At 32.2% G+C, this 57,671-nt stretch carries 46 protein-coding genes (1 of these 46 running past the window's edge); 14 read left to right on the top strand and 32 right to left on the bottom strand.

The annotated features are described in order from the left end of the window. Positions 1-5 precede the first annotated feature (5 nt). On the bottom strand, positions 6-596 hold the full coding sequence (locus tag DFQ07_RS06335; RefSeq protein ID WP_133535420.1) for a carboxymuconolactone decarboxylase family protein: 591 nt from the start codon (positions 594-596) through the stop codon (positions 6-8). A gap of 119 nt (positions 597-715) precedes the next feature. Between DFQ07_RS06335 and DFQ07_RS06330 the strand changes: the two genes are divergently transcribed. From DFQ07_RS06330 to DFQ07_RS06320, 3 genes are all read left to right on the top strand, one after another. Continuing rightward, the gene (locus tag DFQ07_RS06330; RefSeq protein ID WP_133535419.1) at positions 716-1,141 is read left to right on the top strand and encodes an OsmC family protein; all 426 of its coding nucleotides are present in this window, start codon (positions 716-718) and stop codon (positions 1,139-1,141) included. Between the two features lie 21 nt (positions 1,142-1,162). Further along, positions 1,163-2,848 (top strand): single-stranded-DNA-specific exonuclease RecJ, encoded by a 1,686-nt coding sequence (gene recJ / locus DFQ07_RS06325; protein ID WP_133535418.1) that lies wholly within the window; start codon positions 1,163-1,165, stop codon positions 2,846-2,848. A gap of 73 nt (positions 2,849-2,921) precedes the next feature. After that, on the top strand, positions 2,922-3,266 hold the full coding sequence (locus DFQ07_RS06320) for a hypothetical protein (RefSeq protein WP_133535417.1): 345 nt from the start codon (positions 2,922-2,924) through the stop codon (positions 3,264-3,266). 30 nt (positions 3,267-3,296) lie between these two features. Here the strand turns inward: DFQ07_RS06320 and DFQ07_RS06315 are convergent, their stop codons facing one another. Next, positions 3,297-4,346, bottom strand: coding sequence for an endonuclease/exonuclease/phosphatase family protein (locus tag DFQ07_RS06315; protein WP_133535416.1), 1,050 nt, complete (start codon positions 4,344-4,346; stop codon positions 3,297-3,299). A gap of 186 nt (positions 4,347-4,532) precedes the next feature. On the opposite strand from DFQ07_RS06315, the gene DFQ07_RS06310 reads away from it, so the two are divergent. Together DFQ07_RS06310 and DFQ07_RS06305 are read left to right on the top strand one after the other, a co-directional pair. Next, positions 4,533-7,292, top strand: a complete 2,760-nt coding sequence (locus DFQ07_RS06310) for a TonB-dependent receptor (protein WP_133535415.1) — start codon at positions 4,533-4,535, stop codon at positions 7,290-7,292. A 12-nt stretch (positions 7,293-7,304) separates the two neighbouring features. Continuing rightward, on the top strand, positions 7,305-9,281 hold the full coding sequence (locus DFQ07_RS06305) for a DUF5689 domain-containing protein (RefSeq protein ID WP_133535414.1): 1,977 nt from the start codon (positions 7,305-7,307) through the stop codon (positions 9,279-9,281). Positions 9,282-9,351: 70 nt separating this feature from the next. Here DFQ07_RS06305 and DFQ07_RS06300 read toward each other — a convergent pair whose 3' ends face one another. Further along, positions 9,352-11,427 (bottom strand): M20/M25/M40 family metallo-hydrolase, encoded by a 2,076-nt coding sequence (locus DFQ07_RS06300; protein WP_133535413.1) that lies wholly within the window; start codon positions 11,425-11,427, stop codon positions 9,352-9,354. Between the two features lie 187 nt (positions 11,428-11,614). Between DFQ07_RS06300 and DFQ07_RS06295 the strand changes: the two genes are divergently transcribed. The 3 genes from DFQ07_RS06295 (at position 11,615) to DFQ07_RS06285 (ending at position 16,299) form a co-directional block, all read left to right on the top strand. Next, the gene (locus DFQ07_RS06295; protein ID WP_133535412.1) at positions 11,615-12,499 is read left to right on the top strand and encodes a metallophosphoesterase; all 885 of its coding nucleotides are present in this window, start codon (positions 11,615-11,617) and stop codon (positions 12,497-12,499) included. Between the two features lie 261 nt (positions 12,500-12,760). Further along, positions 12,761-13,963: a porin gene (locus DFQ07_RS06290; RefSeq protein WP_133535411.1), complete on the top strand. Its 1,203-nt coding sequence runs from the start codon at positions 12,761-12,763 to the stop codon at positions 13,961-13,963. 74 nt (positions 13,964-14,037) lie between these two features. Continuing rightward, entirely contained in the window at positions 14,038-16,299 is a 2,262-nt protein-coding gene (locus tag DFQ07_RS06285) for an inorganic phosphate transporter (protein ID WP_133535410.1), read from the top strand. Between the two features lie 64 nt (positions 16,300-16,363). On the opposite strand, the gene DFQ07_RS06280 is transcribed toward DFQ07_RS06285, so the two are convergent. The 5 genes from DFQ07_RS06280 to DFQ07_RS06260 form a co-directional block, all read right to left on the bottom strand. Further along, positions 16,364-17,236: an acyl-CoA thioesterase gene (locus DFQ07_RS06280; protein WP_133535409.1), complete on the bottom strand. Its 873-nt coding sequence runs from the start codon at positions 17,234-17,236 to the stop codon at positions 16,364-16,366. Positions 17,237-17,267: 31 nt separating this feature from the next. Further along, on the bottom strand, positions 17,268-18,449 hold the full coding sequence (locus tag DFQ07_RS06275) for a peptidogalycan biosysnthesis protein (protein ID WP_133535408.1): 1,182 nt from the start codon (positions 18,447-18,449) through the stop codon (positions 17,268-17,270). A gap of 76 nt (positions 18,450-18,525) precedes the next feature. After that, entirely contained in the window at positions 18,526-19,482 is a 957-nt protein-coding gene (locus DFQ07_RS06270; RefSeq protein ID WP_133535407.1) for a hypothetical protein, read from the bottom strand. A 105-nt stretch (positions 19,483-19,587) separates the two neighbouring features. Then, the gene (locus tag DFQ07_RS06265) at positions 19,588-20,040 is read right to left on the bottom strand and encodes a hypothetical protein (protein WP_133535406.1); all 453 of its coding nucleotides are present in this window, start codon (positions 20,038-20,040) and stop codon (positions 19,588-19,590) included. Positions 20,041-20,147: 107 nt separating this feature from the next. Then, positions 20,148-23,246 (bottom strand): leucine--tRNA ligase, encoded by a 3,099-nt coding sequence (locus DFQ07_RS06260; protein WP_133535405.1) that lies wholly within the window; start codon positions 23,244-23,246, stop codon positions 20,148-20,150. Positions 23,247-23,532: 286 nt separating this feature from the next. Here DFQ07_RS06260 and DFQ07_RS06255 point away from each other — a divergent pair, with 286 nt between their 5' ends. Continuing rightward, entirely contained in the window at positions 23,533-24,534 is a 1,002-nt protein-coding gene (locus DFQ07_RS06255) for an SAM-dependent methyltransferase (protein ID WP_133535404.1), read from the top strand. A 46-nt stretch (positions 24,535-24,580) separates the two neighbouring features. Here the strand turns inward: DFQ07_RS06255 and DFQ07_RS06250 are convergent, their stop codons facing one another. The 13 genes from DFQ07_RS06250 to tyrS all read right to left on the bottom strand — a co-directional run bounded on the left by DFQ07_RS06250 (position 24,581) and on the right by tyrS (position 37,288). Then, a complete protein-coding gene (locus tag DFQ07_RS06250) occupies positions 24,581-25,123 on the bottom strand; it encodes a porin family protein (protein WP_133535403.1) in 543 nt (180 codons plus the stop codon). A gap of 160 nt (positions 25,124-25,283) precedes the next feature. Further along, the gene (locus DFQ07_RS06245) at positions 25,284-25,826 is read right to left on the bottom strand and encodes a DUF2911 domain-containing protein (RefSeq protein WP_133535402.1); all 543 of its coding nucleotides are present in this window, start codon (positions 25,824-25,826) and stop codon (positions 25,284-25,286) included. A 63-nt stretch (positions 25,827-25,889) separates the two neighbouring features. Continuing rightward, positions 25,890-27,974 (bottom strand): TonB-dependent receptor domain-containing protein, encoded by a 2,085-nt coding sequence (locus tag DFQ07_RS06240; protein WP_243743944.1) that lies wholly within the window; start codon positions 27,972-27,974, stop codon positions 25,890-25,892. A 98-nt stretch (positions 27,975-28,072) separates the two neighbouring features. Next, positions 28,073-28,441, bottom strand: a complete 369-nt coding sequence (locus tag DFQ07_RS06235; RefSeq protein ID WP_133535401.1) for a hypothetical protein — start codon at positions 28,439-28,441, stop codon at positions 28,073-28,075. Positions 28,442-28,516: 75 nt separating this feature from the next. Then, positions 28,517-29,296, bottom strand: coding sequence for an ABC transporter permease subunit (locus DFQ07_RS06230; RefSeq protein WP_133535400.1), 780 nt, complete (start codon positions 29,294-29,296; stop codon positions 28,517-28,519). Continuing rightward, positions 29,289-29,996, bottom strand: a complete 708-nt coding sequence (locus DFQ07_RS06225; protein ID WP_133535399.1) for an ABC transporter ATP-binding protein — start codon at positions 29,994-29,996, stop codon at positions 29,289-29,291. Before DFQ07_RS06225 ends, DFQ07_RS06230 begins: the two co-directional genes overlap by 8 nt. Further along, entirely contained in the window at positions 29,993-31,192 is a 1,200-nt protein-coding gene (locus tag DFQ07_RS06220; protein ID WP_133535398.1) for a nitrous oxide reductase family maturation protein NosD, read from the bottom strand. Before DFQ07_RS06220 ends, DFQ07_RS06225 begins: the two co-directional genes overlap by 4 nt. A gap of 40 nt (positions 31,193-31,232) precedes the next feature. Further along, positions 31,233-31,652, bottom strand: coding sequence for a nitrous oxide reductase accessory protein NosL (locus tag DFQ07_RS06215; RefSeq protein WP_243743943.1), 420 nt, complete (start codon positions 31,650-31,652; stop codon positions 31,233-31,235). After that, a complete protein-coding gene (locus tag DFQ07_RS06210) occupies positions 31,653-32,249 on the bottom strand; it encodes a hypothetical protein (RefSeq protein WP_133535397.1) in 597 nt (198 codons plus the stop codon). A gap of 118 nt (positions 32,250-32,367) precedes the next feature. Further along, positions 32,368-34,335, bottom strand: a complete 1,968-nt coding sequence (gene nosZ, locus DFQ07_RS06205; RefSeq protein WP_208107677.1) for a Sec-dependent nitrous-oxide reductase — start codon at positions 34,333-34,335, stop codon at positions 32,368-32,370. Between the two features lie 6 nt (positions 34,336-34,341). Then, positions 34,342-34,860, bottom strand: coding sequence for a c-type cytochrome (locus DFQ07_RS06200; protein WP_133535396.1), 519 nt, complete (start codon positions 34,858-34,860; stop codon positions 34,342-34,344). A gap of 28 nt (positions 34,861-34,888) precedes the next feature. Continuing rightward, positions 34,889-35,461, bottom strand: coding sequence for a fasciclin domain-containing protein (locus DFQ07_RS06195; RefSeq protein WP_133535395.1), 573 nt, complete (start codon positions 35,459-35,461; stop codon positions 34,889-34,891). A 522-nt stretch (positions 35,462-35,983) separates the two neighbouring features. Further along, a complete protein-coding gene (gene tyrS / locus DFQ07_RS06190; RefSeq protein WP_133535394.1) occupies positions 35,984-37,288 on the bottom strand; it encodes a tyrosine--tRNA ligase in 1,305 nt (434 codons plus the stop codon). A 61-nt stretch (positions 37,289-37,349) separates the two neighbouring features. Between tyrS and DFQ07_RS06185 the strand changes: the two genes are divergently transcribed. Continuing rightward, positions 37,350-38,351 carry an NAD-dependent epimerase/dehydratase family protein gene (locus DFQ07_RS06185; RefSeq protein WP_133535393.1) on the top strand — a complete coding sequence of 334 codons (1,002 nt, stop codon included), beginning with the start codon at positions 37,350-37,352 and terminating at the stop codon, positions 38,349-38,351. 5 nt (positions 38,352-38,356) lie between these two features. Here the strand turns inward: DFQ07_RS06185 and DFQ07_RS06180 are convergent, their stop codons facing one another. Genes DFQ07_RS06180 through DFQ07_RS06165 form a run of 4 tightly spaced genes read right to left on the bottom strand, consistent with a single transcriptional unit; the run spans position 38,357 to position 41,386 of the window. After that, positions 38,357-38,851, bottom strand: coding sequence for a DUF4296 domain-containing protein (locus DFQ07_RS06180; protein ID WP_133535392.1), 495 nt, complete (start codon positions 38,849-38,851; stop codon positions 38,357-38,359). Further along, positions 38,851-40,191, bottom strand: coding sequence for a dihydroorotase (locus DFQ07_RS06175; RefSeq protein ID WP_133535391.1), 1,341 nt, complete (start codon positions 40,189-40,191; stop codon positions 38,851-38,853). Before DFQ07_RS06175 ends, DFQ07_RS06180 begins: the two co-directional genes overlap by 1 nt. A 6-nt stretch (positions 40,192-40,197) precedes the next feature. After that, on the bottom strand, positions 40,198-40,659 hold the full coding sequence (locus DFQ07_RS06170; RefSeq protein ID WP_133535390.1) for a GNAT family N-acetyltransferase: 462 nt from the start codon (positions 40,657-40,659) through the stop codon (positions 40,198-40,200). Positions 40,660-40,663: 4 nt separating this feature from the next. After that, on the bottom strand, positions 40,664-41,386 hold the full coding sequence (locus DFQ07_RS06165; protein WP_133535389.1) for a polyprenol monophosphomannose synthase: 723 nt from the start codon (positions 41,384-41,386) through the stop codon (positions 40,664-40,666). Between the two features lie 76 nt (positions 41,387-41,462). Between DFQ07_RS06165 and DFQ07_RS15885 the strand changes: the two genes are divergently transcribed. From DFQ07_RS15885 to DFQ07_RS06145, 4 genes are all read left to right on the top strand, one after another. Continuing rightward, positions 41,463-42,101 carry a DUF4271 domain-containing protein gene (locus DFQ07_RS15885; protein WP_133535388.1) on the top strand — a complete coding sequence of 213 codons (639 nt, stop codon included), beginning with the start codon at positions 41,463-41,465 and terminating at the stop codon, positions 42,099-42,101. Positions 42,102-42,113: 12 nt separating this feature from the next. Beyond that, the gene (locus DFQ07_RS06155; protein WP_133535387.1) at positions 42,114-42,863 is read left to right on the top strand and encodes a uroporphyrinogen-III synthase; all 750 of its coding nucleotides are present in this window, start codon (positions 42,114-42,116) and stop codon (positions 42,861-42,863) included. 138 nt (positions 42,864-43,001) lie between these two features. Further along, positions 43,002-45,095, top strand: a complete 2,094-nt coding sequence (locus tag DFQ07_RS06150; RefSeq protein WP_133535386.1) for a S46 family peptidase — start codon at positions 43,002-43,004, stop codon at positions 45,093-45,095. 155 nt (positions 45,096-45,250) lie between these two features. Then, entirely contained in the window at positions 45,251-46,741 is a 1,491-nt protein-coding gene (locus DFQ07_RS06145; RefSeq protein ID WP_133535385.1) for a cellulose synthase family protein, read from the top strand. Positions 46,742-47,060: 319 nt separating this feature from the next. On the opposite strand, the gene DFQ07_RS06140 is transcribed toward DFQ07_RS06145, so the two are convergent. From DFQ07_RS06140 to ruvA, 7 genes are all read right to left on the bottom strand, one after another. Next, a complete protein-coding gene (locus DFQ07_RS06140) occupies positions 47,061-47,642 on the bottom strand; it encodes an acyltransferase (protein ID WP_133535384.1) in 582 nt (193 codons plus the stop codon). 83 nt (positions 47,643-47,725) lie between these two features. Continuing rightward, complete coding sequence (locus tag DFQ07_RS06135) at positions 47,726-48,469, bottom strand: energy transducer TonB (protein WP_133535383.1); 744 nt, start codon at positions 48,467-48,469, stop codon at positions 47,726-47,728. Positions 48,470-48,576: 107 nt separating this feature from the next. Beyond that, positions 48,577-49,299 carry an energy transducer TonB gene (locus DFQ07_RS06130; RefSeq protein WP_133535382.1) on the bottom strand — a complete coding sequence of 241 codons (723 nt, stop codon included), beginning with the start codon at positions 49,297-49,299 and terminating at the stop codon, positions 48,577-48,579. Between the two features lie 63 nt (positions 49,300-49,362). Further along, positions 49,363-49,740, bottom strand: a complete 378-nt coding sequence (locus tag DFQ07_RS15880; protein ID WP_133535381.1) for a VanZ family protein — start codon at positions 49,738-49,740, stop codon at positions 49,363-49,365. Continuing rightward, on the bottom strand, positions 49,706-50,086 hold the full coding sequence (gene gcvH / locus DFQ07_RS06120) for a glycine cleavage system protein GcvH (protein WP_133535380.1): 381 nt from the start codon (positions 50,084-50,086) through the stop codon (positions 49,706-49,708). Before gcvH ends, DFQ07_RS15880 begins: the two co-directional genes overlap by 35 nt. 26 nt (positions 50,087-50,112) lie before the next feature. Further along, a complete protein-coding gene (gene sov / locus DFQ07_RS06115) occupies positions 50,113-57,237 on the bottom strand; it encodes a T9SS outer membrane translocon Sov/SprA (RefSeq protein ID WP_133535379.1) in 7,125 nt (2,374 codons plus the stop codon). Positions 57,238-57,258: 21 nt separating this feature from the next. Beyond that, positions 57,259-57,671: the 3' portion of a Holliday junction branch migration protein RuvA gene (gene ruvA, locus DFQ07_RS06110; protein WP_133535378.1), read on the bottom strand. Its footprint extends 169 nt past the window's final position; 413 of the gene's 582 nt are visible here — the last part of the coding sequence; the start codon falls outside the window, past its right edge; its stop codon occupies positions 57,259-57,261.

The raw sequence follows: 57,671 nt of genomic DNA, 5'->3' as shown, positions 1-57,671 counted from the left end.
AATTTTTATACATGTTTTCCTTTATTCCAACCGTGCTTTCCTAAATATTCTTCTCCACTTTCAATAGCACCATCTTCAATACTTGTTCCCATAGAATCATTCCACCGATTTAAATATCCGAAAAGAGAAATCACCCCTAACATTTCTACTATCTCACCTTCATCCCAATATTTATATAGCTCTTCTTTAATTTTTTCATCCACCATATTTGGAACCATAGAAGCTGCCAATGAAAAATCTAATGCTGCACGTTCAGCATCAGAAAATGCTGGATGTGTTTTATACTCCCATATATTATCTAATTGTTCTTGTTCTGCACCGTAACGTTCAGCAGCACGAATTGCATGAGCTTGACAGTAACGACAACCTGTAGCATTGCTACTTACCCAAGCAATCATACGTTTTAAAGCAGAAGTTACACGACCATGGTTAGCCATTACCGCTTTATTTAAATTGATAAATGCTTTAGAAATTTCTGGTCGGCGTTGCATTGTTAACACCGAATTTGGGCAAAAACCTAAGGTTTCATTATAAAAATCAGACAACTGTTTTGTTTCTGCATCATGATTCGGATCTAAAGGAGTTACTAAAGGCATAGTTTTATTTTTTAAGTTTTTAATACTAACTTTTTACTGTAAGTTTGTGTTACTATTTAAATACTTAAGTCAAAATACACATTGACTTACTTATGCAATAAACAAAAAATTATCAAGATATGACAACAAACACAGTTACAACCGTTTGGAAAGAAAACATGCAATTTGAAAGTGACAATCCAAGTGGACATTCAATAGTAATTGACACTTCTGAAGAGCATGGAGGAAATAATACTGGTTTACGACCTAAAGCTATGATGCTTTCTTCCTTAGCAGGTTGTTCTGGTTTAGACATTGTTCCTATGTTAGAAAAAATGCGCGTTAAAATTGATGATTTTAAAATTGTTGTTACTGGCGAATTAACTGAAGAACACCCAAAATATTACCATAAAGTTTTGGTTGATTATCATTTTTACGGAAGCGATTTAGACGAGAAAAAAATTAACAAAGCAGTAGACTTATCGATAGAAAAATACTGTGGTGTTATGGAAATGTTTAGAAAATTTGCTGATGTAACTACCGCTATCCATTTACATAACAACTAATTTATTTTCGATTAAATTGCTATGCGCTGGACACTAAAACCGCAACCAGATACCATTAAAGTAAAACAATTAGCTAAAGAATTAGCTGTGGATACCACTTTAGCTAAAATTTTGGTGCAACGCGGTATCGAAACCTTTGCTGAAGCCAAACAGTTTTTTCGTCCATCACTAAGCGATTTACACAATCCTTTTTTAATGAAGGATATGGAGCTTGCTGTACAACGCATTGAAACCGCTATTGCTAACAACGAAAATATCTTAGTTTTTGGTGATTATGATGTTGACGGAACTACAGCTGTTTCTTTGATGTCTTCTTACCTTAAAACAATCCATTCTAATACAGCAACCTATATTCCTGACCGATATGAAGAAGGCTATGGTGTTTCTTTTCAAGGAATTGATTTTGCTGAGGACAATGGTTTTTCACTCATCATTGCTTTAGACTGTGGTATTAAAGCCATCGATAAAGTAGATTACGCTACTAAAAAAGGAATTGATTTTATTATTTGCGACCACCACAAACCTGGAAGTGAAGTTCCGAAAGCTGTTGCCATTTTAAACCCTAAACAAGTAGATTGTAATTATCCTTATGATGAACTATGCGGTTGTGGTGTTGGTTTTAAATTGATTCAGGCGTTAGCTTCAAAAAGAAATCAAACAATTGAAGATTTAATTCCGTACTTAGATTTAGTTGCCACAGCAATCGCTGCAGATATTGTTCCGATGACTGGTGAAAATAGAGTCTTAGCTTATCATGGACTACAAGTTATTAATTCACAGCCGAGAAATGGTATCAAGGCTATCATTCATCAATTACAAAAAAAAGAACTCACCATTACTGATGTAGTTTTTATTATCGCTCCGCGGATAAATGCTGCTGGTCGTATGAAACACGGGAACTATGCTGTTGAATTGCTAACCGAAATGGATTTTAATTCAGCGGTTGAGTTTGCTTCTGCCATTGAAAAATTTAATTCTGACCGAAAAGAATTAGATAAACAAATTACGCAAGAAGCCTTATTACAGATTGAAAACAACAACGAACAAGAAAATTACACCACTGTTGTTTTTGATGAAAGTTGGCACAAAGGAGTCATTGGTATTGTTGCTTCTCGTTTAACTGAAACCTATTACCGACCAACTTTAGTGTTTACTAAAAGTGGAGAGAAATTAGCCGCTTCAGCTCGTTCTGTTAAAGGATTTGATGTATATAATGCCTTAGAAGAATGCTCGGAGTTTATCGAACAGTTTGGGGGACATAAATATGCTGCGGGATTAACCTTGTTCCCTGAGCAATATCAAAATTTTAAAAATAAGTTTGAAGAAGTTGTTGCTGCTACCATTGATAAAAACTTGCTAACTCCAGAAATTACTATTGACGCTGAGATTGACTTATCAGAAATCACCCCTAAGTTTTTTCGTATTATTCAACAAATGGCCCCGTTTGGTCCACAAAACATGAAACCTGTTTTTACCACAACCGCTGTAAGAGATAATGGTTATGGTAAACAAGTTGGCGCTGACAATAGTCATTTAAAGCTGAATATCATTTACGGTTCTGACCAAAAGACATACAATGCAATCGGGTTTGGTTTGGGAGATAAAATAACTTCAACACAAAACGATTTTGACATTGCCTATACTATAGATGAAAATACTTGGAATGGCTATACCTCTATCCAATTGATGTTGAAAGATTTAAAATAATAAAAGTCCTTATTTTTTTATTTAGAATAATTCCAAATAAACTTCTATATTTGTTTCATAATTAATTATGATTATGGAAAGCATAACGAAGATATATGACAATAAAATAGGTATTTCTTTCCAATGGAAGGAAAACAAGTCTAACCTAATTCAAATAATTTTCAGAGACACTGGCTTTCATCTACAAGAAAGAGAAATTGAAGAGTTCTTAGAAAAAGTAATGGATTCAAAACAACAAAAAAACTGTGATACGTGTATCAAGGGAAAGCACTGTAAATCTATTTTGCTACAAACCCCATCTGACAAAATTAGTTTGGCAGTATCATTAGTCGAATTGAGACAAATAGATGATTTGTTAAGAGGTACCTTATTTCAACTAAGAATGAACAACTACTTAAAAGACATCTGTAAAAATTAAAAAGGCTTGCAATTGCAAGCCTTTTTAATTTTATTCCTCTTTGATTAAGTACATGTAAACTGGATAATGATCACTATATCCTCCCGTATATTTTCCATAAGAAAAACTTCTAAAAGGATATCCTTTATACTTGGCATGCTTTTGAGTTAAAAAACGTTTATTAAAAATTCCAGACTTGAACATTTTATAAGTTGAAAAATCTTTCTCTCCTTTATCTAACAATGGAGAAGTAAACATTATTTGATCAAATAAATTGATATTGTCTCTATAAACTAAAGTATTAAAACCTCTTCGGAACATATCTTCGTATGGATTGTAAACATCTCCTTCCTTTACGTTTTTCTTTTTACTCTTCGTTTGCAAAACAGTTTTAAAGCTAGAGTTGATAGGATCATCGTTAAAATCCCCCATTATCAAAACTTTTGGATTCGGATCACTCTCTTTAATTTTTTCTATAATCTGCTTTACTTTATAAGCAGCTTTTTCACGTAAAGGTCTACTTTTAGCTTCTCCTCCTCTACGAGACGGCCAATGGTTTACAATAACATGTACTAGCTCATCATCTAGATATCCTGAAACTAATAAAATATCACGTGTATAAATCTTTTTGTTTTCAGCATAGATATTCGGATTGAATGCCTCAAAATGAATAGGTTTAAAATAACGTGGTTGATATAACAAACCTACATCAATTCCTCTTTTATCTGGAGAATCAAAATGAATAATATCATAACGCTTCTTTTTTAGCTTTTCAGATTTCACTAAATCTTCTAACACCTTCCTATTCTCTACTTCCGCTACTCCTAAAATAGCAGGACTTGTATGTGCCTTTTCCTCCCCTAATTGAGAAATAACCTCACCAAGCTTATCTATTTTATCCCAATAAACCTCTTCTTTATCGCCCTTCATTTCCATAATCGGGCTAGCCTCATCGTTTTTTTCAGGATCATTTTTAGTATCAAAAAGGTTTTCTAAATTATAAAAACCTACTGTTCTTATTTTATATTTTTTTTGTCCTTGCTGTGCATATGAAGAAAAAACAACAAGAGTTAAAACTAAAAGTGTAGCTATATTTCTCATTTAATAAATTTTACGCGGCAAAAGTAAAACAATTTTTAAGCCAAAACCTACTATTTACACAAAACCCTTATCCATAACATTAACTTAATATTAACATAACGATAATTTTATTAATTTTGCCTCCCTTTTGCTGTAATTTTCAGCACAGGGAATTAACTTATTTAAATATTTTATAAACAATCATTTATGAGAAATTTTACGATAACAATGTTATTGCTTTTTTCAGGCTTATTTAGCCTAAATGCGCAGAACATTGTAAGGGGGATCGTAATAAACAGCGATTCTGAAAATCCTATGCAAGGTGTTTCTGTAAGTGTAAAAGAAGCCAATATTTCTAGCATTACAGATGCTAGTGGTACTTTTACATTGAGTGGTTTACCAAACGGAAGACAAATTGTAACGGTATCATTAAACGGGTATGAAACCCAAAACTTTCCAGTTGAATTATCTGGTAAAACAATAGACTTAGGAACTATCTTTATGTATGAAGATATATCTGAAGATCAAGATTTAAGTACTATCACCATTACCGATGATGAATTAAATGATGATACAAGTGCTGCAGATAATATTTCTGGTTTATTACAAGCTTCAAGAGATATTTATCTACGTACTGCTGCTTTTGAATGGAGTGGTTCATTCTACAGAATTCGTGGTTTAGATTCTGAAAATGGTAAAGTTTTGATTAATGGTATTGAAATGAACAAGTTGTACAACAGCAGGCCTCAGTGGAGTAACTGGGGAGGGCTGAACGACGTACTGCGTAATCAAGAGTTTAGTAATGGGTTAACTCCCTCTAATTATGCTTTTGGTGGTGTATTAGGTTCTACAAATATTAACACCAGAGCTTCTGAATACAATGAAGGAGGTCGTATCTCTTACGCTTCTTCTAACAGAAGCTACAGTCATCGTTTAATGGCTACGTATTCTTCTGGTTTGTTAGCCAACGGTTGGGCAATAGCTGTTTCTGGAAGTAGAAGAGCAGGTAACGAAGGTTATGTTGATGGAACTTTTTACGATGCTAACTCTATCTTTTTATCACTTGAAAAACAGATTAACGATTCTCACAGCCTAAACTTAACTGTAATCGCTGCTGAAAACGAAAGAGGTAAATCATCACCTAATACTCAAGAAGTTTTTGATATTAGAGGTATTCGTTATAACTCTTACTGGGGTAAACAAAATGGGAAAATGAGAAACTCAAGAGTTAAAAGATTATACGAGCCAATTATAATGTTAAACCACTATTGGAAACTTTCTGAAAATACTATGTTAAACACTAACATTGGTTATCAATTCGGAGAGATTGGAAATAGCCGTTTAGATTATAACGGAACTAACAACCCAGACCCTACGTATTATAGAAAATTACCTAGTTGGTATTTATCAGACCCTAATGGTCCTGATTACGAAAATGCATATAAAGCATTAACTAATTTCCAAAATGACGGACAAATTGACTGGGATGAGTTATATATAGGAAATGAAGGTAGTCCAGAAAATGCTCGTGCCATCTTATATGAAGACAGAAATGATGACAAGCAATTTACTGCAAACATGATTCTATCTTCTGAATTAAATGAAAATATTATATTAACTGCCAATGCTGAGTATAGAAAATTAAAATCTGAAAACTTTGCTACTCCAATAGATATGCTTGGAGCTATAGGTTATTTAGATGTAAATACTTTTGGTAGTAACTTTGACCAACAACAAAGTAACCTATTGACTCCAAACAGAACTGTTGGTTTAGGAGACAGTTTCAAATACAACTACATTTTTGAATCTGAAGTATACGGTGGTTTTGCTCAATTACAATTCAAATACAACAAAGTTGATTTTTATGTAGCTGGACAAGCAAACAATACCACTCACCAAAGAGAAGGGTTATTCCAAAACGGATACTTTCCTACCAACTCTTATGGAAAATCAGATAAATTAGACTTCTTTAACTATGGAGCTAAAGGAGGTTTGACTTATAAGATTTCAGGACGTCACTTATTAGATTTTAACGGAGGGTATTTAACAAAAGCACCTTCTTTACGTAACTCTTTTTCTAATTCAAGAGCAAATAATGTTACAGTTGCTGATGTAGCAGAATTAAATAGTGAGAAAATTTTATCTGGAGATATCAGTTACATCTTCAGAAGCCCTTTAATCACTTCAAAAGTGACTGGGTATTTTACAGACATTAAAGATGCTACTGAAATTTCTTTCTTCTTTGCTGATGGTATTGGTGGGGATACTTCTGCTTTCATCCAAGAAATCTTAACAGGTATTGATAAAAGACACTTTGGTGTTGAATTGGGTATTGAAGCACAAGTTACTTCTACCATTAAATTAAAAGGAGCTGCTAATATTGGTCAGTACACATACAATAACAATCCTAATCTTGTTATTACCACTGAAAATGCATCTACCCCAGGCTTTACAAATGGTAAAAGAGATATGGGTGCTGCTTCTCTTAAAGACTACAGAATTGCTGCAGGGCCACAAAAAGCGTACTCTTTTGGATTTGAATACAGAGATCCAGATTACTGGTGGTTTGGTGCTACTGTAAATTATCTAGACGAAGCTTTTGTTGATATTTCTCCTATTAGAAGAACTAGTAACTTTGTTAGTGATGTTGACGGTGCTCCTTTTGCAGATTATGACCCTGTATTAGCTAGAAAGTTATTACAGCAAGAGCAATTTAATGATTATATCGTTGTAAATGCTATTGGAGGAAAATCATGGAAAGTAGGTAATGGTAAATACATCGGTTTATTCGCTAGTATTAATAACCTATTCAATGAAGAATATAAAACAGGAGGATACGAACAAGGTAGAAGAGCTAACTACCGTGAGTTACGTGACGATAACGCAAACGGAACTCCTACTTTTGGAAACAAATACTGGTACGGTAGAGGTACCACCTATTTCTTAAACGTAAACTATAGATTTTAAAAAACACTCAAGATGAAAAAAATAAATTTATACAAGATTTTTGCAATTCTTTTTATTGCAATTTCTGCTTCATGCGTTGACAATAACGATTTTGAATTACCAACAGTTGGACCAGATAAAGAATATACTAACTTAAAATCATTAAGTGAAATTGTTGGTTTATACAATGGTAACTTAGTTGAATTTAACGAGGACATTACTACTTATGGATATGTAATTTCAGATGATAGAGAAGGAAACTTCTTTAAAGTTTTAACAATTCAAGACAAGCCAGAAAACCCAACTGTAGGTTTAGAAGTAAGAATAGACGACACTAATTTAAGCGCTCGTTATAACGTTGGGAGAAAAGTATATATTAACTTAAAAGGTCTTTCTTTAAGCAAGTACTTTACCACATATCAAATTGGGGTTAAAAACAGCGCAGGAACAAGTTCTGATAGAATTGATGCGAACGAATACATTAATTATATCGATCGTTCTTCTGAAATTGTAGATATCGTACCAACTGCATTAACAATTGGTGAATTAACTGATAATCACATTAACACCTTAGTTAAAATAGAAGGTTTACAAGCTCAAGAAAAAGGATTAACCTACGCTGACCCAGACCCAGACAATACTTTTTCAGTAAACAGAGATTTTGTTAGCTGTGAAACCTTTGAATCTATCATTATGAGAACAAGTGGTTTTGCTACTTTTAAAGCATACCCTATTCCAGATAAAAAAGGAAGTATTACAGCAATCTTAGGTAAATTTAGTAGTGATTATCAATTATTTATTAGAGACACTAACGATGTTAACTTTACTGAAGAGTACGGATGTAATAACAACCCTACAGAAGCTACTTTAGCAGATGTTAAGGCATTATATACTGGAAGCGAAACTACAGTTACGCAAAACTTAAAAGTAAAGCTTATAATCACTTCGGACCTTTCTGCAAATAATATTTCAAACCAAAATGCATTTGCACAAGACGCAACGGCTGGTATTGCTTTACGTTTTAGTGATGCATATAACTTAAATTTAGGAGATGAAGTAGAGATTGCCGTTGGTGGAGCTAAATTAAGCGAATATAACGGTTTACTACAATTAAACATTTCTCCATCAAGCATTCTTAATACAACAGCAGGAACATTACCTACTCCTGAAGTAATTACTATAGCACAAGCTTTAACAGGAGACTATCAAGGAAAGTTAGTACAAATTGAAGGAGTACAATTCAAAGACAACACTAAAACTTATAGCGGTAATAACGAATTAATTTCAGAATGCGACGGAGATGCTTTAACAACATATGTTAGAAGTCAAGCTAATTTTGCTAGTAACCCAGTAAGCGATAAAAAAGGTACTGTAACAGGAGTGATGACTGATTTTAATGGAGCTCAAATCTATTTAAGAAACGAAGCTGATGTAAATTTCACTGAAAATTATACTACTTGTGGCGGTGGTGGTACTCCTGCAGGAGATGACCTATACATTTCTGAATATGCTGAAGGAAGTAGCAACAATAAATACATCGAAATTTACAATGGAACTGGTGCAGATGTAGATTTAACAAACTACACAGTAGGCTTATATGGAAATGGTTCTGCTACTGTAGGAAATACTCTAGACTTAAGTACCGTTCAAAGTACTTTAGCTAATGGAGAAACAATTGTTATCTATAATAGTGGTGCTGCTGATGCTACAATCACAGGATATTCAGGAATAAAAGTATCTTCAACTGTTACTTATTTTAATGGAGATGATGCTATTGCTTTATTAAAAAGCGGTACTGTAATAGATGTAGTTGGTAATATAGGAGAGGATCCAGGTAGCTATTGGGCTGTAGCTGGTGTAGCAGACGGAACAAAAGAACACACTTTAGTTCGTAAAGCTTCAATCACAAAAGGGAATACAGATTGGGCTGCTAGTGCTGGTACTGATACAACTAATTCTGAGTGGGAAGTAAAAGCTCAAGATGACTTTACTTCTATTGGAATTAGATAATTAATCTTTTTTTTAAACTAAAAACCCAAGTTTAAAAACTTGGGTTTTTTTTATGCTTTCTAAAAAAGAATTACTTTTTAACTAGTTGTTGAGTATACATTTTTCCTGTTTCTTCTAGAGACACAAAATAAATACCCGCTGTTAACTTTGAAACATCTATACTCTTTCTTTTTGAACTCATTTTTACTTTTTGAAGTAACTTTCCATTTGTATTATAAATAGTTACTTCTTTGTTTTTCCACAGTTCATTATTTATCAATAATATAATTGAACTATCTTTAACAGGATTTGGAGAAAAAACAATTACATTTTTATCATTTACTAAAACTTGTTTTGAGTTTGAGCTCATAGCTTTAGCACTACCACAATTTCCAATCCTATTCCATCCATTTGAAGTTCTTTCGTATAAAACATCAAAATAAACGACCCTATCACCAACTTGATAACTTTTTGAAGAATCGTACTGAGGTACTCCGTCACAAATATTTGTATTAGCATTTCCTTCAATAATATTTATAGTGTAATCTTCAACCTCACCATAATCAAAAGAACCACAAGAAGAAGGAGTCGTATTATATCTCATAGAAACTCTCATTCTTGTACTGCCTATTTTCGCAGAAATAGGAACGATAAATGTACCACTGACTGAACTATCGGTTGACGCTGACTTAACCCATACCTGTTCACCGCTATCTTCAAAATCTGAATCCTGATTGTAATCAATCCAAACAGTATAACCTTCTTTATAAACTCTACCTGTCCATTTAGGAGTAACAATAATTGTATTAGAACTACCTTGTTCTAAATTGGTAGAAATATTCGTAAAATCCTGATAACCATTTGTAGCTCCTGAATTATTATTAATTGCCCCTAGTGTTACGTTTTGAATATATTCATCATTCACACTATTCCCTTTTGAGTCACAATAAGTTGGCACACTTACACTTCCTTTGTTCTTTGCTACTTCAATTAAGTACTCTAAACCAAGTTTCGCAAATTTTGCTGCATGTGTAGCATTCGCTGTTGGAAATCGGTCAGACGTATCATTTACTGTGTGGATATAAGGGCTGGAATCATTAAATGAAGCTTCAAAAGGAAAAGCTGCATCATACCCTTGTTGTGCCCAGCTATAATGGTCAGAACAACCGTAATTACATCGTGTATAATCATAGGTAAATTGATGATTTCCAGAAGTATTATAATAATCCATAAGACTAGCTAAAAAAGTGTTAAGAATACTACTGTTATAACTATCATCTGAAATATAAACATCCTTAGGAGATCCTTTATAATTCGTCATATCAAATTGAACATATGACAAAACATTAACATTCCTGTTTTTATAATCCTGAGCAATTTCTTTTGATCCTCTTAAACCAACTTCTTCTGCAGCATAAGCCATAAATTCTATAGTTCTTTTAGGCTGAAAATTCATTTGAAAAAGTACTCTAGCCATTTCTGTAATTGTAGCAATTCCTGAAGCATTATCATCTGCACCAGGGGCATTGGTTTGACTTTCTGGACTAACAGAATCGATATGTCCCCCAATAATTACATATTCATTAGGAAGCTCACTTCCTTGAATCGTCATAATTACAGAAGGCATTGTTGTACTGTTATGATTTACTATTCTAACACTAACATCTGCCCTACCATTAGCCATTGTTTCCCATTTTTGCTTTAAATCTTGAACAGCTTGTGTTGCTTTTTGGGTAGTATGATACCTGGTACCATAATTTTCAAGCTCTACAATATGATTAGCAATATTTGTGTTACTCACCAAATCTAAACTTTGTTTTACAAGTTGGTCTTCACTAATAGTATACGATGCTCTCTGCTGATAAACTCTCTTACTTTGTTGTTTATAAATTGTTTCTAAAGCTTCTTTTTCAGAAGGTTCATAAATAAATCCGGGACCGTGAGTTAAAATCATGTGGTGAAGCTTTTCAGCTGCACGATGACTAAGTTTCACAGCACTAAAACCTTTGAAGGAAGAAATAATCTTAATATCAGAAGGAGCTTTTTTTAGTAATTTTAAGGCATCTTTGGTTTCAATAGTGCCATAAAACATTTTTTCTTGGCTGTATATCTTAGAAAAACTAAGGCACAGCAATAGTAACGAAAGTAGTAGATACTTTTTTTTCATTTTTGAAGGGTTTTAAGGTTAGTTTTAACACGTAAGTTATTAAAAATTAACACTTAAAATAAAAATATTTTAGCTTTTCATTTAATTACACCCTTAATTTCATAATATATTCATTTTAACATTCTAAAAACTTTGTACTATAATTTATTTTTTAGCACCTTTATATGTGTACAAATTTTCATCATAAATGTTTTCAAAGCATAGAATAACTAAAGCTTTTAAAAAAGCTAAAAAATTACCTTTAGATAAAAATTCTAAATACATTTTGTTTTCAGATTGTCATCGGGGAGATAATAGTTTTGCTGATGATTTTGCGCATAATAGAAAAATATACCACTATGCTCTATCACAATATTTACAAAAAGAGTTTACTTATATAGAATTAGGAGATGGTGATGAACTATGGGAAAATAAGTTTGTTACCATTTTTAATGCTAATAAAGATATTTACTTATTATTTAAAGAATTTCATCAACAAAACAAACTACATTTTATATGGGGAAACCACGATATGGATTATAAAAGTCCTAAAAATGTAACCAAAAATTTAAGCACTTATTTCGATACAATTGACGGAAAAGAAAAAGAACTTTTACCTAATGCTTCTTTTTCAGAAGCTATTCGATTAGTTCAAGACAATGAAAAGTCAATCTTCTTGCTTCATGGACATCAAGCCGATTGGTTTAATTATAGTTTTTGGAAGTTTAGTCGATTTTTAGTTCGCTTTTTATGGCGTCCACTTCAAGTTTATGGCATTAAAGATCCTACGAGTCCTGCAAAAAACTTTAAAGGACTAATAAGAGTAGAACACCGATTAGAAAAATGGATTCAAAAAAATAATCATCAAATGATTATTACAGGACATACGCATCGTCCAAGATTTCCATCTGTTAACGAGCTGCCACATTTTAATGACGGTAGCTGTGTACACCCAAGGTGCATTACAGGATTAGAAATAGAAAACAATACCATTACCCTTATTAAATGGCATTTGATCACAAATGAAAATGGAACCATGCAAATTGTACGAACTGTTTTAGAAGGCCCAAAGAAAATAGCAGACTATATATAGCATACTTTCAAGTTAACTTAAAGTTTACCTTGGTAACAGTTTATTAAATTACACTTAATATTAATATCGGAAAAAGCCAGTAATTTTGACTTGCCTCGACTTGAGGATATACAGTCATAATAAATTTATTAGTTTTTGTCGACTATTTATTTGACTCACCAAACTGCCTTAAAATCAAGGCAGTTTTTTAATATTCAATTAACACTAACTTAACATAAGAGTTAGTTATTTGCCGCGACAAAAACTAATAACAACATTCTAATGAACTGTAAAACAGCACTTACCATAGTAAGTATGTTTGTATTTTCATATACAAATGCACAGCAAACCAACTCTCCAAAATTTGGTAAAGGGTTATTTAACCTAATAGGAAAAGATAGCACATGGTCTATGAACATGGGGGCTAGAGTACAATTTTTGGCTACTGCTGAATGGGATTCTAACAAAGAAGGATTATACAATCCATCCTCATCAATGCTTGTAAGAAGAGCCCGTTTAAAATTTGACGGGTTTGTGCTTTCACCTAAATTAAAATACAAATTAGAACTTGGCTTATCTAATAAAGATATTAGTGGAGCATCAGAACACACTGGAAATGCCCCAAGATATATTTTAGATGCCGTTGTAAAGTGGAATTTTCATCAAAATTTTGAACTGTGGTTTGGACAAACTAAACTACCAGGTAACCGTGAGCGTGTTATTTCTTCAGCAAACATGCAACTTGTTGACCGATCTTTATTGAACAAAAGGTTTAATATCGATAGAGATATGGGGCTACAATTAAGACACCATTTTAACTTATCTGATAAGTTTATCGTTCGTGAAGCATTTTCTTTTGCTCAAGGTGAAGGAAGAAATGTTACAGAAGGAAATCTTGGAGGACATCAATATACCGCTCGTTTAGAATTTTTACCTTTTGGTAATTTTCAAAGTGGAGGTGATTATAAAGGAGGTGATTTAAAAAGAGAACAAACGCCTAAACTTGCCATAGGTACTAGTTACGATTTTAACAATAATGCTGTTAAAAACAGAAGTAACCAAGGTTCATACATGGTAAATGATATAGGATATTACGAAACAAATATTACAACTATATTTGCCGACGCAATGTTTAAGTACAAAGGTTTTTCTTTTATGGGTGAATATGCCTATAGAGATGCCAAAGATCCTATTGCAAAAAACTCAGATGGAACTCCAACAGGAGATGTGGTACAAGTAGGAAGCGGATTAAATCTTCAATCAGGATATTTATTTGCTAAAAACTGGGAAGTAACAGGACGTTATACTAATATTGCGTTGGACAAAAACATTACAGGAAAAGGTATTGAAAACCAATATACATTAGGGCTATCAAAATACATAGTTGGACATAAATTAAAAGTACAAACCGATGTTAGTTACTTAGATATTCCAACGGATAGAAACCAATTAATGTACCGATTGCAAGTAGATATTCATTTCTAAAATGATAACATAAAGGTAACATAAGAGCATTCTTGTGTAAGTAAATTTGCAAAACTTAAATTAAATACTATAAAATGGGAGATCCATATATTTTGATGTTAGTCGCTTTAGCTGTTTTAGCTGTTGTCGACTTAGTTGTAGGAGTTAGTAACGATGCTGTTAACTTTTTAAATTCAGCAATCGGTTCTAAGGCAATTAAAGTAAGAAACATTATGATAATTGCTAGTATTGGGGTGTTTATGGGAGCTGTAACGTCTAGTGGTATGATGGAAGTTGCTCGTAAAGGAATTTTCAACCCTAACATGTTCATGTTTCAAGACATTATGTTCATTTTTATGGCGGTAATGATTACAGATATTCTACTATTAGATATTTTTAACTCATTAGGAATGCCTACCTCAACAACCGTTTCGATTGTATTTGAATTATTAGGAGCTGCTGTATGTATTTCGTTTATTAAAATTGCTGCTAATGACTCACAATCTATTTCAGATATTTGGAACTACATCAACCATAAAAAAGCCATTCAGATAATTAACGGTATTCTGCTTTCTGTAGTGGTTGCCTTTTCTGTCGGAGCTATTGTGCAGTTCTTTTCTCGTTTAATTTATTCGTTTAATTTTGAAAGGAGAGCTTCTTATATCAACGCTTTGTTTGGTGGTTTTGCAATTACAGCAATTACCTATTTTATCTTCGTAAAAGGATTGAAAGGAACTCCTTTTTATAAAGATTTAAAACACTTAATTGAAGGTAATACCTTAATTATTATTGCAGGAGGATTTGTTTTTTGGAGTGCTATATCTCAAGTATTAATCCAGTTTTTTAAAGTAAATATTTTAAAAGTAATTATTGGAGTTGGTACTTTCTCTTTAGCAATGGCATTCTCTGGAAACGATTTGGTAAACTTTATTGGGGTACCAATCGCTGCATGGAACTCGTACCAAGCTTGGGAGGTTTCAGGAGTAGCTGCTGATGCCTTTTCAATGGGAATATTAGCTAAAAAAGTACCTTCTAATGTATGGTTACTGTTATTAGCTGGAGCTATTATGGTAGTTACTTTATGGACTTCTAGCAAAGCAAGAAATGTAATTAAAACAGGAATTGATTTATCACGTCAAGGCGATGGACATGAAAAATTTCAACCAAATCCATTATCAAGAGTTGTTGTTAGAGCTTCAATGGGAATTAATTTAGGTATTAATGCTATTTTTCCTAAGAAAACCTTAGCTTTTATCGACTCTAAATTCCAAAAACCTGTAATTGAACTACCTAAAGATAAAACTTATGAAATGCCTGCTTTCGATTTAGTAAGAGCTTCGGTTAACCTAATAGTAGCTGGTATTTTAATTTCTATTGCAACTTCAATGAAGTTACCTTTATCAACTACCTATGTAACTTTTATGGTAGCAATGGGTACCTCTTTAGCAGATAGAGCTTGGGGACGTGAAAGTGCAGTGTATAGAGTTGCAGGTGTAATCAATGTAATTGGTGGTTGGTTCTTAACTGCCATCACAGCATTTATCGCTGCTGCTATTGTAGCTTACTTAATTAGTTGGGATAAAACGATGATTCCTGTATTATTATTAGTAGTTACTCTTTTAATTGGAAGAAACACCTTAATACACAGAAAGAAATCAAAAGAAGAAAAGAAGCAAATTCATATGGAAAGAGCTGAATTAATTACTATTAATGGAGTAATTGAAGAAAGCTCTGATCATATTGCGGGGGTAGCACAACGTGTTAACAAATTATATTCAAATGTTGTTAACGATTTAGCTACTCACGATTTAGTTAAATTACGTAAAACAGATAAACATGTTACCAAGTTAAATGATGAAATTGATAGCTTGAAAGATGGTGTATTCTATTTCATTAAATCATTAGACGATACTTCGGTACAAGCAAGTAGGTTCTATATTTTAATTTTAGGATATTTACAAGACGTAGCACAGTCTATTAGTTATATTTCTAGAGCTACCTACAAGCACGTAAATAACAATCATAAAAACCTTAAAAAAGGTCAAATTAAAGACCTAAAAAGTATTGACAATACCCTTTCTAAATTATTAGAAGATATTAGTAATACTTTTGAAAATAGAAGTTTTGATAATTTAGAACATATCATTAACGAAAAGAAAGAATTATTAAAAGATGTATCAAAATCTATTGAAAAGCAAGTAGAACGTATTAGAACTGACGAAACAAGTCCTAAAAACACTACGTTATACTTTAGTATTTTGATTGAAACACAAGATTTAGTTTCTGGATTGATGAGTTTATTAGAAACTTACGAAGAATTTCATATAAGCACCAAAGCTGTTGAAATAGAAGCTTAATCAGACAACATAAAAAAAAGCCGAGTTTTAAACTCGGCTTTTTTTATTTCTTACATTTAAATAATTAAGGCTTCTTTTTCATCGGCCTCATTAAACCTTCTTGGGCTACCGAAGCTATAAGCTCTCCCTTTCTTGTATAAATATTTCCACAAGCAAAACCTCGAGCTCCATAAGTATTAGGACTTTCAACAGAGAACAACATCCAATCATCAAAATCAAAATCACGGTAAAACCACATCGAATGATCTAAGCTAGCCATTTGTGTATTTCCAAAATTAGCCACACTTGCATTAGGATTTAAACAAGCAGTTAAAATATTATAGTCTGAAATGTATGTTAAGATTTGTTGCTTGATTGATAATGGTAAATCCCTTGCTTCTCCTTTTAATTTAAACCAAACATCCACTACTGGGGGTAAATCTTTTCTTTCAAATGGATTTCCAGGCTGTACGGGTTTAAAGTCTATTGGACGCTCTATGCTTAAAAATTCTTTCATCTTTTTTGGCAAAAACTCGCCAAATCGATCTAACATATCTGCCCAACTTAACAATTCTTCGGGTTGTTTTATATCTTTTTTAATCGGCATTTGATGCTCATATCCCTCTTCTTTTTTATGAAAAGAGCAAGCCAAAATAAAAATCGTTTTATCCTTTTGATGTGCCGTTACTCTTCTGGTAGAAAAGCTCCCTCCATCACGAATCGTTTGTACGTTATACGTAATTGGCAACTCTAGATTTCCTGCTTCTAAAAAATACGAATGCAGTGAATGTAAAACACGTTCTTCAGGTGTAGTTCTATATGCTGCATTTAATGCTTGTGCTAATACTTGTCCTCCAAAAACATTCGGGCTTCCTATATCTCTACTTACTCCATTAAAATTACCGTTTCCTATATCATCTAGGGTAAGTATGTTTAATAATTCTTGTGTGTTTTTCATGTATTAATTACAATAAAGAGTTTTTATTTCTTTATACTTTTTGTGCTTTAAAAGGTTTTTTCAAACTGAACTCTGTTGGTTGAATTCGTTTCAAAAATAAGCTTAAAATCCTGTTTGGAATGCTCTTTTTATGACGCAAATAAATGGTTAAATTTTGAGGAACTGCACCCACTGAACTTTTTATTTCACTCGCTGTTCTTCCAAAGTTTATAGCTTTGGCTTTATGTTCTATTGCTAAAGAGATATAATCGTACAACATTCGTTGATAGATAGCATAGTCTTTATTAAACTGATAGTCAATTCCTACAAAATGAGCATCAAGAAGTAAATTTTGATTGATAATTCCCGATAAAAAACCTACTAATTTATCTTCTAACCAATACGTTTTAATAAAATAGTTCTCCTTTAAATTTTCTTTTAAAAATTTATATGTCTCTAAATTAAAATCCCCCAAATTAAAACTCGCCTTGTTAGACACGGTTTTATATAACAACGTCATTTTAGGCAATATTTGCGCTATCTCATCTACTTGAACATCTTGTATTCGTAGATAAGTACTTTGCTTTAGAGCTTTTCTAGCTTTTACCCTAAATTTTGTTTTTAAAGCCGCTAAATAATCATCAAAAGTGTGCCAATCATCTTCTAAAGTCAACACCATATTAGGATCTACATTAAACGAATTGTATCCTTCGTTGTATAAAGCATCAGTGATAAAAAGTGATTCATTCACAAAATCTTTCAACATAAAAGCATTTATAGTTTCTTCTGAAATATCTTTTTCAAAAGCTACAATTGCCTTAGCAAGTTGTTCTACAACTTGTTTTTTATCTTGATCAGGTCTGATGAAAATCCCGTGTTCACCACTTACAAAAGTATTTCCGCAAGTAAGTATTTTAAATGGCTTTTGTGACGATAGCAAGTGAATTCTTCTTCCCATACACCTTACCCATTCTACTACCGATTGTAAGTTATTCTGAACACTATCTAAATGAAAATCGATTACTTGAATTGTGGCCAAAGCTACTGCTTTCTTAGCATCATCTAAAAGTAAAACATAAGCAAACTGTATTTGCGGATTCCCTTTTTCTAAAGCTGCCAAATATTTTGGTTGAAAGTACAAATTACCTTCACATTGAAGTTCCTGCCAAACTCCTTCAGCAATCTCATTAACCGAAGAAAAATAGCATGCATTAGATACTCTTTTTTTACACAACAAATTTTTTACCAAACCCCTATTATTATTTGAGTGTAAATTAGTAAAAGTTTGACAAATACCCTATGAATATCTTTTACACCACTCCTCTATTCCATACTGGTACTTTTAAAAACCTACTTATTTTAACCATATCGCTCAGTAAATACTCTTTGTCTCCGTGGTTTAATAAGTTATGACGATTACCATTTTGAGTAACTAAATTTACCTCGTAGCAATAATAACTTCCTGATTTATTTCCTTCAACAAATTTTGACAATACTTGCAATGCATACACTTGTTGAAAAGGTATTATTTCGCCATCTACAAACACTTTTCTTTTTTGCGCATTTAATTGTGCTTTAGCACCAAAAGAAAACAACAAGAAAGTACCTACTAATAAAAAAGGACCTCCAGAGGTAAAAAACATTTTCCCTCCTTGCATAAAGGTTAAAGATTCTTTTGAAAACTCAAAAAACTCTACATAAGACCAAGCTACATAGTTTAACCCCATTAAAAAGAAACTCCAAGCGACAAATTTCAGATAAGGACTAGAGGTTATTTTGTAGCCAAATGCTGTTTTTTTTAAACGTTCGCTTAAAAAATTACTTCCTGAACCTTTAACTGCATTCCAAGAAATATGTTGTCCTATGGCATCGGTTGTAAAGTCACCAAAAGAAAATTCTATTTGTTTATTACTAGATGATTTTTTCTTTCTTTGTGCCCAATAACTAGAACCAAACATACCGATAAACATAAAAGCTAATACAGCTAGCATTCCTCCTGTTTTATAGTAAGTATATCGCTGTTTCCCTATACTTAATTGATGAATTGGAACACTAATTTCAAGACGCTTAATGTTGTTTAAATCTTTTCTTGTAGGATTTGTAAGCTGTTGCAGCGAATCTAATTCTCGCACACTCTGTTGCATTTCCATTTCTCTTTTATGAAACGATTCATAAGTATTTTGTAACTGTGGAAGTGCTACAAAAATGAAGATTCCGATTGGAATTATTGCAAAGAACCAAGAGTTGTTAAGAGATACTTTTTTCATATTTAATTTTTTTGGAAAGCAAATTTGAGAAAAGTTTTTGTGTTTTTCATAAAAAAAGACCTTTACATTGATATGTAAAGGTCTTTTTATTCATTATGCTTGTTATTATTGCTCACAAAAAGGAACCGTGAAAAAACCTTCTACATAATTATCTACGCTTGAATTTGCTTTAATTTTTACCGTAAGTTCGTTATTTAAAAATTTTACAACCTCAACTGTCCCTAAAATATTTACTGGAGTATTTCCCTTTTTAGTAAGAGCTACAAAAACATCTGTATAAATTCCTAATTCGGGTTTAATTAAAGCCGACACATCAAATTCATAGTTTAGAACATCTGAATTACAATCTGCACTTATATTAGTAATATGTACATATATATTACCATCTCCAGCTGTAAATGACTGTCCACCTTTAGCACTAAAACTTGTTCCCGATATCTTTCCTGATAGTTTTGTATTTGCAATTCCAGATGAGTCATAATCACTATCAGAACAACCTGTCATTACTAATGTTAAACATACTAAAATAGCATAGCTAATTTTAAAAATCTTTTTCATGTATTTAATATTTAATTTGCTTTTACAAAGCGCGAATTTAATTTAAAAATAAAACCCCACAAACAAAATAATTGTCTGTGGGGTTTTTATAGTTTTTAGAGGAAAAATTATCCTACAATATTGATAATTTTCCCTGGAACGATAATCACTTTCTTTGGCTCTCGTCCTGCGAGTTGTGCCTGTGTTTTTTCGTGTGCCATTACCGTTTTTTCTATTTCGTCTTTGCTCATATCTAACGGTAATTCTAAGGTAAATCGCATTTTACCATTGAAAGAAACCGGATAGTTCTTAGAACTTTCAACTAAATGCTTCTCTTCAAATTTTGGAAAAGCTACTGTTGAAATAGACTCACTGTGTCCTAACTGACTCCATAATTCTTCTGCAATATGTGGTGCATAAGGAGAAATTAACACTAACAACGGCTCTAAAATAGCACGTTTGTTACATTTTAGTGCTGTTAACTCGTTTACTGCAATCATAAAGGTAGAAACTGACGTATTGAACGAGAAGTTCTCAATATCTTCTTCTACTTTCTTTATTGTTTTATGTAATGTTTTTAATTCTTCTTTAGTTGGTTCTTCGTCTGAAACGTTGATACCGTTTTCGTCAGCAAATAATTTCCATAATTTCTTAAGGAAAGAATACACTCCTGAAATACCTGAAGTTTTCCAAGGCTTGGTTTGCTCTAACGGACCTAAGAACATTTCGAATAAACGTAAACTATCCGCTCCGTATTCTTCACAAATTAAATCTGGATTCACCACATTGTATTTCGATTTCGACATTTTTTCGACTTCTCTACCTACAATATATTTACCATCTTCTAAAATGAATTCTGCATCTTTAAATTCTTCTCTCCAGTTTTTAAATCCTTCAATATCTAATTCATCAGAAGCATTTACAAAAGAAACATCTGTATGAATTGGAGAAAATTTTAATCCATCTACTGTAATTTCAGCATTATGATTATAAATGTCTTTTTCAACTGTTTTAAATATTTCTATGAAAGTCCTTAAAACACTCTGCTGGTTTTGATTAAGTTCAACATCATAAATAGGTGTTTCTGCTAATAGAAGTTCAAACAAACCTGTATAACCACCATTATGTATAAACTTCAACTTTTCATCATTTGGTATTTTTGGATTCTCTACCAAGAAACTATATAGTTCTTTAAATTTTTCAATAAAACCATAACTTACATAAATAGGATTAGTCAAAGTAGGAAGTCCGTTTATTTTTTGGGGATTATATCCTCCAACATAATCAACTCTATACACAAAAGCAGAAGTTCCTAAAATCATTCCTTGGTTGATGAGTTTTTTTGCAAACTCATCAACAGGTAACAATCCTCTATCAAATAAGAATTTTTGCCAAAAACGTGCATATAATAAGTGTCCTGTAGCGTGTTCAGAACCTCCGATATATAAATCTACTTCTTTCCAATAGTCAACCACTTCTTTACTTACAAATTCTCCTTCGTTATTCGAATCCATATAACGGTTAAAATACCAAGAACTTCCTGCCCACCCTGGCATGGTGTTTAGTTCAAGAGGGAAAACAGTTTCGTTGTTAATTTTGTTATTTTCAACAACAGTGTTTGTTGTTGTGTCCCATGCCCAAACATCTGCATTTCCTAATGGTGGTTTTCCATCTTCAGTAGGTAAGTATTTTTCAACTTCAGGTAATACAATTGGTAAATGCTTTGCATCAATCATTTGAGGCATTCCATCTTTATAGTATACTGGGAATGGTTCTCCCCAATAACGTTGACGACTAAATACAGCATCACGTAAACGATAGTTTATTTTCCCATAACCAATACCACGCTTTTCCAATTCGTAGATTACGGTTTTCATTCCTTTGTTATAGTTTAAACCGTCTAAGAAATCAGAGTTCGCTAATTTGATTCCGTCTTTAGCATCGTTTGCTTTTTCAGAAATATCAACATCAGCAAAAATATTTGGAATCTCTAACCCGAAGTATTTTGCAAAATCGTAATCACGTTGGTCACCACATGGTACCGCCATAACTGCTCCCGTACCGTAACTCGCTAATACGTAATCACCAATCCAAATTGGTACTTGTTTTCCTGTAAATGGATGCAACGCATACGCACCAGTAAACACTCCCGAGATAGTTTTTACATCAGCCATACGATCGCGTTCTGAACGTTTTGCTGTTGCCTCTATGTATTCCTCAACAGCCTTTCTTTGCTCATCAGAAGCGATTCGCTTCACTAAGTCATGCTCTGGAGCCAAGGTCATAAAAGACACTCCGAAAATGGTATCAGGACGTGTCGTAAACACATCTATTTTAGCATCATGTCCATCAACATCGAAAGAAACCATGGCACCTTGTGAGCGACCAATCCAGTTGGTTTGAGAATCTTTTAATGGTTGTGGCCAATCGATATTTTGTAATCCGTCTAACAAACGTTGTGCATACGCAGAAATTCGCATAGACCACTGGGTCATTTTCTTACGAACTACTGGATGTCCTCCACGTTCTGAAACTCCGTTTACAATTTCATCGTTTGCTAATACCGTTCCTAAAGCTGGACACCAGTTTACTTCGGTATCAGATAAGAATGTTAAACGGTATTGTAATAGTATTTCTTGTTGTTCTTTCTCAGAGAAGCTCTTCCATTCTTCGGCAGAAAACAGCCTAATATCTTCATCAGAAACTGCGTTTACGTTCGCGTTCCCTTCTGCTTCAAATTTAGCTACTAAGGTTGCAATATCTTCTGCTTTATCAGTATCTTTATTATACCAAGAGTTGAATAGTTGAATAAAAATCCACTGTGTCCATTTGTAATACTCAGGATTCGAAGTACGAACTTCGCGAGACCAATCGAATGAAAATCCAATATTGTCTAACTGACGACGATAGGTTTTGATATTCGTTTCAGTAGTAATTGCTGGATGCTGTCCTGTTTGAATTGCATATTGTTCAGCAGGTAATCCGAAAGAATCATATCCTTGTGGATGCAATACATTAAACCCTTTATGACGCTTGTAACGAGCATAAATATCGGATGCGATATACCCTAACGGATGCCCAACGTGTAATCCTGCTCCTGAAGGATAAGGAAACATGTCTAACACATAATATTTTGGTTTATCAGAATTATTTTCAGCTTTAAATGTACCTTGATCTGCCCAGTACTTTTGCCACTTTTTTTCTATCTCTTGGTGATTGTATTGCATTCTTTTAGTTTATTCCTGTCATTACGAGGAATGATAATAACAAAGTAATCTTTTCAATAAGATTGCTTCACTTTCATTTCGACTACGCTCAATGTAGCATTTCGCAATGACGTGATTTTGAAGCTGCAAATTTACAGTTATTGATTGGAAGTAGAAAGCATCCGTAAATTTTTATACTTCTGAAAAATATGATTTTAAAAATAAGAAGGTTACCACTCGTTTTTAACCAGATAAATATTCTATTTTTAGTTCAGATTACAACTAACAAGTTATTTACTAACCAACTATGAACAAAAACGCAACTGCTATCAATATTAAAGAAAAAGTATCAACTTTACTTAAAAGTAATACTCAACAAGCAGAAGTTGAGAACCTGATTAATGAAATACACACTTATTTTCGAGAGCTAACTCAATTAACTGGATTTGATAATAATATTGAACATCTTGCAGCTGTAACGACAGCAAAAGGAAAAGCGCTTGGACTTAATCATGCTGCTCAATGTTTATTAGATTATAAACGAACTGTAAAATTTTTAAAAGCCATGATAATGGCTATTAAAGAAAAGCAGCAACATCACCCTGATGAAACTATTCAGGTTTTTTATGCTGGTTGTGGGCCCTATGCTCCATTTGTTACTTTAATTACTCCACATTTTAGCCCTGAAGAAGTACAATTTTCGTTATTAGAAATTAATGATAAGTCTCTAGAATATGCGAAAAACCTTATTCAAAAATTAGAGCTTACCAATTATGTAACAAACTATTATACTGCTGATGCCGTTACTTTTAACATTCCGGAAGCAGAAAAGTATCATATACTGTTTAGTGAAACGTTAGATGCTTTGTTATATAGAGAATGCTATGTTCCTATTTTATTTAATCTACTACCTCAACTATCAGAAGGTGTAGCTGTAATTCCAGAAAATGTGTTGATAAAAATGAGCTTATCGGTTAATCCAATTGCTGATTCCAGACACATAACTGAAGAAATTGACACCATTATTGATGTTAGGAAAGCCATTGCATTAAATACAGTAGACACAATAGCTCCTGGTCAACTTCCAAATAAAAAAATAGCTATAAAATCATTAAATATTGAACAGTACAATTACTTAATACTTGACACATTGGTACATGTTTATGGTAATATTTGGCTAACAAGAAATGAGTCTTCTTTAACAATTCCACTTGAAATGGGGATTGAGCATCCTTTTCACTTTAATTCAATTGTTTACACTTACCAAATGGATTCAGATGTTCAGTTAAAATACTCTTTAGAAAAGTAAATACTGTTTAATAAAAAACCTCTCTTTTGAGAGGTTTTTTGTATTGTTAAAACTGATATCCAACAGAAATTTGAAAAGAACCGTTTTTAATATCCGGATTTTCTTGAATTGCTGTTAGTCCTAAATTATATCGTGTTTGTACAAATAAGCCTTGTTTAAATTGGTAACCTAAACCAAGGTTTGCGCTTAAATCATAGTTTTCTATATCTGGGTCTAAGCTTCCACCATCATTTGTTTTTACAACATCATCTACTAAAAAAGATATTTGAGGACCTACCTCAAGGGAAAAACCATCAACAATATAATATTTAGCCATGACTGGTAACGAAATATAATCTATTTTTAATTTATTAGCATCGTTTTCTGTACCCATTTGTGAGTACAAAACTTCAGGTTGAATAGAAAATGAATCTGATAATTTCAATTCCACTAATCCACCTGCATGAAGCCCTAATCTCGAATCAGTATTTAAGTTATCTCCATGGATTGTAGCAACATTCAATCCTGCTTTAACTCCAAATTTAACTTGTTGTGCTTTAACTCCTGAAAATGCGATTATACATAAAATCACAAGTACTGTTTTTTTCATCATAATAATTTTAATTTATATAGAAAAGCTTTGAAACAATCATCATGCCAACTTTCTTAATGTTTTGTTGAAGCTTTGGTTATCTTTCTTTGTAAACTTCAATATAATCCACCAAAAAACAGGCATATAGAATGCCTGTTTTTTATATATTTAATTGTAATTATCCCTTAATCGGTACAGTAACTACAACATTACTCCACCCTAAATACATGTTAAAAGCATCTCCTTCTCCTTCAAAAACAATAGAAAAAACCTCTATAGGTTTTGCTGTTTTAGAAACTTTTCCTGTTACGCGTACTACATCATCCGATTCGTTATAAGAAAAAGCACCCCAAACATTTATTGCTGTATTTAAAATAACTGTCCACTCTTTTTCTCCTGGAATAGTAAACAAGCTATATGTTCCTGCTTTTACCTCTTTTCCTCCAAAGATTACATCATTATAAAACGTAATTTCTGTAGCTTCGTTAGCCCCTGTTCTCCATACTTTTCCCACTGGAGCCAGTTTTGCTAATGACCTTTTCTTTAATTGTGGTCTCCCATAAATAACTTTCGCCTTTTTGTCTGAAACTCTATAGATCTCAGGATACGTTGAAGCATCCATAGGACTTTTATCTAATTTTGCGAATTTTTGAGCTGTTACTTCATTAGAAAATACAAGGACAACAGCAAACACGATAATTGATAAAATTGATTTCTTCATACTATTATTTTAGTGATTAATTTCTCTAATTTGTCATCAAAATTAAACATCCTTACACAAAAACTAAAACTTATACTGCAAAAAAGCTGTAAAATTCCTTCCTGGTTCGTTAATTCTTGTCATTGGCAAATCTGCTTGGTTTTTATACGAGAAGTTTAAATGGTTCGTATAATTTTCATCAAACATATTTAAACAAGCAAGCCCTAATGTTAATTTATTTAAGGGTTTAACTCCTAATTTCACATCAAAAATTTGGTATCCCTTCGTTACAGTTTCACCAAAAGAAGGTGCAATATTTTCTTGCTTCGATACAATATTATATTGTGCCTTTGCCCAGTATTTTTCTTTATCTACTCCTACAGAAATTTTTGATGTAAAAGGTGGATTTAATGGCAACGATTCATCAAAATCCTTGTTTTCTGTTTTTACATAAGCCACTTTTGTTTGTAAATAGTAGTCGTTCAACACCTCTAATTTTGCTGCAATTTCAAACCCTTTTTTGGTAGCATCTTCTATATTGGTAAACACTTTTGTAAATTCAGGTTTTTGATTAGGCATAAATTTTCGTGGAATTGTTGGATCTACCACCGCGGAAATATAGTCTTCAAAAATTGAATAAAACACAGATGTTTGATAGTGCAATCTTAAGCTTTTGTCCAATGCTATTTTTCCTTTTAACCCTAACTCAAACTGATTGTTTACTTCTGGTTTTAACAATGGATTTCCTAAATATTCATACGAATCTGACCCTATAGTAAAATGATTGATATAACGCTCAGCCATGTTTGCTGTACGTGCACCTCTACCAAATGCTGCTTCTAAAATTGCTTTTTTAGAAAATGCGTGTTTTAATGAAATATTACCACTTACATTCGTTTCATTTGTTTTTACCTCTGGATATATTGCAGCAAAATCAGCTTCTAAGTCTTTTGCTTTTGCGTTTACAATATCTACGCGAACTCCTGTAGTTAAAATAGTTTTAGCTGCTAAGTTGAATTTTGCTTCGGTAAATACCCCTACATCATTTATATAAGCATCTTGCCAAATCTTATCTACTTTAACCATTGGCATTGGTAGCATCGTACCATTCATCATTTTAATAGTACGTGTACGATTTCCTTCTCGTTTTATGTTATTGATATCACTTCCTACAAACAAATTAAAATCTTTATGCATATTAAACTCAAACTCTACTTTACCTCCGATAGTAGTTGACTCTACTGGTGACGAAGCAAAAACCATGTTGAAATTTGGTCGGTTTTCATTCGTCATTAAATGATCTACATAGCTGTAAAAACCTTTTGTTGTAATTGTTTTTAATGTGCTACCAATATTTATTACTTTGTAATCTAACGATACAATTGTACTGTTGTCATAATCGGTATCCATTGGTAAGGCAGCGTGCTTTATATCTCTACCAAACGATTGACGCCAGTGCGCTTGTAAACGTTGATTTTCTGTAAAATTATAACCTAACTTTATACCGTAATCGGTACTGGTAAAAGATGACGGGACTTCCGTATTGTTACCATCCTTATAATCTCCAAAGTTTCGATATCCTACATTCCCTACCACATCAAACTTGTTGGCTACGTGTTGTAATTGTAACATATTTACAAATGAATTTCCATTCGTCTCATAGCCTGATGAGAATTTTCCGTGGAATCCGTTATCTAACAACCTGTGGTTTTCGGTAACCATATTTACGATACCTCCAAAAGTTGCACCATATCTTACTGTAAAAGGGCCTTTGATAATTTCAATTTTTGAAATTTCTTCGGGAATGATATGTGTGGTAATTGGATCCATTCTGTTCGGACAAGCATTCACCGCTTTTGTACCTCCATCGTACATCACATTTAGCTGTTCGTAAGCAGCACCTCTAAATGTTGGATCCATGGCATAGTTTCCTCTTTTTATAACTGAAAATCCGTTAATTTCAGAAAATAAGTCTGCTACATTTTTAGGTTGAATTACCTTTTTTTGATAATCATTTTTTACTGTAGCGTGAACAGGGTTTGTTTTTATTTTTCCGTTAACGATTACTTCGTTTAATTGTATTGTTTGTTGTTTAACTGTGTCTTTTTTTTGTTGTGCAGACATAGTTATAGTGAAGATACTAAGAAGCATCCATCCTAAATTTTTCATTAAAATTGGGTTTAATTTTTTTACATAATTACATAATAGCACCTTCCAATTCAAAAACATTTGAATTGTTCATAGCGCAAAAAAACTGTATGAAAAAATTAAACTATTGGTGGATGAAACACTTCTTTGTTAAGTAAGTAGTGGTAATTTTTCTTAAATGAAAATAATGCTTTCCTTTCAGTAAATTTCTTTTCTTCTAATTCTATAGCTAAGATATTTACAAACCCTATTGGATATTCTTCCATAGAAATTCGTAATGATTTATAATCATCATCTTGTTGCTGTTCAAGCTCCATCATCAACTGACATTTACCATTACAGTTTAACTCTGGTTTATCTTTATTAATACACAAAACTTTTGATATATAATCATAATTTATTGCGTACTCAACAAAAGGAGCTATAGGTCGTAACATGGCAACCATGTACAAAAACACTAACGTATATATGCCTATTTGTTGTTTCAAAAACATTATTATTTTCGGTTGCAAATTTACTGCTTCTACCACAAACTACTTAAAAAAAACAGCTCTTTCTTCACTTTAAAAATCCTTTCGTTGTGCTTTTCTATAAATAAAGAATATTGGAATTACTACCCATAGTACTAATACAAATAATGACGTTATTAACCCCAAAGATGTGCCGAAGAAACTTTTAAAAACCGCTCCCGTATATCCTAATAATGCTGAGATATCTAATTTTAATAATATGAGAATTCTTGATAGATCTATTGGGTTGAATGCTGTTGCTATAAGTGATGCATTATCTAACGGATATTCTTGAAACATTACTAGAGATATGAGAAATACACCATCGTAAATAACCGCCATTAGTAACCATACTAATATAGCGTACCCAAAACCTTTGATTTTGTTTTCGTGCGTTAAAGCGATATTGTACGCCAGTGCTACAAATATGAATGTTAAAAAGCTTCCTACGGTTAGCAGTATTAAAAAATTAGAGGTAGAACCTTGCAACACACCATATAATAAAAACGGAATTCCTAAACCTAAAATTAAACTCAAGCTTAACGAAATTGCGACCCCTAAATATTGTCCTATAAAAATGTGAGACCTTTTTATAGGCTGCGACAAGAGTAATTCAATAAACTCTCTTGAATTATAGTAATACATTACTCCGAATATGGTTCCTATTAGCGGTGTTAATACAGTAATAATATTCATTAATGAAATTACCGCTTTTGAAGTATCGTTGTTTAAAAATAGTAATGCAAAACTTAGTAATAAATAAAAGCTGAAGTACACATAACTCCATCTACTTCTCACCAAATCGAAAAAACAGTAAGTTATAATTTTAATCATGATTTATTAATAGTAGGTTAGCTATGGCTTGTTCTAAATCTTGTTTATTGGTCTTGCTATATAGCTGCTCTTTTGTGCCTTTAAAGTAAATTTCTCCATCTAATAAAAACACTATTTCATCTGCTACTTCTTCAACAAAACTCATTATGTGTGAGGTTATTAATATTGTTTTCCCTCTTTGTTTTTCTTCTTCTATTAATTTTTTTAATGTAATGAGTGATATAGGATCTAAACCTGTGGTAGGTTCATCTAAAATAATAAGATCATTATCAAACATAAACGTTAGCACAATATTTACTTTTTGTTTGGTTCCTCCTGATAGGTTTCCTAATTTTTTATCTAAAAATGGAGCTAAACCAAATCTTTCTATTAATTCTTGTTCGTTAGTTGGCTTTGGACGTAGGTTCTTAATCAATTTTATTAATTCGCTAACAGTATTATTATTGGGAAAATTTGCTATCTGAGGCAAGTAACTTATCTCCTTTTTATATTCAAACTGTTGCAAAACAGACTTTCCTTTTATTTTTATATCTCCTTTGTCTAATAAAACCATTCCTAAGATACTTTTTATTAAGGTGGTTTTACCAGATCCATTTGGTCCTAATATCGCAAAAATACCTTGAGTATTTATTGTTAAATCTAGCTGATCTAATACCTGAACCTTACCAAACTTTTTACATATGTTGCTAATTTCTATCATAATACTTTCTGCATTAATGGTGCCTCATCTACCAAGTTTTTAGGTGTGAAAACTGGAGTTACTTTTTCGGAAAAATTTATAATGTCTACAAATAAGCTTCTTAACAAAATTATTGCTTCTGGAGTTTTATTTACGATATATGAAAATAGTTTTACAGGGCGATATGGCACATCTCCTATCCCGTTTTTATCTAAATCGTAACCTGTATATGAGCTCCAATAATTTCCTTTAAAGCTATTATCATTTAACTTGCTATTGTAGGAAACATCGAATGAATTGTTTAAAAAATTATTACTTTTAAATATGTTTTTATAACATGCTCCTGCCACTTTTAACGCCCATCCATTATTGCTAAATGTATTGTTAACATAATTTATTCGTGTAGCTCCTTCGAGGTTAATAGCAATGGTGTTTTCTGAAAATTCGTTATGAATAATTTCAGCATCATAAATCTCTTTTAATAGCAATCCATATGATGCGGTTCCCCAGTTTTTCAGAAACTTATTACGGGTCATTTTTATATATTTTGAAAACATTACTGCTACTCCTGCTCCATTATTATTAAAGGTATTCTGTAAATACTCATTGTTATTTGAAAACATAAAGTGCAAGCCATATCGTAAATTATGATGACTATGGTTATTCTTAACAACGCTATTTTTTACAAATTCAAAATAAATTCCGTCTCGTAAACTGTGTAACTCATTTTCTTCTATTTCTGCGTTAGAACAATGCCAAAGGTGAATTCCATTTCCTGTTCCTGCCTCAGTTGTTGCCTTACTTGAAATATAATTATTTCGTATTCTTATATTTTTACTTTTTTCAATCAACAAGCCAAAAAACACATTTGTAAGGGTTACATTTTCTATGACTATGTGATTGCTTCTTGATATATATATAGCAGCAAAATCTTTAGTATAACTTTTTCCTACATTTTTTGCTGAGATATTTTTTATAGTTACTGAATCGGCTAAAACCTTAAACACATACCCTTTAGCTTCAGCATCGATTACTACATTCTTTTTTCCTATAATAGTTATCGGTTTTGTAATTATTATATCATGCTCTTTATACACACCTTCTTTTACTATTATAGTATCGTGCTTTTGCGCTGTATCAATCATTTTCTGAATTGTTCGCTGACAAAATCCGTTACTGGTTATTGCTAGTAAAAAAAATGATATTAGTAATCTCATAATAGTTGGATTATACTTAAAACAGCTCTAACTGGTTTAATTATTTTATATAATCGTTGATTTCATCCCAGTTAAATTGCTCTCCAGGCACATTGATGGCTTCTTTATTTGCAAAGGCAGATAGGTTAGCTCCCATAGGACTTTTTATTTCTTTACTCACTAAAAAGGTAGCTTCTTTTGCTCTTATAAGTGTTGCAGGATTCGAATAATCAGTTACTAAAAACAACTCAATTTTACTTACATCTCTTTTGTCTAAATCTTGTAACATACATTCAATAGCATCGTACTTATAAGCTCTTCCTTTTTTAGTAACAATTTCAGACGCATGTGTTTTTTCAACTATGGTCATTTGACAAGAGTGACACATATCTGTACCATACTGAATTTCTTTGGGTGCTATTTTACATGAAAGTAACAACACCATCATACATCCATAAAAAAACATTAGAGTTGCTTTCATTTACTTATAATTTACTTTTTGATTCTTTTTACCTACAAGATATGCTATAAAGGTTAAAAACATCCCTACGAACATACCAAATGCTCCCAATCGTGGATATGAATGCGCTCTAAAATTTAAGATATCTTTACTACCAAATAATGGAGGCTGAAATCCCATAATACTTCCATCAGGATTGGTAAATTTCATAATTGCTTTCGGGTCTAAATTATGTCCGTAATTATGCTCCCATAAATAAAAATCGTACATCCCTGCTATTCCTAATAGAGTCATTAAAACAAACCATCTTAAATACCATTTGTAATTAGCTTTAAACCCTATTAAAACACCTAAAATCCCCATTACAATTATAACAGGAGGAAAAATTTTAAATTCAGGAATAGTTTCTGGTATATATTTCATCCCCACGTAATGGTTCATTAAGTTGATGTTTTTTATATCGTGCGGGTGCATATCTTCAAACTTACCTATGTATATATCCATTCCTAGTGGGGTAGGATATTGAGGAGCTTCTAGAGTTATGTTCCACAACGGAAATATAAAAAGCAACAACAGCAATAAAGAACCGAAAATCATTAATATTCTATGCTTCGTCATAATTTCATTATTTTTTAAGATTGTAGGTTTTTTGAAGTAAAAAAAGCTGTTTGAAAGGTTATGTGACAAGTTTATTCAAACAGCTTTTCAATCTAAAAAACTAACCCTTTATTTTATTCTACTCACCATCTAAAGACCAGCTTAATTTTATAGGAGAATCTTTAGGAGATACTCTAACATACCCTTGCATTTCTTGATGTAAAGCTGAACAGAAATCGGTACAATAGAATGGCCAAACTCCTACTTGTTTTGGCTCCCAAACAAATGTTTCGGTTTGCCCTGGCATTATTAGTAATTCTGAAGTGTTTGCCCCAATCATACTTATACCATGAGGCACATCATAATCTTGCTCTAAATTGGTAACATGAAAATACACCTTATCTCCTTCTTTTACTCCTTCAATATTATCAGGGGCAAAGTGGCTACGAATCATGGTCATGTATACATGTACCTCATTCCCTTTACGCTCAACTCTTGCATCCATTTCATTAGTTACAGCATAAGGATGCTTGTTTTCTTCAAGCTTAAATATTTTTCTAGAACGTGGTTTTATTAAATCTGCCGGACATCCTGCTGCGTAATGAGGCTCTCCTACAGTAGGGAAATCTAATAATAGCTCCATTTTTTCTCCAGAAATATCGTACAGTTGTGCTGATTGTGTTACTTCTGGTCCTGTTGGTAAATATCTATCTTTAGTAATTTTATTCATTGCCAATAAGTACTTACCAAATGGTTTACGTGAATTACCTCCAGGAATCATTAAGTGACCTACTGAATAATACGTTGGTTTTCTATCTACTACTTCCCAAGTTCCTAACTTCCACTTAACTACTTCAGAAGAAATAAAGAATGTCGTATAGGCATTCCCTTCATTATCAAACTCGGTATGTAATGGACCTAAACCTGCTTGTTTAACACTACCTGCGTTTACCGCTTCAAAATCGATAATTGGAATACCGTAAGCTTCTCCAGAAAACTTCTTTTCTTCAATTGCTTTTACCATCTTAGAGAATGAGTGTACTGTAACATCAGCAGATAATTTACCACTACCTACAATATACTCTCCACTTGGGTCAACATCACATCCATGAGGTGATTTTGGTGTTGGTAAAAAGTAAATAGCACCCGGTACTTCTGCTGGATTAACAACTAACACCTCTTTCTTCATTGTAGAAGTAGCTTGATGTGTGTGCTCATCGTACACATTATGTGCATAATTTGCAGGCATTTTTTTACCTCCTCCATTTTTTACATACTCAGCAATCATTTGCCAGTTTACAGCCGCAATAAAATCTTTATCATTTTGTGATGCGTTAACTTCTAATAAAGTGTTTGCTTCTTCTGAATTATATGTTGTAAAGAAGAACCATCCATGAGAATTTCCACGTCCTGGGTGAGCCTTATCATAATCAAAACCTGGCATTAAAATTTGGAAATCAATTTCCATTCCACCATCTTCAGGATCTACTTTTAAAAATGATAATGCTCCTTTAAAGTTTCCTTTGTACTCTTTAATAGAGATATCTCTTTGAGGAACTGGAACCCCAAAACGAGTACCTGCAACAACATACTCTGTGTTTTCAGTTACATAGGAAGAACTGTGGTTACCCGCACTATTCGGAATTTCTATAATCTCTGTAGTTTCAAAAGTTGTTAAATCAATCTTTGCAATACGAGGAGTGTTATTACCATTGATATAAACATAACGACCATCTAATTCTCCAGCAGTTTGAGATATATCTGGGTGGTGAGCATCATCCCAAGGAATAAACCCGTGTGATGTATTTAACATTGGTTTTGTTTCTTCATTAAAGCCCCAAGCTTTTTCAGCATCTACCGAAAAAACAGGTATTACTTTAAATAACCTACCTGATGGTAATCCGTAAACTGCCAATTGACCGCTAAATCCCCCAGAAACAAAAGCATAAAACTCGTCGTGCTCTCCTGGAGCTACATATACTTTTTCGGCAACATTGCTTCCTAATACACCTCCTTTTTTCTGTTCTTTACCTCCGTTATTACCACAACCTATAAAGAATAGAGAAGTGGCAACTAACATTAAGGTACTTTTTATGATGTTTTTCATTACTGATTATTTTAAAGTTCTAAAAAATTCTACGATTGCTCTAGCTTCTTGTTCACTAACATTTTGATTTGCCATTGGCGAGCCATTAAACTCTATTAACAATGCCTTTGCTATTGGATCTTTTTGAAGCATTTCTTCTGGATTAACAATCATATTCATTACCCATTCTGGCGATCTTCTGTCAAATACTCCCGTCGGATTTGGTCCTATAAATTTTCTATTTGTTCTATGACATGCCGAACATTTATTCTTAAATAGCTCTTTACCTTCATCTGCTAACTTTTGATCAATTGCTCCAGAGATATCAATAGATTTTACAGGGCCTATTCCTTTATTAGATAAATCTATATTAGCCGTAGCCTCCTTTTTTACTTCAGGAGCTTCTTTAGGCTTTTCCTTTTGTACCTCTTTTTTTACAAGTGTTTTTTTTGATGAATAATCTACTTGGTTATTTTTTTTATCATTTCCGCATGAAAACAATACAAAAGAGAACATTAGTATTAATAGTTTATGTGTGCGTTTCATTTTTGATTGATTTATAATTTATTATTATTTACGGTACTAAAACTTGATCGATAACATGTATCCATCCATTACTTACTTTTACTGTTTGAATAATTTCTACTCCATTTACATAAATTTTTCCTTCCTTATTTTCTACCTCCATGTAATTACCAGATGCCATATATAATTTTCTACCTTTTTTAGCTTCTTTCTTTAACTGCTCTAAAGGAAAGTTTGCTGGTGCAACATGATTTTTTAGTACAAAAGCTAATTTTGATTTATTTTCTGACTTTAGTAAATCTTCTACTGTATTTACTGGCAATTTTTCAAATGCTGTGTTTAACGGAGCAAAAATGGTTAATGGACCTGCATTTACAACTGCATCTTGTACTCCACCCGCCTCAATAGCTGTTACTAGTGTTGAAAAATCTGCTATGCTTTTTGCTTTTTGTAAAGCATTAGGATCGGAAACCTCATCTTTTACTGATGCTTGCCCTTGCGACTTTACTACCTCTTTTTTTTCTACCGAAATCGTATTTGTATTATTTGTACTACTATTTTCTTTCTTACAAGAAAAAAACAAGAGCAATGCGACCAAATAAACTATTTTAAATATTTTCATTGTGACTACTATTTGTTATCTGCTCAAAATTATTGCTATCCATCTCTCTAAAAAATGACAATTATCATGTTAAGAAGATAAAATTGTCTTTTTTAAACAATAATTGTCATTTCCTTGAAAAAAAGCACCCCAAATAAATAAATAGGAAATGAGAACTTTAATTAATTTTAACTTTTTAATTTTAATTTATTCTAAATAAACTTATATATTTGCACCGAATTTTAGAAGAATGATTGTTTTTTATACTAGTACTAAGAAGGTTACCTCTGTGGTTCCTATACAAAAAGCGCAAAATTTAACAGCTTGCAATTCGGTATGTACTTCTAATTGTATCAAACCAAAAAGTAAGTGTTGTAATAAATATCAGAAGAAAGGGATAAACTGTAAACGATGTCCTTTAACGTTTGATTTTAAAGCTGTTTCTTAAAAATATTTTCCCCACGTTTTTTATTAAATGTAAACACAAAAAAACCTTAAAAGAATGTTCTTTTAAGGTTTTTTAATATTATGTATAGAATAGAACTATTGCACTTTTAACAGAAAATAATTCTTTTTACCTCTTTGTAATAGCACATACTTATTTGCAATTAAGTCTTTTGAAGTAATTACAAAATCCTCACTTATCTTTTCTTTATTTACAGATATTGAGTTTTCTTTTAACGCTCTACGAGCATCTCCATTCGATTTTAAGAAGCCTGTTTTTGCTGATAAAGCAGCTATCATATCTAAACCTTCGTTAACATCTTCAGAAGATACTTCTGCTTGAGGAACTCCGTCAAACACATCTAAAAAGGTTTGCTCATCTAAACTCTTTAAATCCTCAGCTGTTGATTTACCAAATAATATATTTGAAGCAACTATTGCCTTATCTAGCTCTTCTTTAGAATGCACAAAAGTCGTAACCTCTTCAGCTAATTTTTTCTGTAAAATTCTTTGATGTGGTGCTTCTTTATGTTCTGTTATTAAAGCTTCAATTGTTTCTTTATCTAAGAACGTAAATATTTTAATATACTTTTCAGCATCTTCATCCGAAGTATTTAACCAAAATTGATAGAACTTATAAACTGAAGTTTTATCAGCATCTAACCACACATTACCTCCTTCAGATTTACCAAATTTAGAACCGTCTGCTTTGGTGATTAACGGACATGTAGCTGCAAATGCTTTTGCTTCTTCACCAGGAGTCATTCTACGAACCAACTCTGTACCTGTGGTAATATTTCCCCATTGGTCAGAACCTCCCATTTGTAATTTACAGTTAAACGTTTTATATAAATGATAGAAGTCGTACCCTTGTATTAATTGGTACGTAAATTCAGTAAAACTCATTCCTCCACCAGCTTCACCAGTAATACGTTTTTTTACAGAATCTTTAGCCATCATATAGTTTACTGTAATACGTTTTCCTACATCACGAGCAAATTCAATGAAAGAAAAATCTTTCATCCAATCGTAATTATTCACAAGTAGTGGAGAGTTTTCTTTTCCATTATCAAAATTCAAAAAGCGTCCAAGAGTTCTTTTTATACCTGCAACATTATTGGCTAATGTTTCTTCATTTAATAAGTTACGTTCATCAGATTTCCCAGACGGATCACCAATCATTCCTGTAGCTCCTCCTACTAAGGCAATTGGTTGATGTCCTGCTTTTTCTATATGTACCAATAAAATAATTGGAACCAAACTACCAATATGTAACGAATCAGAGGTTGGATCAAAACCGATATAGGCAGTTGTCATTTCTTTTTGTAATTGCTCTTCAGTTCCAGGCATGATATCGTGAATCATTCCACGCCAACGTAATTCTTCTACTAAATTCTTGGTCATTTTATTCTATTTTAAAGGCACAAAGATAAGTTTATCAACCAAAAAAAACTAAATTCGCTGTATGATTTTAGTTACTGGCGGAACAGGTTTAGTAGGCTCACATTTACTGTATCATTTAACTCAAAAAAATGATACTGTTCGAGCTATTTATAGAACAAATGAAAAACGTGAGCATGTAAAAAAAATCTTTTCTTTTTATACAAAAGATGTTCTACAATACTTTTCAAAAATTGAATGGATACAAGCTGACATTACAGATGTTCCTTCTTTAGAACCTGTATTTAGCAACATAACGGAAGTGTATCATTGTGCCGCCTTGGTTTCTTTTAACCCTATGGACTATAGAAAAATGCGTCGGGTAAACATTGAAGGAACTGCTAATATTGTAAATTTATCTATCGACCAAGGAGTAAAAAAGCTTTGTTTTGTTAGCTCTATTGCTGCGGTTGGAGATTCTATAAACGGAACTCCCATTAACGAAGAAAATGAGTGGACAGATTCAGCCGATAATCATGAGTATTCTATTACCAAGTATGGTGCTGAAATGGAGGTCTGGAGAGGTAGCCAAGAGGGATTGAATGTCGTTATTGTAAATCCAGGTATTATTTTAGGTAGTGGATTTTGGCATGAAGGTTCTGGAAAATTATTTACACAAATTAACAAAGGATTTTCTTTTTATACCGAAGGAGTAACAGGTTTTGTTGGAGTGACAGACGTGGTAAAAGCCATGATTCAACTTACTAAATCAACTGTAAAAAATGAGCGCTTTATTCTGATTTCAGAAAACAAATCATATAAAGATATTTTATTTGCTATCGCTGATGGTTTACATAAAAAAAGACCTTCTATTAAAACAGGAAGACTGATTACTGGTATTTTTTGGAAAATAGATTGGTTGCTAACAAAACTGACAGGTAAAGAGCCTTTACTTACCAAAAGCTCCGCTAAATCATCTCACAACAAGTCTTATTATTCTTCAGAAAAAATTAAAGATCAGCTTCATTTTGAATTTGAACCGATTGATAAGGTTATTACAAAAGTTTGTAACAGATTTAAAGCATAAATTACTTATCTTTTCTTTACATCCAATGCTTTTTTGTTAAGCATTTCTTCCTTCTCTTCTATTAACCTTTCAGGGATTTCTCTTAATTCTATTTCCTCTTTTCGTACAGAGTCTTTTTTAATTCTGCTCTTTTTTGTCAACCCTTTTAAAGAATCTTGAATTAAATTCTCTTCTCTATACAACACTTCTAAAGAATCAATATTCGATTTTACCTTTTTTAAAATCTCTGTGTATTCTTCAATTTTTGAAGTATAATAGGTGTTACTTATATCAAAACGAGTGCTATCTATTTTATACTTCTCATACACTAAAAAAACATAGTTTTTCTCCCTTTTTAAGAATTTATTCTTCTGATTTTTAGCTGAAGAAGCAATATACATATCAGTTAATAAAGCCACCATAGAATCTTTGGGTATTAAATTCTTTGGTTTTTTATAAATCGTATTGCTTGTACACGAAACTAAAAGTAAACTAATAAGTATGTATGAAACTGCTTTCATTATCTATTGAATAATAATCGTTTTCCTTTAACTTCTTCGTTAAACTCTCCTTGATTATACATTAGGTTTCCATTAACGAAAGTATGTGTTATTTGATTTGAAAACTCTACACCTTCAAACGGAGACCATCCACACTTATACAAAACGTTATCTCTGTTAACTGTCCATTTTCTATCAGTATCTACTAAAACTAAGTCGGCATAAAACCCTTCCTTAATAAATCCTCTTTTTTCAATTTTAAAGATTTTAGCAGGATTATGACTCATCTTTTCTACTGCCTTTTCAATCGGCAATACTCCCTCCTTTACCTTTTCTAAAACAGCAATAACTGCATGTTGTACTAATGGACCTCCACTAGGAGCCTTAGTATAAACATTATCTTTTTCTTCTAAAGTATGCGGTGCATGGTCGGTTGCAATGATATCAATTCTATCATCTAACAATGCTTTCCATAAACCATCTTTATCTTTTTGAGTTTTTACTGCAGGATTCCACTTAATGTGTGTTCCTTTCGTATCATAATCAGCATCAGTAAACCATAAGTGATGTACACAAACTTCGGCAGTGATTTGTTTTTCTTCTAACGGAATATCATTCCTAAATAAATGTGTTTCCTTTTCTGTAGACAGGTGGAAAATATGTAAACGTGCTCCTGTTTTCTTTGCTAATTCAATTGCTTTTGATGATGATAAATAACACGCATCTTCACTACGGATTAATGGGTGATACTTCATAGGAATATCATCACCATATTTCGCTTTGTATTTCTCTGTATTTTTTCTAATTGTTACTTCATCTTCACAATGCACTGAGATTAGCATCTTAGTTGATGAGAATATTTTTTCTAGTACTTCTTCATTATCTACCAACATATTTCCTGTAGAGGATCCTAAAAACAATTTGATTCCTGCAACATCTTTCGGATTCGTTTTTAACAACTCCTCTAAATTATCATTAGTACCACCAAACATGAACGAGTAGTTAGCGTACGATGTTTTGCTAGCAATATCAAATTTATCTTCTAATAGTTCTTGAGTCGTTGCTTGCGGAACGGTATTTGGCATTTCAATAAATGAAGTAATTCCTCCTGCAATAGCTGCCTTACTTTCTGTGGCAATATTGGCTTTATGTGTTAATCCTGGCTCACGAAAATGTACTTGATCATCAATCATTCCTGGAATTAAATATTTTCCTGATGCATCAATTACTTGCATATCATCAGTAGGTTTGATGTTTTCCTCTACCTTCTTAATAAATTCTCCTTCTAGTAAAACATCGCCTTTAAAAACCTTGTTTTCATTAACGATTTGTGCATTCTTAATTAAAATTGATTGTTTCATTTTCTACTAAATTTCCATTTTCATGTTAATCAAACTCTTGTTAAAACCAAAGCGCTCATAAGACTTTATTGCTCCTAAATTCTCATTATAAACATCTAACCTTAGTTCTTTTAATCCTTGTTTCTTTGCCCAGTCCTTTAAAGACTCCAAAATTACAGAACTTATTCTTTTCCCTCTAAAATTTGGCTTTACATACATAAAACCAATATATCCATTCAACTCATTTTTATGATAACTACCAGATTTTTCTATTCTAACATATCCCGATCCTACAATTTCATCTTCAGCAACGGCTACAATTAAATGTACATGTTCGGCAAAAATCATTTCTTCCAAATTGTAGTAGCTAATCTTTCCTTCTTTTAAAAGTGGATCAAAAGGTCTTTCAGCTTCTATAATACCTTGTTCAAACTCCAATAAGGTTTCTAAATCTTCTTTCTTTGCTTTTCTGGTGGTAATTATATTCATTTTCTTATTTCGGTAATCCGTTAATTCTCATCTTTATTACACCAAAAACTGCTTCTTTTATAATTCCTTTACTAAGCTTTGACTTTCCTAAAACTCTATCAGTAAAAATTACCGAAACTTCTTTTATATTAAACTTATGTTTCCATGCTTTGTATTTCATTTCTATCTGAAATGCATATCCTACAAATTTAACCTTATCTAATTTAATTGTTTCTAACACTTTTCGCTTGTAGCACACAAAACCAGCTGTAGTATCATGAATTGGCATTCTGGTAATTAATCGTACATACTTAGATGCAAAATACGATAACAACACTCTACTCATTGGCCAGTTTACAACATTTACACCTACCGAATATCTTGATCCTATTGCTACATCTGCTCCTTCATTAGCACATTCGTTATACAATCGAATTAAGTCGTTTGGGTTGTGCGAAAAATCAGCATCCATTTCTATAATGTAGTCATATTTTCGGGAAATCGCCCATTTAAATCCGTGAATGTATGCCGTACCTAATCCACTTTTACCAGTTCTTTTTTTTATAAAAAGCTGTTCAGGAAATTCGTTTTGTAAGTTTTCTACGATTTCTGCAGTTCCATCAGGAGAATTATCATCCACAACTAATACATGAAACACCTTTTCTTGACGAAACGTAGCTCTAATAATTGCTTCAATATTTTCTTTTTCATTATACGTAGGGATTATAACTAAAGCGTCTGACTTCATGTAATTTTCATATAAATTAGGGCAAAGATACACTAATTTATTACTAATTTTGTGTTAATTAAAAGTATAAAAACAATTGCAAGCAGTAGAACGAATTATTAATAATGAAAGTTGGATTACGCTAGTTATTCTAGCTGCTATCGTATTGCTTTCAGTTATGAAATTAATAAATTCAAATAAATTGTGGGGGTATACTACCGCTTTTTATACACCAGGTTTTTTTCAAAAAAGAGTAGAAGACAATCCTTCTTTTACAAGTCCTTTTAATTTGATTTTGTTTACTTATACAGCTATAGTCATATCGTTATTTACTTTTTTAGTTCTGTTACCAAAATCATTTGAATACAACTTTTACACTTTTTCTGTTTTATTTTTATGTCTTTTATCTTACCTTCTTGTTAGACGAATGTTAGATTACTTTTTAATTAATATTTTAGGGCTTACTCAAATACTCAAATATTTTTTACATACAAAACTCGGATATTTACATGTAGTATGTTTGTGGCTCCTCCCTTTTGTTGTCTTATATCAATTTACTTTTAAGAATCCTACTTTTTTAATAAGCTCTTTTAGTATCTTATTTATTTTCAGAGCTTTTTTAATTTTAAACAACAATAAAAGAATTGTTATTGGTAAATTATTTTATTTTATTTTGTACTTTTGCGCACTTGAAATAGCACCGCTATTAATTCTTTATAAAACAACAACTACGTAATAGAGAAAGTTTATGAAAGTGAAAACTATTTTAGTCTCTCAACCTGAACCAAAGACAGAAACTTCACCTTATTTTGATTTAGCTGAAAAGCAAAAAGTGAAGGTTGATTTTCGCTCATTTATCCACGTTGAAGGAATTCCTGTTAAGGAAGTTAGAGCTCAAAAAGTGGATTTAAAAAATTATACTGCAATTATTTTAACTAGCAGAAATGCTGTTGACCACTTTTTCAGAATTGCAGAAGAAATGCGTTTTACTGTACCTGATGACATGAAATACTTCTGTCAATCTGAAGCAGTTGCTTACTATTTACAAAAGTATGTAGTTTACCGTAAACGTAAAATTTATGTTGGAAACAGAACGTTTCCTGAATTAACCAACTTAATTAAAAAACACAAGGGCGAAAAATTCTTACTACCTTCTTCAGACAAATTAAAACCTTTAATTCCTGAAGAATTAGATAAATTAGGTATCGACTGGAAGCGTGCTGATTTATACAGAACAGTAGTAAGTGATTTATCTGACTTAGAAAACGTTTTTTACGATATTTTAGTATTCTTTAGTCCTTCAGGAATTGATAGTTTATTTGAAAACTTTCCTGATTTTAAACAAAATAATACTCGAATAGCTGTATTTGGTAATACTACCATTAAAGCTGTTGAAGACCGAGGTTTACGTGTAGATATTGCTGCACCAACACCAGAAACACCTTCAATGACAATGGCTTTAGAAAAGTATATTAAAGAAGTAAATAGTAAAAAATAATTTTTTACCTATAAAACAAAAACCGCTAAGATAACCTTAGCGGTTTTTTTATGTTTCGCTTTTATCTTAAAGCTTCGCAGACTTTTCTTAAGGTAGTTTATTGTCAATTTGTATCTTTAGCAATCTAAAAACAAACAGATGAAATATATAAAAATTCTATTCTTATTTATTGTTGTTCAAGTTACTGCACAGCAAGGTGGCATGTGGATTCCATCTCTTTTAGAAGGAATGAATGAACAAGAAATGACTTCTTTAGGAAGTAAATTAACTGCAAAAGATATTTATGATGTAAACAACTCAAGTTTAAAAGACGCTATTGGTCATTTTAATGGTGGTTGTACTAGTGAAGTAATTTCTCCTGAAGGATTAATTTTAACTAATCACCACTGTGGTTTTGGGCAAATTCAATCGCACTCTTCTCTAGAGAATGATTATCTTAAAGATGGTTTTTGGGCAATGAGTAAACAAGAAGAATTACCTAACGAAGGTTTATATGTTGAGTTTATTGTTCGTATTGATGATGTAACTACCCAAGTTTTAAAAGGAGTTACCGAAGCTATGACTGAGAGCGAAAAGCAATCTGCCATCGATAAAAATATCAATGAAATTAAAAAGCTAACTCAAAAAGAGGATTGGCAAAACATAAAAGTCAAGCCTTTTTACAAAGGAAATCAGTACTTCTTATTCGTTACCGAAAAATTTGAAGATGTTCGTTTGGTAGGAGCACCGCCAAGTAGTATTGGAAAATTTGGTAGTGATACAGATAACTGGGTTTTTCCAAGGCATACAGGAGATTTCTCCTTATTCAGAATTTATGCTGATAAAAATAACCGTCCTGCTAAATATAGCAAAGACAATATCCCTTACAAACCAAAACATTTTTTACCTGTTTCTTTAGACGGAATTGAAGAAGGTGATTTTACAATGGTTTTTGGGTTCCCTGGTCGTACCAACGAGTATTTACCTTCAGTAGCTATAAAACATATTACAGAAGAGTTTAACCCAAGCAATATTGCTATAAGAGAAGCTGCTTTAAAAGAAATTGATGCACAAATGAAGGCTAACGATGCTGTTCGTATTAAATATGCATCAAAACAAGCTCGAATTGCCAATGCATGGAAAAAGTGGATTGGTGAAAACTTAGGCATCAAAAAAAGTAACGCTATTGCAGAACGTCAAGCTTTTGAATCAACCTTTAAAAAGGCTTTAAAAGAACATAATTTAGAAGCAACTTACGGAAACATCCTTCCTAAATTTGAAAAATTATACGCTGATTTTGCTAACATCAACATCAAAAGAAGAAATTTTATTGAAATTTTCTTAGTTACCAACGAATTGATGCAAATAACATTCAGAGCATACCAGTTAGAACAAACTGCCTTAAATAAACCTGAAAAGTTTGATGAAGTTAGAACTTCTTTAATTAATAGAATTAAAGGGATTCATAAAAACTTTGATGTGAATGTAGACAAAGGTGTATTTAACAATGTAATGCCTTTATACAACAGTAAAAATGTAGATGCATCAATTTATGACAAAACAAGTTTTACCGATTTAGATAAAACGTTAAAATTATTAGACGGGAATGCTGAACAAGTCGTTAAAAACTTAAACAAAGATGCCGCTTATTTATATGCGAAACCAATGATTGAAGAGTTTTACACGAAAATCAATCCTGAGTTTCAACAAAAAAACCAACCAATTACTGCTTTACAGAAAACCTACATGAAGGCTTTAATGGAAGCCTTACCAAACGCACGTTACTTCCCTGATGCTAATAGCACCTTACGTGTAACATATGGACAAGTTAGAGGATACTCACCAAGAGATGCGGTATATTACAGTCCTGTAAGTTATTTAGATGGTGTGATTGAAAAATATGTTCCAGGTGATTATGAGTTTGATGTTCCTCAGAAGTTACGAGACTTATACGATGCTAAAGATTTTGGGCAATACGCTGATAAAAACGGGAAAGTCCCTGTGTGTTTTTTAGGCACGAACCATACAACAGGAGGTAACTCAGGAAGTCCAGCTATTGATGCGCATGGTAACCTTATTGGGTTAAACTTTGATCGTGTGTGGGAAGGAACAATGAGTGACATGAATTACGATCCGGAAATTTGTAGAAACATTATGGTTGATGCGCGCTACATATTATTTATTATTGACAAATATGCAGGTGCAAAACATTTAATTGATGAAATGAAATTAGTACATCCAAAAAAGAAGTAATTTTTTCAAAAAATCAACATAAAATCCGACAAATAAACCTATTTGTCGGATTTTCTTATTTAAAACATATCAAAAGTTTCAAAAACCATAAAAGATAGTATCTTAGCCGGGTCAAAAAAAACAGGTCAAAATATTTTTAAATATTGCTTTAAATAATGGTTTTAGAATACACAATAATTACGCTATATACTATATCATTAGTTCTTATTTTATTGTACGCCTTAGCGCAATTAAACTTACTTTTTAATTATTTAAAAGCGAGAAAAAAAAAGGACAACTCGCCTAAATTTGATTTTACGAATCCAGATGAAATCCCATTTGTAACCATACAATTACCAGTTTTTAACGAATTGTATGTAATGGAACGTTTGCTAAACAATATCGCTAAACTTGAATATCCTCGTGAAAAATTAGAAATTCAAGTATTAGATGATTCTACTGATGAATCTGTCGAAAGTACTGCTAAACAAATAAAAGAGCTTCAAAAAACAGGATTAGATATTCAACATATTCGACGTGAAAATCGTCAAGGGTTTAAAGCTGGGGCTTTAAAAGAGGGGCTTAAAACTGCTAAAGGTGAATTTATAGCTATTTTTGATGCCGATTTTTTACCTGAAACAAACTGGCTTTTAGAGACTGTTCCTTATTTTAAAAATCCAGAAATTGGGGTAGTTCAAACCCGCTGGGGGCATATTAATAGGAATTATTCAACCTTAACTAAAATTCAAGCTTTTGCTTTAGATGCACATTTTACATTAGAGCAAGTAGGAAGAAATAGCCAAGGGCATTTCATTAATTTTAATGGTACCGCAGGTATTTGGCGTAAAGAATGTATATACGATGCTGGAAACTGGGAAGGAGATACTTTAACAGAAGATTTAGACTTAAGCTATCGAGCTCAATTAAAAAAATGGAAGTTCAAATATTTAGAAAATGTTGTTACTCCTGCCGAATTACCTGTTGTAATTAGTGCTGCGCGCTCTCAACAGTTTAGATGGAACAAAGGAGGGGCTGAGAACTTTCAAAAAATGCTAAAAAGAATTATTACTAGTAATACTATTTCGCTTAAAACAAAAATTCATGGAACTTTACATTTGTTAAACAGTTCTATGTTTACCTGTATTTTTTTAGTCGCTATATTAAGTATTCCTATGTTGTATATCAAAAATGAATACGCCCATTTAAGAATTTACTTTTTAGTGATGAGTTTCTTTATTATTAGCTCTATAATTTTCTTTATTTGCTATTGGTTTATGTACAAAAAAACCTACGGTGGGGGTTTTATAAACTTTATAAAATATATTGGAGCCTTTTTTGCTTTCTTTTCTATCGCAATGGGTTTCTCACTACATAATACCATTGCTGTATTAGAAGGACACATTGGTAAAAAAAGTGAATTTGTTAGAACACCAAAATTTAATATCAAATCGCTAAAAGATAGCTGGAAAACCAATAAGTATATTCGTAAAAAACCTTCATTACATGTAATCATTGAAGGTTTGTTAACTATTTATTTTGCTTTTGGTATGTACAGTGCTTTTATTGTAGGAGACCAAGGTGGAGACTTCGGGTTATTCCCTTTTCACTTAATGCTATTTATAGGTTTCGGATATGTGTTTTATAAATCACTTTTTTCAAAGGCTTAATTTCTTTTTTTAAGAACTAAATTAATATTATTTCATCTTTAGTTTATTATAGAAGATTACTCTTCTTATAATCACAATCATTAGATTTATTTGTTCAGTATTAAATCTTTTTGAGAACAGAAGACTTTTGCTATTTTTATTCTAATTTTTAAAAAAAATCATAAAAAAAACCCACTCAAAATTTGAGTGGGAAAAATTGCTATGAAAAAGAAAAAGAAAGTGGTCTTTCAACCACGTTTCAAATATAAGACAAGATTTTATTTTTACAAAATACTTTTTAAATTTTTTAATATTTTTTTAACCCTAGATTAAGCTTTAATTAAATCTTGATTACTTTATTATCTTTTAACTGGTATTTTTCTCCACTTTCTGAGCAAATTGCAAATCCTTTATCATCAAAATGTAAACGATGTCCGTATTCGCTAATCCAACCTATTTGTTTGGATGGATTTCCTACCACCAATGCATAGGGTAAAACTTCTTTAGTTACTACTGCTCCAGCTCCTATGAAAGCGTATTCTCCTATATTATTCCCACATACTATAGTTGCGTTGGCTCCAATACTAGCTCCTTTCCTCACAATAGTTTGTAAATATTGGTCTTGTCTTTTAATTGCACTTCTCGGGTTAATTACGTTTGTAAATACCATTGAAGGACCTAAAAAAACATCATCTTCACAAATAACACCAGTATATATAGAAACATTATTTTGTACTTTAACATTTTTTCCCAGTACTACCTTAGGTGAAACGACTACATTCTGACCTATATTACAATTTTCACCAATAATACAATTGGGCATAATATGACTAAAATGCCATATTTTGGTTCCTTTTTCAATGGTACAACCGTCATCAATAACGGCTGTTTCGTGTGCAAAGAATGCTTTTTTATCTTCCATATATCAAAAATAAAAAACTCAATCTAAATGATTGAGTTTTTATCTTATAATCGAATTTTAAATACTTTAAGAAAAATTACTTTTTATTCGACTTTAAAAGTAATTGGTAAGATGTATTTTACTTTAACTTCTTTGTTGTTTTGTTTTCCTGGCTGAAATTGTGGAATCTTATGAACCACTCTATCCGTTTCTTTTTCTAGTTTGACATGTGGTGCTCTAATTTTAACATCTCTAACATTTCCTGACTTATCAATAATAAACTGAGTTAAAATCTTATACCTACCTGAACTTAACCCTACATCTTGCGCCAAACTAGCATTAAAGTTTCGCTGAACATGTTGTTGTATTTTTCGTTCAAAACACTTTCTGTTCTCTTCCTCAGATAAGCCTTCACATCCTTTAAATACAGGAGTGCTTTGAACATTATTGATTAAGATTGGGTCATCATTTTTGTCTATATCTTCGTCTTCTTTTACCTGAGTTAATTTAGTAATATCTACAAAACTCTCTTTCACAGGTAAGTCTATTACTGTAGCAACATCAGTATCATTGTCTACAATTTTTGGTTTAGAAATATCTTTAATTACACGTTTATTCCTAGGAACTTCTGCCTGAATCACTTCCTTTTTTACAGTTGCGGGCATCTCAAAAGTCCAAATTTCCTCATGCATCTGAGTATTTGCAGGTTCAAGCACAGCTATTTCTTTAGCTGTTTCATATTCTAGAACAAGAAAAACCACAAGAAGGGTAAGCACTAACCCTAATTGCATAAAGATGTTTGAAAATTGCTCTAATTGTTTTCTAGCATGTTTTTTTGGTGTTTTCATAGTCATATTTCTATATTAATACTTTGTTAAAAACAAGAAACATGCCAATAAAAAAAGCAACCCTAAAAGGATTGCTTTTTTTATTTTTTTATATGTAAGTAGTTATTTTACTCTACATTAAATGTAATAGGTAACGTGTAACCAACTCTCACTGCTCTACCTCTTTGTCTACCTGGTTGCATTTTTGGTATCTTTCTAGCTACTCTTTCAGCCTCTTGCTTTAACCTTGGGTGTGGAGCTCTTGCTGTAACATTAGTTATAGAACCATCTTTATCAATTTTAAATTGAACATAGATTCTCTTCTTACCTGGTGACAATCCAAGTTCGTTAGCTAATTCAGCATTAAAATTACGCTGAACGTGCTTTTGTAATTTTTTGTTTAAACAGTCTTTCTTTTGAGCTTTAGTACCAGTACATCCAGGAAATACAGGAACTTCTTCAATAATAGCAAAAGGTACATCTTCTACTACTTCTTCAACCTCTTCTACTTCTTGAATATCTTCTACCTCTACAGCTTCTGATTCGTCTGTTTCTGTAGATTCAATAACTGTTTCTTCTACTTCTTTCTCGTCTTCTACTACTTCAATTTTTTCAGGAGCTGGTGGTGGAGGTGTATTTGGTTTTGGCTTTGGCGGCTCTATTTGAAGCTCTATAGTTTCTTCTTCAATGTCTGAAGCCATATTAGCCACACCTAAATCTCCATACTCTTTATCGTATGTTTTACTCTCAATAGCAACATACGTTACAAATAAAGCTAAAACCAAACCTATTTGCATAAACAGTTTACTGTAGTTCTCTAAGTTTGATTTTGGATTTTTCTTAATTTCCATCCTAAATGTTTTTAATAGTTCGCTAATTTAATTAATTTATTTCAACTTTTACAAGCTTAATCTTTAAATAGCTTTATTTTTCTTAAAAAATGAATTGTAAATAATAAAAGCTATCAAAATACCCATCGAATTTGCAACAACATCCCAAAACTCTCCTGATCGATGCGTCGTCACTGTAGTCTGTAAAACCTCAATAATTATGCCGTAAAAAAAACAACAAAAAACTATAAAGTAGTTACTAATTTTTGTTGTTTTTAAAGCTCTTAACCAAATTGTGGTTAATATGAAATAGGCAAAAGCATGTTCAAATTTATCTAAGTGATTAATTTTTACAGGGGCTTTACCTAACTTTATTAAACTAACTGTAGCAATACTTATCGTAATAAGTATTGCTAGTATAGTTAATTTATGCGTTAATAAGTTCTTGATATGCTTCGGCACTTAATAAATTGGCTACTTGAGAATCGTCAGATAATTTTACTTTTATCATCCATCCTTCACCATAAGGGTCAGAGTTTACTAATTCAGGCTCGTCTTCTAAAGCTTCGTTAAGTTCTACTACTTCTCCTGACAAAGGCATGAAAAGGTCTGAAACAGTTTTTACTGCTTCTACTGAACCAAAAACTTCTTCTGCATCTAGTGTTTCATCTAAAGTATCAACATCTACATATACGATATCTCCTAACTCACCTTGTGCAAAATCAGTAATACCAATAGTTGCTACATCACCTTCAACCTTAACCCACTCGTGGTCTTTGGTGTATTTTAATTCTGATGGAATGTTCATTGTAATTATTTTTATTGTGTTTGTTTTTAATTTCCTAAGTTGTATACTAAATTAATTCCTGCATTAATAGATTGTCTTGGAAAAGTGGTAGAAACAGCATACTCAAATGTTTGATGATTATAATAAAAAGATGCTGTTAGGTTACTGCTTAAATTATAGTCGGCAATGAATTTTAATCCAAATAATTTTTCGCCCCCTGTAATTTGACTATTCTCTTTATCTACACTTCTTATCAAAGTCAAATTATCTCTCAATGAAATATCAGCTCTTAAATTTATATCTCCTTTTAAGGTTTCTTTCTTTCCTGTAAATCTGGTCACAAATTTAACATCTCTAATCTTATATCCAAATCCTAAAACATATTCTGTTCCTTTTATGTCGGTTAGCGTATTGTTATTAAAATTCAGTGTTAAACTTCTATCTTTTCGTATTTCACCTTTAAACGATATTGAATTTTTCATTCTAAAATCTACTTTTACTAATGGTGAAAACTCATCTATTAAAGTTGCGGACGAAATTAAGAGTTCTGATTGATAATTACCAGAAGTATTTGTATTTGTTGGAGTACTAGCATCGTACTGTAAATTATTTGTGTAATTTCCTATAGTATAAGACGATTTGTACCCATGAGACAAAGTAAATGAACTAAAGTTTTTCTTAAACCAATTGTATTTCATAAACCCATTATAACGTAATGTCCAGTTAGGAATAGGAATATTTCTAAAAATTCCTGTACTTACAGAATTAGGGCTACTTCCTGAATATGCTGCTATGAAGGCAGGTAACATGGCTTGCTGTCCGTTCGTTTTAAATCCTGGATTGTTATTTTCAGAATCAGGGTCGTTCACAGCTATTCCTTCTTCTTTAGCTATTCTTCCAGAAATTGTTTGTCTATACTCTAAAAACTTCTGATACAGTTCTTCATTATCGGTAAAAACTGTTCCTATCATCACATGGCTTATGCTATAGTTTCCTGTTTCAAAAGGTTTAATATTAGGATCTTGATGAAAGCCTCCGTTGCCATCAGAAATAACATCTAGTTGTTGAGATAGGTTACTTGTTTGAATTCTGTTACCTCGTAAATCAACAGTTAAGTCTTTAAATGGTTTAACAGATACATTGTAATCTAACTTTTTATACCTTGTTTTTCCGTAGGTTTTGCTGTAGTAAGGTTGATTAACGTCATCTTGACTTGTTCTTGTTACCAACCATCCATTCTCAATAGCCTTATTTAAAATGTCTGTTTGACTACCGAAAACAAAACCAAGGGTTGGCGCCATTCCTCCATCAAAATTATTTCTTCCTAAGAATCCTATCGAAGGTTTATACCCTTGTAATAAGGTTCCATTATTTTGAGAATAACTAATTTTTGCTCTTTTAACCGATGTTAATACATCGTAGACTCCTTTTCCTAATTTTTGTCCAAAAGAAGCACTCATTTTAAGCTTTACTTTTTGAACCACTTCTTTTCCTCCTAAAGTGGTAGTCCCTTTTTGTGTTGGTTGGTTTTTGGCTCCTTTTAGTAACAATTTATCTACACCAATAATTTTATAGAAACGACCAAAATCTATATTGGTATTTAAATTATGAGTATTGGCATTTTGAATCATATTACCTACTACATCTAAATAACTAATATTATCTCCACTAGGTAATACTAAATTACTTTGCGAACCAGCCTTCCAATCAAAGTCAGCAGTATAACCATAGTCAGCATTAACAAAATTTAAAAACGGAAATTTATCTAACGGTAATTTATAGGTAGCATTTAGTTTCTGGTGGTAATTATCTGGCCTTCCAACATTAAAAAATTGATCGTACACCTCTAAGTTTTCATCTTCACCAAAGCTATCATATATATAATTATTGGCTGCATTAAAATTTAATTGTAACGATTTAGTAATATCAAAACCAATCGTATAATCCCAATTAAATAAAAATCTTCGCTGAATTAATTCGGGTTGTGCTGGTAACGGATTTGTTGGATCAATAATCAAGTTTCTTGATTGTTGACTATTGTAATTTCTATTTATTCTCGAATTTATCGCTAAAGTTTTAGGTACTGGATTAAAATTTAAATCTTTTATAAACTTTAAATATCGACTCTTAAATCCTTTTGATTTTTTAAACGGCTCTATAACGAAAGGAACAAAATTAAAGTTATAGCTAGCTCCTGCCATTACGTTTTTATTCTCGTACTTTTCAATATTATAATCCTTATGAAACTCTTCACTATGTGCATACGACGCAGAAAGGTTCTCTATATCATAAAACTTTGGTTTCTTCTTACTTTCTGGATTTCTATTCTTTTTTACATTGATAAAACTAATACTTGTTCTTCTCGTATAATCTTGTGCATTTTTACTATTAGGGTTTTTATCAATGGCATCTTCAAGTTCCACATCTTGAAATTGTGGATCATATTTTGGATCTCTAAACTCTTCACCGTAGCTATAACTCATTGGCACTTGCATGTTCCATTTATTAGGCATCATTTTACCTAACTGTACATTGGTTGCTACACTATACTGCTTTACCTCTTCTATGCTTCGTTGTTGTACACGGTCTTCTACATTACCAAAACCAACAGTTGACATTCTTCCTGCTAAGGATACATCTAACACATCTGCCATATTTGCATCGGCATTTACAACTGCTGCCCAACCACCTTTATTATCAAAACCAACGGCACGTAATTCATTAAACCATACTTCTACCGATTTTGGAGAACTAGCGTCATTTTTAACCCCTAACATTACCGTTCTTACTTGTGCTAAAGTTGGATTACCTTTAACAGATATATTCAATCCATTAGAAGTCACCCCAGAAAAAACATTCGAAATAGGATCTCCAGCAGGTCTATTAATTTTAAGATTGGCTAATTCTTTTAATGGAATATCTAAGTTATTCTCCGTTGGCCAAACATCTATTGGAGAAGCATTAGACGTTGATAATTTTAAAGGTTTTTCTATTTGATAATAATTATCGTTTAAGTCAGTACCTAAACGTATTATCGCCACCATTTCATCATCAGTAGTATCAGATGTACTAGGTTTTTCAGCATGTAAAAACATACGCAGTTTTTTATACCTACGCATATCTATACTAATATTTTTATAAATAGTTCTTACCTCATTAGTTGGTAAGTCAGTAACCTTAAGGGTTACAGATTGTTCATTTTGACGTTGAATTCTGTTGGTACCTTGTAAACGTTCTCTTTGAATTCCTGGAGGTAATTGATAACGATCTTGATTTTGCTCAATACTTACAACACCAACTTCAAATTTGTTTAATTCATCCGCTTCTAAATCGTCTGGAGTTCCTGTTTCAGGCAAAGTTTTTGTATAACGACGCCAATCTCCTCTCACCAACTCTAACTCACCGAAACGCAACACTATCGGCATTCTAAACTGTGTAAGGAACATTCTTATAAAACGAATACTATTAAAATCTGTAATTCCATTAATTTTTTGAGCATCGGTAACATTTCTTACAGGAATTCTAAACTGATACCAGGTTGTTGTTCTCGTTGCCCCATTTAATAAAGTTACATCTTGTGTTTTTACATCAATGATATGATTTTGTCCTAGCTGTAAATCTGTTTTATTCAAAGAAACTTCATACTCAAAGTAACTATTTACAGGATTCATCGTTTGATCTTTGTTGATATCTTCTGTATCAGGGTACGTTGTGGATGATGTTGGATATGACTCTCCTGATTGGCTTGCTGTTGGCGAGTTCCCTTCCGTACCATTATAATTCTTATAACGAGATAATACTGAAGGATCAGTATTTTCGATTGCTCCTCCTCTAAAAAACTGAAAATTATCACCTGCTGGATCTTCTAACCCTGCAAATGCTGGGTATTTTACTCGCTCTTCATCATCATTTAGTCCGTCTAAACCAATATCTTGATTGGTTCTTGCCTCATTACTCGAATCGAAAGCGTATAAGATTGATGGATTAATAGGTGTATCACCCCAAATAGAGGTTAAAACATTTCCTCCATCTGCTTTTTGTCCATCAGCAGGAAGCCCATTTTCATATTGCTTTCTTCCGTCTTTTAAAATATCTTCCGAAACATTTCCTAAGTTGATAAATAATTTCCCCACCTGATTTGTCGGATCATTGGGATTAATTCCTGCTTGCAACCCTTCTTCGGTCGTAATAGAATAATTTTCATAAGGATCCATCAACCAAAACTGAATGTATTCTACATTCGCTTGCTCAAAATTGTTGGTTGTTAATGACCGCATAATTCCTCCCCATCGTTCTTCTGGAGTTACTGTGTTTGCGTTTTCATTATAATTATATGGTCCTCTTTCAGCAGGGTAATACGCTAAATCTAGGGTACGAACTAAATTTTGCTGAGTAATATCTAAATCAGTATTTGGAAATAATTCATTGTAGCGAATTTGACGAACCTCATCTCTCGACAACTCATTTTCATCAATATTACTAGGTCTATTTCCACTACCATAAAATAACTGATCAATATTGTACCATGCTAATTTTCCTCTTTTGTAGTTGTATTCTAAACCAAAAGTACCTCCATCAAATCCTTGAGATTCTGGCGTACTTGCTAAAAACCATTGTTGTGGTGAGTTTAAGTTAATTGGTATTTGTGAAGCTTCAAAATCGTCTAAATACGAAGTTGCAGTACCGTCTACATTGATTCCACTAGGAGAACCTGGTAGCAAATATGCCATATCTGCTCTAACCGAAACATTTGACGGTGCTTCAGTTTCAACAAAAGGTAATTTGTTTGCTAGTTTTGTTAAATAAGGTACTTCAGAAGAATAATCCAAATTCAACCCTAGCATTATATTGTCAATCGGCTCTCCTCCTAAATTTACTTTGGGAGTAATTGGTTTTTCACTTACATTTAAAAATGTACCTCCTAAAATAAACTGATCAGAAAAACGATGTTCAACATCTACCCCAATAAATGTTTTACGCTGTTGATTAAAAAAGGTGTTATTTTCTACGGAAGCATTAATCGGTATTCCTGAAGCTTCTAACCCTGGATCTAAAATTTGTACACGTCCTAATTGATAATCTACTACATAATCAATTCCTTCAACCAATTGTCTTCCTCCAGCTGTAACTCGTACCGAACCTCTTGGAACATTGAAAGCTCCTAATGAAATTCCTCTACTAGTTTCAGATTTAAAATACCCTTTTAAAAAGAATTTATCTAAATTTTGATATTCGTTTTTGGCTTGAATTTTTGTAGTTAAGTATAACTCTTCAAACACGTACTTGTCTTGATCTGCAGGATTGGTAAGTTCATCTTTTAAATCATTTCCAAATGGCTCTGGTTCAGGAAATAAAACATAGCCTCTTTCAGAATTAACTGTTATCCCTTCAACATAATCAAAGAAACCATCCCCATTAGGAACGGCATATTCACTCTGATCTAACTTATCTAAATTTAAAATACGTAATAATGGTTTGTCTGTTATCCCAGGAGTTTGCGCTTTTTGTAGTGTATTTTGGAGTGTTCCTGTTTCATCATCACGATATAATAATTCAAAACGGAAACCATCACGTTGTAATGGGAATGCTCCTAATGCATATACGTTTTTCATCATCAACCTCCATGTTGGAAAAGCTTCTGTATCATCCCCAGGTCTTGTGGTATTTAAAATTTCACTACGCAATAACTTAACTGCAATATTTGCTGGTGCTACTATTCCATCGTTTGAAAACTCACCAACTTTAAAAACTGTTTCTCCATTTGAAGCTCCTACTACAGTATATTCAAAAGCCACTGCTAATACCTCCCCGTCATTTAATCTTCTATTCAAGGAAATAAATCCTAACTGTGGGTGTAACCTAAATTCATTTGGCTGTAATCTTCGTGCATTTTGTAAATAAGTGTAATTAAATCCTTGTTGTGCAGGCACTCCTATTCCATTAATAGCAGCATCAATTGTTGCCACATCTCTAATTCCTCCACTAGTTGTAGCTAATAATGAACTTAAATTGTTTACCCCATTATAAGGTATAGTTATAGAGTTTACCGATATTGCTCCTGGAGTTGTTGTTATTTCTGATGGATTTACTTCATTTGCATCATCAGACTCCCCTAAATCGGCCAATGCAACAATACTACGGTAATCACTTACATTTTGATTTCTGTTCGTTACCCATACTTCAACCCTTGTAATATTAATAGGACTATTAATTAAGGGATAGTTTTCTAAAGCCTTTTTGTATTGATCTCTAAAATATTGTGATAAAAAGAAATGTCGATCATTATCATAGTCTGAAGCGCGTAATTCAAAAGGTTCAATAGTTGCTCCTCCTTCCGCAACAACCGTTTTAGATTGCGAATTCTGTTGTGAAAAAGCTGCAGTTACGTATGTTTTACCAAACTGTAATTCGGCTTTTACACCAAATAACGATTGTGCTCCGTTAATCAGCGAGTTTTTAATTGGCATACTAATATTACCCGCCTCTATATTTCTAATAATATCATCTTCAGTAGGTGTATATTCTAACTTGATAACATTTTGAAAATCAAAAGTAGATTGGGTATCATAGTTAGCCGTTACTTTTAATCGCTTTCCTACCTTAGCCTGTAAACTTGCACTAATTTGTTGATCAAAATCAAATGTAAAACTGCTTTGGTTCTCAACAGAAATTTGAGGATTTTCATTATTTTGATATACACCTCCTAGTTTTATATTTAACTGTCCTGTTGGGTTTACTTCTACTGTATTTCCTCCAAAAACAGATTCAAAAAATTTAGAGTTTACATAATATTTAGGTAGTAAGTTTTTTCGAGCATTTTCACTTCCTTTCTTTTTAGGATTAGTAGCATCTACTTTTTCTTTAAAATACTCTTTTAAATCATTTTTTAAACGGTATTCATTGTATTCTTTTGGTGTCATAAAAATAGGAGTTCCTACATAGTAGTCTCCTATTTTTTCTACTACCATAAACTTGTTTAACGCTTTGTCATACGTAACAATTTTTTGAGTAGGATTATTTAAATACAGTGTTCCGTTTTGGTTGTACTTAAAATTATATTTGAGGGGAATAACAGTATCTTTTTTAATAGTATTTGTACTATCGCTTTGAGTATTTTGTGAAAACGAAACAACACTTACTAACAAAGTAAGTGCCGCAAGTAATCTATTCATAACTGCTTTTTCCAATCTTTTTTATAATTTTTTCAACGCCTGTTTTATAAGTTTTTCAACACTTGCTTCAGGCGTTTCTTTTAATATCTCCCCTATTACTTTATCGGCTTGCTTCCGAACGAAGCCAAGAACCTCTAAAGCAGATAACGCTTCTTCTTTATTTGTATTGTTCTGTATCACAGAAACTTCACCCAATTCAAAAGTCTTTAAAACTTTATCTTTTAGATCAACTATTACTCGCTGTGCTGTTTTTGCACCGATTCCTTTTACCGATTGAATTAGCTTTACATTTTCAGAAGCAATTGCTTGCTGAACTTCTTCTGATGTCATAGAAGACAACATTGTTCTTGCTATACTAGGTCCCACACCTGAAACTGAAATTAGTAATAAAAAAACTTCTCGTTCCATTTTGGTTGAAAAACCATATAACGTAT

This window comes from Tenacibaculum caenipelagi, from assembly GCF_004363005.1.
Taxonomy (GTDB): domain Bacteria; phylum Bacteroidota; class Bacteroidia; order Flavobacteriales; family Flavobacteriaceae; genus Polaribacter; species Polaribacter caenipelagi.
This window is presented reverse-complemented; position numbering and strand designations above follow the sequence as displayed.

Excerpts from the sequence above, each read along its gene's own strand:
- DFQ07_RS06335 (WP_133535420.1), bottom strand. The coding sequence starts at position 596 with ATGCCTTTAGTAACTCCTTTAGATCCGAATCATGATGCAGAAACAAAA.
- DFQ07_RS06330 (WP_133535419.1), top strand. The coding sequence starts at position 716 with ATGACAACAAACACAGTTACAACCGTTTGGAAAGAAAACATGCAATTT.
- recJ (WP_133535418.1), top strand. The coding sequence starts at position 1,163 with ATGCGCTGGACACTAAAACCGCAACCAGATACCATTAAAGTAAAACAA.
- DFQ07_RS06320 (WP_133535417.1), top strand. The coding sequence starts at position 2,922 with ATGGAAAGCATAACGAAGATATATGACAATAAAATAGGTATTTCTTTC.
- DFQ07_RS06315 (WP_133535416.1), bottom strand. The coding sequence starts at position 4,346 with ATGAGAAATATAGCTACACTTTTAGTTTTAACTCTTGTTGTTTTTTCT.
- DFQ07_RS06310 (WP_133535415.1), top strand. The coding sequence starts at position 4,533 with ATGAGAAATTTTACGATAACAATGTTATTGCTTTTTTCAGGCTTATTT.
- DFQ07_RS06305 (WP_133535414.1), top strand. The coding sequence starts at position 7,305 with ATGAAAAAAATAAATTTATACAAGATTTTTGCAATTCTTTTTATTGCA.
- DFQ07_RS06300 (WP_133535413.1), bottom strand. The coding sequence starts at position 11,427 with ATGAAAAAAAAGTATCTACTACTTTCGTTACTATTGCTGTGCCTTAGT.
- DFQ07_RS06295 (WP_133535412.1), top strand. The coding sequence starts at position 11,615 with ATGTTTTCAAAGCATAGAATAACTAAAGCTTTTAAAAAAGCTAAAAAA.
- DFQ07_RS06290 (WP_133535411.1), top strand. The coding sequence starts at position 12,761 with ATGAACTGTAAAACAGCACTTACCATAGTAAGTATGTTTGTATTTTCA.
- DFQ07_RS06285 (WP_133535410.1), top strand. The coding sequence starts at position 14,038 with ATGGGAGATCCATATATTTTGATGTTAGTCGCTTTAGCTGTTTTAGCT.
- DFQ07_RS06280 (WP_133535409.1), bottom strand. The coding sequence starts at position 17,236 with ATGAAAAACACACAAGAATTATTAAACATACTTACCCTAGATGATATA.
- DFQ07_RS06270 (WP_133535407.1), bottom strand. The coding sequence starts at position 19,482 with ATGAAAAAAGTATCTCTTAACAACTCTTGGTTCTTTGCAATAATTCCA.
- DFQ07_RS06265 (WP_133535406.1), bottom strand. The coding sequence starts at position 20,040 with ATGAAAAAGATTTTTAAAATTAGCTATGCTATTTTAGTATGTTTAACA.
- DFQ07_RS06260 (WP_133535405.1), bottom strand. The coding sequence starts at position 23,246 with ATGCAATACAATCACCAAGAGATAGAAAAAAAGTGGCAAAAGTACTGG.
- DFQ07_RS06255 (WP_133535404.1), top strand. The coding sequence starts at position 23,533 with ATGAACAAAAACGCAACTGCTATCAATATTAAAGAAAAAGTATCAACT.
- DFQ07_RS06250 (WP_133535403.1), bottom strand. The coding sequence starts at position 25,123 with ATGAAAAAAACAGTACTTGTGATTTTATGTATAATCGCATTTTCAGGA.
- DFQ07_RS06245 (WP_133535402.1), bottom strand. The coding sequence starts at position 25,826 with ATGAAGAAATCAATTTTATCAATTATCGTGTTTGCTGTTGTCCTTGTA.
- DFQ07_RS06240 (WP_243743944.1), bottom strand. The coding sequence starts at position 27,974 with ATGAAAAATTTAGGATGGATGCTTCTTAGTATCTTCACTATAACTATG.
- DFQ07_RS06230 (WP_133535400.1), bottom strand. The coding sequence starts at position 29,296 with ATGATTAAAATTATAACTTACTGTTTTTTCGATTTGGTGAGAAGTAGA.
- DFQ07_RS06225 (WP_133535399.1), bottom strand. The coding sequence starts at position 29,996 with ATGATAGAAATTAGCAACATATGTAAAAAGTTTGGTAAGGTTCAGGTA.
- DFQ07_RS06220 (WP_133535398.1), bottom strand. The coding sequence starts at position 31,192 with ATGAGATTACTAATATCATTTTTTTTACTAGCAATAACCAGTAACGGA.
- DFQ07_RS06215 (WP_243743943.1), bottom strand. The coding sequence starts at position 31,652 with ATGAAAGCAACTCTAATGTTTTTTTATGGATGTATGATGGTGTTGTTA.
- DFQ07_RS06210 (WP_133535397.1), bottom strand. The coding sequence starts at position 32,249 with ATGACGAAGCATAGAATATTAATGATTTTCGGTTCTTTATTGCTGTTG.
- nosZ (WP_208107677.1), bottom strand. The coding sequence starts at position 34,335 with ATGAAAAACATCATAAAAAGTACCTTAATGTTAGTTGCCACTTCTCTA.
- DFQ07_RS06200 (WP_133535396.1), bottom strand. The coding sequence starts at position 34,860 with ATGAAACGCACACATAAACTATTAATACTAATGTTCTCTTTTGTATTG.
- DFQ07_RS06195 (WP_133535395.1), bottom strand. The coding sequence starts at position 35,461 with ATGAAAATATTTAAAATAGTTTATTTGGTCGCATTGCTCTTGTTTTTT.
- tyrS (WP_133535394.1), bottom strand. The coding sequence starts at position 37,288 with ATGACCAAGAATTTAGTAGAAGAATTACGTTGGCGTGGAATGATTCAC.
- DFQ07_RS06185 (WP_133535393.1), top strand. The coding sequence starts at position 37,350 with ATGATTTTAGTTACTGGCGGAACAGGTTTAGTAGGCTCACATTTACTG.
- DFQ07_RS06180 (WP_133535392.1), bottom strand. The coding sequence starts at position 38,851 with ATGAAAGCAGTTTCATACATACTTATTAGTTTACTTTTAGTTTCGTGT.
- DFQ07_RS06175 (WP_133535391.1), bottom strand. The coding sequence starts at position 40,191 with ATGAAACAATCAATTTTAATTAAGAATGCACAAATCGTTAATGAAAAC.
- DFQ07_RS06170 (WP_133535390.1), bottom strand. The coding sequence starts at position 40,659 with ATGAATATAATTACCACCAGAAAAGCAAAGAAAGAAGATTTAGAAACC.
- DFQ07_RS06165 (WP_133535389.1), bottom strand. The coding sequence starts at position 41,386 with ATGAAGTCAGACGCTTTAGTTATAATCCCTACGTATAATGAAAAAGAA.
- DFQ07_RS06155 (WP_133535387.1), top strand. The coding sequence starts at position 42,114 with ATGAAAGTGAAAACTATTTTAGTCTCTCAACCTGAACCAAAGACAGAA.
- DFQ07_RS06150 (WP_133535386.1), top strand. The coding sequence starts at position 43,002 with ATGAAATATATAAAAATTCTATTCTTATTTATTGTTGTTCAAGTTACT.
- DFQ07_RS06145 (WP_133535385.1), top strand. The coding sequence starts at position 45,251 with ATGGTTTTAGAATACACAATAATTACGCTATATACTATATCATTAGTT.
- DFQ07_RS06140 (WP_133535384.1), bottom strand. The coding sequence starts at position 47,642 with ATGGAAGATAAAAAAGCATTCTTTGCACACGAAACAGCCGTTATTGAT.
- DFQ07_RS06135 (WP_133535383.1), bottom strand. The coding sequence starts at position 48,469 with ATGAAAACACCAAAAAAACATGCTAGAAAACAATTAGAGCAATTTTCA.
- DFQ07_RS06130 (WP_133535382.1), bottom strand. The coding sequence starts at position 49,299 with ATGGAAATTAAGAAAAATCCAAAATCAAACTTAGAGAACTACAGTAAA.
- gcvH (WP_133535380.1), bottom strand. The coding sequence starts at position 50,086 with ATGAACATTCCATCAGAATTAAAATACACCAAAGACCACGAGTGGGTT.
- sov (WP_133535379.1), bottom strand. The coding sequence starts at position 57,237 with ATGAATAGATTACTTGCGGCACTTACTTTGTTAGTAAGTGTTGTTTCG.